General features: G+C 45.9%; 69 protein-coding genes, 1 rRNA gene and 1 other annotated feature. Of the genes, 1 reads left to right on the top strand and 69 read right to left on the bottom strand.

Features of this window, described 5'->3' with window-relative positions; all coding sequences use genetic code 11:
* Positions 1–23: 23 nt before the first annotated feature.
* From HF638_RS27315 to HF638_RS27020, 60 genes are all read right to left on the bottom strand, one after another.
* Complete coding sequence (locus HF638_RS27315; RefSeq protein WP_169483050.1) at positions 24–716, bottom strand: phosphoadenylyl-sulfate reductase; 693 nt, start codon at positions 714–716, stop codon at positions 24–26.
* 783 nt (positions 717–1,499) lie between these two features.
* Positions 1,500–1,892: a 30S ribosomal protein S9 gene (rpsI, locus tag HF638_RS27310; RefSeq protein WP_017692105.1), complete on the bottom strand. Its 393-nt coding sequence runs from the start codon at positions 1,890–1,892 to the stop codon at positions 1,500–1,502.
* Positions 1,893–1,911: 19 nt separating this feature from the next.
* On the bottom strand, positions 1,912–2,349 hold the full coding sequence (rplM, locus tag HF638_RS27305; RefSeq protein ID WP_017692104.1) for a 50S ribosomal protein L13: 438 nt from the start codon (positions 2,347–2,349) through the stop codon (positions 1,912–1,914).
* Between the two features lie 208 nt (positions 2,350–2,557).
* Entirely contained in the window at positions 2,558–3,331 is a 774-nt protein-coding gene (truA, locus tag HF638_RS27300) for a tRNA pseudouridine(38-40) synthase TruA (RefSeq protein WP_169483049.1), read from the bottom strand.
* Positions 3,332–3,489: 158 nt separating this feature from the next.
* Entirely contained in the window at positions 3,490–3,855 is a 366-nt protein-coding gene (rplQ, locus tag HF638_RS27295; protein ID WP_105406981.1) for a 50S ribosomal protein L17, read from the bottom strand.
* A 34-nt stretch (positions 3,856–3,889) separates the two neighbouring features.
* Entirely contained in the window at positions 3,890–4,834 is a 945-nt protein-coding gene (locus HF638_RS27290; RefSeq protein ID WP_017692101.1) for a DNA-directed RNA polymerase subunit alpha, read from the bottom strand.
* 136 nt (positions 4,835–4,970) lie between these two features.
* Positions 4,971–5,366: a 30S ribosomal protein S11 gene (gene rpsK, locus HF638_RS27285; protein WP_017692100.1), complete on the bottom strand. Its 396-nt coding sequence runs from the start codon at positions 5,364–5,366 to the stop codon at positions 4,971–4,973.
* Between the two features lie 19 nt (positions 5,367–5,385).
* Positions 5,386–5,754, bottom strand: a complete 369-nt coding sequence (gene rpsM / locus HF638_RS27280; protein WP_062329455.1) for a 30S ribosomal protein S13 — start codon at positions 5,752–5,754, stop codon at positions 5,386–5,388.
* Between the two features lie 20 nt (positions 5,755–5,774).
* Positions 5,775–5,888, bottom strand: a complete 114-nt coding sequence (gene rpmJ / locus HF638_RS27275) for a 50S ribosomal protein L36 (protein ID WP_003333770.1) — start codon at positions 5,886–5,888, stop codon at positions 5,775–5,777.
* A gap of 152 nt (positions 5,889–6,040) precedes the next feature.
* On the bottom strand, positions 6,041–6,256 hold the full coding sequence (gene infA / locus HF638_RS27270; RefSeq protein WP_017692098.1) for a translation initiation factor IF-1: 216 nt from the start codon (positions 6,254–6,256) through the stop codon (positions 6,041–6,043).
* A 3-nt stretch (positions 6,257–6,259) separates the two neighbouring features.
* Positions 6,260–6,568 (bottom strand): KOW domain-containing RNA-binding protein, encoded by a 309-nt coding sequence (locus tag HF638_RS27265; RefSeq protein WP_105406980.1) that lies wholly within the window; start codon positions 6,566–6,568, stop codon positions 6,260–6,262.
* A gap of 10 nt (positions 6,569–6,578) precedes the next feature.
* Positions 6,579–7,331, bottom strand: coding sequence for a type I methionyl aminopeptidase (gene map, locus HF638_RS27260; RefSeq protein WP_062836189.1), 753 nt, complete (start codon positions 7,329–7,331; stop codon positions 6,579–6,581).
* Positions 7,332–7,334: 3 nt separating this feature from the next.
* Positions 7,335–7,979, bottom strand: coding sequence for an adenylate kinase (locus HF638_RS27255; protein WP_036607188.1), 645 nt, complete (start codon positions 7,977–7,979; stop codon positions 7,335–7,337).
* Between the two features lie 90 nt (positions 7,980–8,069).
* On the bottom strand, positions 8,070–9,368 hold the full coding sequence (gene secY, locus HF638_RS27250; RefSeq protein WP_169483048.1) for a preprotein translocase subunit SecY: 1,299 nt from the start codon (positions 9,366–9,368) through the stop codon (positions 8,070–8,072).
* Positions 9,368–9,808 (bottom strand): 50S ribosomal protein L15, encoded by a 441-nt coding sequence (gene rplO / locus HF638_RS27245; protein ID WP_062836188.1) that lies wholly within the window; start codon positions 9,806–9,808, stop codon positions 9,368–9,370. Before rplO ends, secY begins: the two co-directional genes overlap by 1 nt.
* A 43-nt stretch (positions 9,809–9,851) precedes the next feature.
* Complete coding sequence (gene rpmD, locus HF638_RS27240; RefSeq protein WP_017692092.1) at positions 9,852–10,037, bottom strand: 50S ribosomal protein L30; 186 nt, start codon at positions 10,035–10,037, stop codon at positions 9,852–9,854.
* Positions 10,038–10,050: 13 nt separating this feature from the next.
* The gene (gene rpsE / locus HF638_RS27235) at positions 10,051–10,548 is read right to left on the bottom strand and encodes a 30S ribosomal protein S5 (protein WP_017692091.1); all 498 of its coding nucleotides are present in this window, start codon (positions 10,546–10,548) and stop codon (positions 10,051–10,053) included.
* A gap of 27 nt (positions 10,549–10,575) precedes the next feature.
* Positions 10,576–10,944, bottom strand: coding sequence for a 50S ribosomal protein L18 (rplR, locus tag HF638_RS27230; protein WP_017692090.1), 369 nt, complete (start codon positions 10,942–10,944; stop codon positions 10,576–10,578).
* Between the two features lie 117 nt (positions 10,945–11,061).
* Positions 11,062–11,604, bottom strand: coding sequence for a 50S ribosomal protein L6 (gene rplF, locus HF638_RS27225; RefSeq protein ID WP_017692089.1), 543 nt, complete (start codon positions 11,602–11,604; stop codon positions 11,062–11,064).
* 30 nt (positions 11,605–11,634) lie between these two features.
* The gene (gene rpsH, locus HF638_RS27220) at positions 11,635–12,033 is read right to left on the bottom strand and encodes a 30S ribosomal protein S8 (RefSeq protein ID WP_017692088.1); all 399 of its coding nucleotides are present in this window, start codon (positions 12,031–12,033) and stop codon (positions 11,635–11,637) included.
* 32 nt (positions 12,034–12,065) lie between these two features.
* The gene (locus tag HF638_RS27215) at positions 12,066–12,251 is read right to left on the bottom strand and encodes a type Z 30S ribosomal protein S14 (protein WP_013312154.1); all 186 of its coding nucleotides are present in this window, start codon (positions 12,249–12,251) and stop codon (positions 12,066–12,068) included.
* Positions 12,252–12,324: 73 nt separating this feature from the next.
* A complete protein-coding gene (gene rplE / locus HF638_RS27210) occupies positions 12,325–12,867 on the bottom strand; it encodes a 50S ribosomal protein L5 (RefSeq protein ID WP_017692087.1) in 543 nt (180 codons plus the stop codon).
* 32 nt (positions 12,868–12,899) lie between these two features.
* Positions 12,900–13,253: a 50S ribosomal protein L24 gene (gene rplX / locus HF638_RS27205; RefSeq protein ID WP_017692086.1), complete on the bottom strand. Its 354-nt coding sequence runs from the start codon at positions 13,251–13,253 to the stop codon at positions 12,900–12,902.
* Positions 13,254–13,292: 39 nt separating this feature from the next.
* Positions 13,293–13,661: a 50S ribosomal protein L14 gene (gene rplN / locus HF638_RS27200; RefSeq protein ID WP_169483047.1), complete on the bottom strand. Its 369-nt coding sequence runs from the start codon at positions 13,659–13,661 to the stop codon at positions 13,293–13,295.
* Positions 13,662–13,696: 35 nt separating this feature from the next.
* On the bottom strand, positions 13,697–13,963 hold the full coding sequence (rpsQ, locus tag HF638_RS27195) for a 30S ribosomal protein S17 (RefSeq protein WP_017692084.1): 267 nt from the start codon (positions 13,961–13,963) through the stop codon (positions 13,697–13,699).
* A 48-nt stretch (positions 13,964–14,011) separates the two neighbouring features.
* Entirely contained in the window at positions 14,012–14,209 is a 198-nt protein-coding gene (gene rpmC, locus HF638_RS27190; RefSeq protein ID WP_017692083.1) for a 50S ribosomal protein L29, read from the bottom strand.
* Complete coding sequence (gene rplP / locus HF638_RS27185; protein ID WP_169483046.1) at positions 14,199–14,633, bottom strand: 50S ribosomal protein L16; 435 nt, start codon at positions 14,631–14,633, stop codon at positions 14,199–14,201. Before rplP ends, rpmC begins: the two co-directional genes overlap by 11 nt.
* Positions 14,634–14,635: 2 nt before the next feature.
* Positions 14,636–15,301: a 30S ribosomal protein S3 gene (gene rpsC, locus HF638_RS27180; RefSeq protein ID WP_036607182.1), complete on the bottom strand. Its 666-nt coding sequence runs from the start codon at positions 15,299–15,301 to the stop codon at positions 14,636–14,638.
* 15 nt (positions 15,302–15,316) lie between these two features.
* On the bottom strand, positions 15,317–15,649 hold the full coding sequence (rplV, locus tag HF638_RS27175; RefSeq protein ID WP_024633583.1) for a 50S ribosomal protein L22: 333 nt from the start codon (positions 15,647–15,649) through the stop codon (positions 15,317–15,319).
* Positions 15,650–15,684: 35 nt separating this feature from the next.
* The gene (gene rpsS, locus HF638_RS27170) at positions 15,685–15,963 is read right to left on the bottom strand and encodes a 30S ribosomal protein S19 (protein WP_062836183.1); all 279 of its coding nucleotides are present in this window, start codon (positions 15,961–15,963) and stop codon (positions 15,685–15,687) included.
* Between the two features lie 71 nt (positions 15,964–16,034).
* Complete coding sequence (gene rplB, locus HF638_RS27165; protein WP_017692078.1) at positions 16,035–16,865, bottom strand: 50S ribosomal protein L2; 831 nt, start codon at positions 16,863–16,865, stop codon at positions 16,035–16,037.
* A gap of 30 nt (positions 16,866–16,895) precedes the next feature.
* A complete protein-coding gene (rplW, locus tag HF638_RS27160; protein WP_017692077.1) occupies positions 16,896–17,186 on the bottom strand; it encodes a 50S ribosomal protein L23 in 291 nt (96 codons plus the stop codon).
* Positions 17,186–17,809 (bottom strand): 50S ribosomal protein L4, encoded by a 624-nt coding sequence (rplD, locus tag HF638_RS27155; RefSeq protein ID WP_169483045.1) that lies wholly within the window; start codon positions 17,807–17,809, stop codon positions 17,186–17,188. Before rplD ends, rplW begins: the two co-directional genes overlap by 1 nt.
* Before the next feature lie 25 nt (positions 17,810–17,834).
* Positions 17,835–18,458: a 50S ribosomal protein L3 gene (gene rplC / locus HF638_RS27150; protein ID WP_169483044.1), complete on the bottom strand. Its 624-nt coding sequence runs from the start codon at positions 18,456–18,458 to the stop codon at positions 17,835–17,837.
* A 46-nt stretch (positions 18,459–18,504) separates the two neighbouring features.
* Positions 18,505–18,813, bottom strand: a complete 309-nt coding sequence (gene rpsJ, locus HF638_RS27145) for a 30S ribosomal protein S10 (protein WP_017692074.1) — start codon at positions 18,811–18,813, stop codon at positions 18,505–18,507.
* Positions 18,814–19,249: 436 nt separating this feature from the next.
* Entirely contained in the window at positions 19,250–20,440 is a 1,191-nt protein-coding gene (tuf, locus tag HF638_RS27140; protein ID WP_024633588.1) for an elongation factor Tu, read from the bottom strand.
* Between the two features lie 95 nt (positions 20,441–20,535).
* The gene (gene fusA, locus HF638_RS27135; protein WP_169483043.1) at positions 20,536–22,614 is read right to left on the bottom strand and encodes an elongation factor G; all 2,079 of its coding nucleotides are present in this window, start codon (positions 22,612–22,614) and stop codon (positions 20,536–20,538) included.
* A gap of 49 nt (positions 22,615–22,663) precedes the next feature.
* Positions 22,664–23,134, bottom strand: a complete 471-nt coding sequence (rpsG, locus tag HF638_RS27130; protein WP_017692071.1) for a 30S ribosomal protein S7 — start codon at positions 23,132–23,134, stop codon at positions 22,664–22,666.
* Between the two features lie 87 nt (positions 23,135–23,221).
* On the bottom strand, positions 23,222–23,644 hold the full coding sequence (gene rpsL / locus HF638_RS27125) for a 30S ribosomal protein S12 (protein WP_017692070.1): 423 nt from the start codon (positions 23,642–23,644) through the stop codon (positions 23,222–23,224).
* A gap of 150 nt (positions 23,645–23,794) precedes the next feature.
* Positions 23,795–24,046: a ribosomal L7Ae/L30e/S12e/Gadd45 family protein gene (locus tag HF638_RS27120; RefSeq protein WP_169483042.1), complete on the bottom strand. Its 252-nt coding sequence runs from the start codon at positions 24,044–24,046 to the stop codon at positions 23,795–23,797.
* A 206-nt stretch (positions 24,047–24,252) separates the two neighbouring features.
* Complete coding sequence (gene rpoC, locus HF638_RS27115) at positions 24,253–27,867, bottom strand: DNA-directed RNA polymerase subunit beta' (RefSeq protein ID WP_169483041.1); 3,615 nt, start codon at positions 27,865–27,867, stop codon at positions 24,253–24,255.
* 113 nt (positions 27,868–27,980) lie between these two features.
* Positions 27,981–31,526, bottom strand: a complete 3,546-nt coding sequence (gene rpoB, locus HF638_RS27110) for a DNA-directed RNA polymerase subunit beta (protein ID WP_074096567.1) — start codon at positions 31,524–31,526, stop codon at positions 27,981–27,983.
* A 394-nt stretch (positions 31,527–31,920) separates the two neighbouring features.
* Complete coding sequence (locus tag HF638_RS27105; protein WP_169483040.1) at positions 31,921–32,541, bottom strand: class I SAM-dependent methyltransferase; 621 nt, start codon at positions 32,539–32,541, stop codon at positions 31,921–31,923.
* Positions 32,542–32,637: 96 nt separating this feature from the next.
* Positions 32,638–33,000, bottom strand: a complete 363-nt coding sequence (rplL, locus tag HF638_RS27100) for a 50S ribosomal protein L7/L12 (protein WP_169483039.1) — start codon at positions 32,998–33,000, stop codon at positions 32,638–32,640.
* Positions 33,001–33,072: 72 nt separating this feature from the next.
* Complete coding sequence (gene rplJ / locus HF638_RS27095; RefSeq protein ID WP_017692064.1) at positions 33,073–33,576, bottom strand: 50S ribosomal protein L10; 504 nt, start codon at positions 33,574–33,576, stop codon at positions 33,073–33,075.
* A gap of 24 nt (positions 33,577–33,600) precedes the next feature.
* Positions 33,601–33,747 (bottom strand) — a sequence feature (ribosomal protein L10 leader region).
* A gap of 67 nt (positions 33,748–33,814) precedes the next feature.
* Entirely contained in the window at positions 33,815–34,507 is a 693-nt protein-coding gene (gene rplA, locus HF638_RS27090; RefSeq protein WP_017692063.1) for a 50S ribosomal protein L1, read from the bottom strand.
* Positions 34,508–34,601: 94 nt separating this feature from the next.
* Positions 34,602–35,027 (bottom strand): 50S ribosomal protein L11, encoded by a 426-nt coding sequence (rplK, locus tag HF638_RS27085; RefSeq protein WP_056697655.1) that lies wholly within the window; start codon positions 35,025–35,027, stop codon positions 34,602–34,604.
* A gap of 68 nt (positions 35,028–35,095) precedes the next feature.
* Positions 35,096–35,629: a transcription termination/antitermination protein NusG gene (gene nusG / locus HF638_RS27080; protein WP_145336484.1), complete on the bottom strand. Its 534-nt coding sequence runs from the start codon at positions 35,627–35,629 to the stop codon at positions 35,096–35,098.
* 21 nt (positions 35,630–35,650) lie between these two features.
* Positions 35,651–35,842 (bottom strand): preprotein translocase subunit SecE, encoded by a 192-nt coding sequence (gene secE, locus HF638_RS27075; RefSeq protein ID WP_105406954.1) that lies wholly within the window; start codon positions 35,840–35,842, stop codon positions 35,651–35,653.
* Positions 35,843–35,859: 17 nt separating this feature from the next.
* The gene (gene rpmG / locus HF638_RS27070; protein ID WP_072735843.1) at positions 35,860–36,009 is read right to left on the bottom strand and encodes a 50S ribosomal protein L33; all 150 of its coding nucleotides are present in this window, start codon (positions 36,007–36,009) and stop codon (positions 35,860–35,862) included.
* 304 nt (positions 36,010–36,313) lie between these two features.
* Positions 36,314–36,958 (bottom strand): RNA polymerase sporulation sigma factor SigH, encoded by a 645-nt coding sequence (sigH, locus tag HF638_RS27065; RefSeq protein WP_017692059.1) that lies wholly within the window; start codon positions 36,956–36,958, stop codon positions 36,314–36,316.
* 171 nt (positions 36,959–37,129) lie between these two features.
* A complete protein-coding gene (locus tag HF638_RS27060) occupies positions 37,130–37,651 on the bottom strand; it encodes an NYN domain-containing protein (RefSeq protein ID WP_169483038.1) in 522 nt (173 codons plus the stop codon).
* A 5-nt stretch (positions 37,652–37,656) separates the two neighbouring features.
* Positions 37,657–38,403: a 23S rRNA (guanosine(2251)-2'-O)-methyltransferase RlmB gene (rlmB, locus tag HF638_RS27055; RefSeq protein ID WP_017692057.1), complete on the bottom strand. Its 747-nt coding sequence runs from the start codon at positions 38,401–38,403 to the stop codon at positions 37,657–37,659.
* 43 nt (positions 38,404–38,446) lie between these two features.
* Positions 38,447–38,926, bottom strand: coding sequence for a Mini-ribonuclease 3 (locus tag HF638_RS27050; RefSeq protein WP_169483037.1), 480 nt, complete (start codon positions 38,924–38,926; stop codon positions 38,447–38,449).
* The gene (cysS, locus tag HF638_RS27045; protein WP_169483036.1) at positions 38,923–40,323 is read right to left on the bottom strand and encodes a cysteine--tRNA ligase; all 1,401 of its coding nucleotides are present in this window, start codon (positions 40,321–40,323) and stop codon (positions 38,923–38,925) included. The genes HF638_RS27050 and cysS overlap by 4 nt, the downstream gene beginning before the upstream one ends.
* 42 nt (positions 40,324–40,365) lie before the next feature.
* Positions 40,366–41,025 (bottom strand): serine O-acetyltransferase, encoded by a 660-nt coding sequence (gene cysE, locus HF638_RS27040; RefSeq protein ID WP_169483035.1) that lies wholly within the window; start codon positions 41,023–41,025, stop codon positions 40,366–40,368.
* 535 nt (positions 41,026–41,560) lie between these two features.
* Complete coding sequence (gene gltX, locus HF638_RS27035) at positions 41,561–43,018, bottom strand: glutamate--tRNA ligase (RefSeq protein ID WP_169483034.1); 1,458 nt, start codon at positions 43,016–43,018, stop codon at positions 41,561–41,563.
* A gap of 33 nt (positions 43,019–43,051) precedes the next feature.
* Complete coding sequence (gene ispF, locus HF638_RS27030) at positions 43,052–43,528, bottom strand: 2-C-methyl-D-erythritol 2,4-cyclodiphosphate synthase (protein WP_169483033.1); 477 nt, start codon at positions 43,526–43,528, stop codon at positions 43,052–43,054.
* Positions 43,525–44,217, bottom strand: coding sequence for a 2-C-methyl-D-erythritol 4-phosphate cytidylyltransferase (gene ispD, locus HF638_RS27025; RefSeq protein ID WP_169483032.1), 693 nt, complete (start codon positions 44,215–44,217; stop codon positions 43,525–43,527). Before ispD ends, ispF begins: the two co-directional genes overlap by 4 nt.
* Positions 44,218–44,299: 82 nt before the next feature.
* Complete coding sequence (locus tag HF638_RS27020) at positions 44,300–45,385, bottom strand: PIN/TRAM domain-containing protein (protein WP_047841132.1); 1,086 nt, start codon at positions 45,383–45,385, stop codon at positions 44,300–44,302.
* A 173-nt stretch (positions 45,386–45,558) separates the two neighbouring features.
* On the opposite strand from HF638_RS27020, the gene HF638_RS27015 reads away from it, so the two are divergent.
* Complete coding sequence (locus HF638_RS27015) at positions 45,559–45,954, top strand: nucleoside triphosphate pyrophosphohydrolase family protein (RefSeq protein WP_017692049.1); 396 nt, start codon at positions 45,559–45,561, stop codon at positions 45,952–45,954.
* 130 nt (positions 45,955–46,084) lie between these two features.
* Here the strand turns inward: HF638_RS27015 and pssA are convergent, their stop codons facing one another.
* The 9 genes from pssA to rrf all read right to left on the bottom strand — a co-directional run bounded on the left by pssA (position 46,085) and on the right by rrf (position 56,280).
* Positions 46,085–46,816, bottom strand: coding sequence for a CDP-diacylglycerol--serine O-phosphatidyltransferase (gene pssA, locus HF638_RS27010; RefSeq protein WP_169483031.1), 732 nt, complete (start codon positions 46,814–46,816; stop codon positions 46,085–46,087).
* 45 nt (positions 46,817–46,861) lie between these two features.
* Complete coding sequence (disA, locus tag HF638_RS27005; protein WP_047841130.1) at positions 46,862–47,938, bottom strand: DNA integrity scanning diadenylate cyclase DisA; 1,077 nt, start codon at positions 47,936–47,938, stop codon at positions 46,862–46,864.
* Between the two features lie 13 nt (positions 47,939–47,951).
* The gene (radA, locus tag HF638_RS27000) at positions 47,952–49,319 is read right to left on the bottom strand and encodes a DNA repair protein RadA (protein WP_036671578.1); all 1,368 of its coding nucleotides are present in this window, start codon (positions 49,317–49,319) and stop codon (positions 47,952–47,954) included.
* Positions 49,320–49,579: 260 nt separating this feature from the next.
* Positions 49,580–52,042, bottom strand: coding sequence for an ATP-dependent protease ATP-binding subunit ClpC (gene clpC / locus HF638_RS26995; protein ID WP_169483030.1), 2,463 nt, complete (start codon positions 52,040–52,042; stop codon positions 49,580–49,582).
* Positions 52,043–52,224: 182 nt separating this feature from the next.
* A complete protein-coding gene (mcsB, locus tag HF638_RS26990; RefSeq protein ID WP_169483029.1) occupies positions 52,225–53,295 on the bottom strand; it encodes a protein-arginine kinase McsB in 1,071 nt (356 codons plus the stop codon).
* Between the two features lie 28 nt (positions 53,296–53,323).
* Positions 53,324–53,848 (bottom strand): protein-arginine kinase activator protein McsA, encoded by a 525-nt coding sequence (gene mcsA, locus HF638_RS26985; protein ID WP_169483028.1) that lies wholly within the window; start codon positions 53,846–53,848, stop codon positions 53,324–53,326.
* A 31-nt stretch (positions 53,849–53,879) separates the two neighbouring features.
* Complete coding sequence (locus tag HF638_RS26980) at positions 53,880–54,341, bottom strand: CtsR family transcriptional regulator (protein ID WP_169483027.1); 462 nt, start codon at positions 54,339–54,341, stop codon at positions 53,880–53,882.
* A gap of 460 nt (positions 54,342–54,801) precedes the next feature.
* Positions 54,802–55,977 carry a GNAT family N-acetyltransferase gene (locus HF638_RS26975; RefSeq protein WP_169483026.1) on the bottom strand — a complete coding sequence of 392 codons (1,176 nt, stop codon included), beginning with the start codon at positions 55,975–55,977 and terminating at the stop codon, positions 54,802–54,804.
* 186 nt (positions 55,978–56,163) lie between these two features.
* Positions 56,164–56,280: ribosomal RNA gene (gene rrf / locus HF638_RS26970) — 5S ribosomal RNA — on the bottom strand.
* Positions 56,281–56,493: the final 213 nt, after the last annotated feature.

The raw sequence follows: 56,493 nt of genomic DNA, 5'->3' as shown, positions 1-56,493 counted from the left end.
CTTGTCAGCTCCTTGTTTATCAATTATTTATGAAGGCCACATTCCGTTTTATCATTACCAGACCAGCGACCAGCACGTGGGTCCTCGCCAGGCATAACTTGACGTGTGCAATGCTCACAACCAATACTCGGGTAGTTCTGATCATGAAGTGGGTTATATACAACGTTATTGTCACGAATATATTGCCATACATCCTCCGTCGTCCAGTGCGCAATCGGATTAAACTTCATCAGGCCGAACTTGGAATCATATTCAACCTTTTTCGAGTTTGCACGAGTTGGCGCTTGATCTCTACGGATACCTGTAATCCATGCATCATACTGTGAAAGAATACGTGTCAGCGGCTCGACTTTGCGGATATTGCAACATCCGTTGGGGTCAGACTTCCACATCTCTTCACCATGCTGAGCTGCCTGCTCTTCAGGAGTAATCTTAGGTGATACACGTACAAAATCAAGATTATAGTTCTCCTGCATCTTATCACGTGTTTCGTATGTTTCCTTAAAGTGAAAATCCGTATCGAGATAAAAAATATCTGTAGAGGGGCTGATTTTCTGCACCATATCTACAAGTACAACATCTTCTGCACCAAAACTACATGCAAAAGTGATATTTGGAAATGTTTCAATCGCATACCGAATAATATCCTCTGGGCTGGCATGCTCCAGTTCCTCTGCCTTAGTCCGTGCAAGTTCTTCTTTCTCCAACAAGTTCATCTGTGAATTTCCCCCATTCTGCATTTCAATACATCTTAAAGCCGACTAATCTAATATGAATTATGTTTAGTATAAATCTTTCATTGGGGATGTCAATGCCTGCCATATGGTAAAATAAATCAGTTTTTGCCCACTTTTAAACGTCGCTCAGACACATTATTTTGGTTCAGTTTACGCATTTCTCTGTTACTCAGATAAAAACAATCAGAATAGTCCACATCATCGGGCAGATGAAAATATATCACCTTACCTTGGAAACCTTTGCTGCTGTTGGGTTTGCACAGTTCATGTCTTCAAGAGCAGAATCGAAATGGCACCAATTTATTGAAAATGAAGAAAGAGATGAAGAAGTTTTAAGGTGAGCAGAGTTGCGACATATAGCAATTGATATGTAAGGGACTTTTATCGTTTCCATAAGAAATACTGATGAGGTTCACACTAAAGAGTGAAGTAGAAAACAACAAGCCGAATGAATTCAGGTAAATTCAGCGTGAGCACTAATAGATGATCATATAAGGAGCTGTTATAGAAAGCGGAGGTAGAAAGATGGATAAAAGTACATCGAATGATGTAAAACCGATTAGAGAGGTTATGTAAAATGTATTAACACACACTAAAGGATTGTATTGAGGAACATTACGAGGATTCTGAATAGGCATTGTAGGGTTAATGTATAAGCATGTGGAGAGACATGAGGGCTAATACATAAACTCTCATGCAGTATAAAGTGGAACAGTCATGAGTATATAAAAAAGCCTTTGGCCGAGGCCAAAGGCTTTAATATTAACGTTTGGAGAACTGAGGTGCGCGACGAGCCGCTTTAAGACCGTATTTTTTACGCTCTTTCATACGTGGGTCACGAGTCAGGAATCCTGCTTTTTTCAGGGATGCACGGTATTCCGGATCTGCTTTGAGCAGAGCGCGGGAGATACCATGACGGATTGCGCCGGCTTGACCGGAGATTCCGCCACCATGAGCAATAACAAGAACGTCATAGTTGTTGAGCGTTTCTGTCAAGTTCAGTGGTTGTTTTACGATCAGTTTGAGTGTTTCCAAACCGAAGTATTCATTAATATCACGTTTATTGATGACAATGCGTCCTTCACCCGGTACAAGGCGAACACGTGCTACCGAATGTTTACGACGACCTGTCCCATAGTATTGTACTTGTGCCATGAAACTGTCCTCCTTTTAATTAACCGCGAAGTTCGTAAACTTCTGGTTTTTGTGCTGCATGTGGATGCTCAGTGCCTTTGTACGCTTTAAGTCTCAGCTTCATTTTCTCGCCCATGCGAGTTTTAGGAAGCATACCGCGAACAGCCAATTCCAACACACGCTCAGGTTTGTTCTTAATCATTTCTTCAGCCGTAGTTACTTTCAAACCACCTGGGTGCATCGAGTGACGGTAGTATTTTTTACCTTGCATTTTCTTACCAGTCAATACGATTTTCTCAGCATTGATGATAACAACGAAATCGCCAGTGTCCACGTGTGTAGTGAATTGTGGCTTATGTTTGCCGCGAATCAAAGCAGCTGCTTCGCTCGCCAAACGTCCGAGGGTTTTGCCTTCAGCATCAATGATGTGCCATTGGCGCTCAACTTCGTTAGGCTTCGCCATGTACGTAGTACGCATGAAAAGTTCCTCCTTAAAATGTTCAAAATCATTATTTTCATTTATCTTCGTTCGTTAGGTTATAACTTTAGGTGTTGATGGATTGTTAAATTTCGATGTGAACATCTTAATTGGGGCTGTGGGAAAGCCATTAAGAAAACACAACTTTTATATTACAGGATAATCAATTAAATCGCAAGTGTTATTTAACTGTAATTACTCACTAAATTTAATCCATTTGGTATTCAAGATCCCAGAGCATTAAACCACAGCTAACTGCAGTAGGTCCTGCAGCAGATCGATTACATGCAGCAATCATATTCGGTACATCAGAGGCTTTCCGTTTGCCCTCTCCGATTACCAGCAGCGTCCCTACAATGATACGAACCATATGCTGCAAAAAGCCGTTACCACTCACATAAATGTGAATGACACCCTGATCACGCGGATGGTCTCTGCACATTGATCGGTCCACTTCCATCCATGCTTCGTATACCGAACGAACATGATTCTCTTTCTGAGACTTGCGTGAAGCAAAGGAGGTGAAATCATACGTGCCTATGAAGTGACGTAAGCCCTCCTGCATTGCCATAATGTCCAGCTTCGCATGATGATGATACTGCAATCTTCTATTGAATACATCCGGAAATTGATTCGCATTGATAGTATAACGATATGTTTTCTTTTTCGCTGCGTAGCGAGAATGAAAATTAGTCGGCACCTCAGTTGCATCAATAACGACAATATCGGATGGTAATCTAGAGTTGAGTGCACCACACCAACGTTCAATCGGGATCTGGGACTCCGTAGGAAAATTGAAGATCTGTCTGCGGGCGTGAACACCTGCATCCGTTCTACCTGATCCTGTAATTTTAATAGTCTCACCGGTCAGTGCACGAATTGCATCTTCAAGATAGTCCTGAATGGTATTCCCTCCCGGCTGTACTTGAAAGCCGTAATAGGCAGTGCCATCATAGGTTAACGTCATACATAAGTTCCGCATTATTACCACACCTTTGTTCCATACTATACATATCCCTATCCCGAACAGCAAAAGAAGCTCCTTACGGAGCTTCTATTACAGCACGAAATCCGAAATGAAGAGAAAAAAAGGGTTAATCCAGAATCGTTGATTCTGCCCCTTTCCTCATCTCATCTGTTTTACGCGCGGTCTACCAGTTCCAAGTAAACCATTGGCGCAGCGTCACCACGACGAGGTCCCAGTTTCAAGATACGAGTGTATCCACCTGGACGCTCAGCGTAACGAGTAGACAATTCGCTAAACAGTTTTTGGATTGCATCTTGCTCACCATCGATAGTTTCGCGACGAACATAAGCTGCCACTTGGCGACGGGCATGAAGATCTCCCTTTTTCGCTTTAGTGATAATTTTTTCAGCAATAGAACGAACCTCTTTTGCTTTCGCTTCAGTTGTCTGAATACGTTCGTATAAGAACAGGTCGGTTACCAAGTCACGGAACAAAGCTTTACGTGCGCTGGAATTACGGCCCAACTTTTGATATGCCATTGTTTTCCCTCCTTCACTTCAAGTACTCGGCTGTCTATTCTTCTGTACGGAGTCCCAAACCAAGTTCCTCAAGCTTCTCTTGAACTTCTTCCAAAGACTTACGTCCGAGGTTACGGACTTTCATCATGTCTTCTTCCGTTTTCGTAGTCAGCTCTTGCACAGTATTAATACCGGCACGTTTGAGGCAGTTGTAGGAACGAACAGAGAGATCCAGCTCTTCTATCGTCATTTCGAGTACTTTTTCTTTTTTGTCTTCTTCTTTTTCGACCATGATCTCTGCATCTTTCGCTTCGTCTGTAAGACCCACGAAGAGCATCAAATGCTCAGTCAAAATTTTAGCGCCAAGGCTTACAGCCTCTTCAGGACGAATACTTCCATCAGTCCAAACTTCCAACGTGAGCTTGTCATAGTTGGTCACTTGACCGACACGCGTATTTTCCACAGCGTAGTTAACGCGACTGATCGGGGTGAAGATGGAATCGACTGGGATGACGCCGATCGGCTGGTCATCGCGTTTATTCCGATCTGCCTGGACGTAGCCGCGACCGCGATTGGCAAAAATACGCATGTGAAGTCTCGAACCTGGTCCGAGCGTAGCAATGTGTAAATCCGGGTTAAGGATTTCCACATCGGAGTCAGCACGGATATCTCCAGCCGTAATTGCTCCTTCGCCTTCAGCATCAATCTCGAGCACTTTCTCCTCATCCGAATGAATCTTAAGCGACAAAGCTTTCAGGTTAAGAATAACCTCCGTAACATCTTCCATTACGCCAGGAACTGTAGCAAATTCATGCAGAACGCCATCGATTTGAACCGAAGACACTGCCGCACCCGGCAGTGACGAGAGCAAGATTCGGCGAAGCGAGTTTCCAAGCGTCGTACCGTATCCGCGCTCAAGCGGTTCTACTACGAATTTCCCATAGGTGCCATCATCGTTGACGTCTACCGTCTCAATTTTCGGCTTTTCGATTTCAATCACTGCAATACCCCTCCTTCAAAACGTCGGTCCTCTATGAAACATTTACCTTCTCTTGCGAAAACATGTAGTAGTATGCCTAAACAACCATTATTAGCAGATTGTGCCGGAAATATACCACACGCAGGGGCAAATCTCATTAGACACGACGACGTTTTGGAGGACGGCATCCGTTATGCGGGACTGGAGTTACGTCTTTGATCAGGTTAACTTCAAGACCAGCAGCTTGCAAAGAGCGGATCGCTGCTTCACGGCCTGCGCCTGGTCCTTTAACCATAACCTCAACGGCTTTCATCCCATGTTCCATTGCAGCTTTGGCAGCAGTCTCAGCAGCCATTTGTGCAGCAAACGGAGTCGATTTACGGGAACCTCTGAATCCGAGGCCGCCTGAGCTTGCCCACGAAATTGCATTTCCGTGAGGATCCGTAATAGTAACGATAGTGTTATTGAAAGTGGAACGGATATGCGCCACGCCAGATTCAATATTCTTACGGTCACGACGTTTAGTACGTACGACTTTTTTCGGTTTAGCCATTTTCTCTTATCCCCCCTTATTATTTTTTCTTGTTCGCTACTGTACGACGAGGACCTTTACGAGTACGAGCATTCGTTTTCGTACGTTGTCCACGAACAGGCAGACCACGACGATGACGAACTCCACGGTAACAACCGATCTCCGTCAAACGTTTAATATTCAAAGAGATTTCTCGACGCAGGTCACCTTCTACTTTGACCTCTTTATCGATACTTTCACGCAATTTGCTGACTTCATCTTCCGTCAAATCACGAACACGAGTGTCCGGATTGATGCCTGTTGTGCTCAGAATTTTCTGGGAAGTCGTTTTACCGATTCCGAAAATATAAGTCAAGGCGATCTCAACGCGCTTATCACGTGGCAAATCCACACCAGCTATACGTGCCATTTTACGCTACACCCCCTTCTTTAACCTTGTTTTTGTTTGTGTTTCGGATTTTCACAGATAACCATAACATTCCCTTTGCGGCGAATGACTTTGCACTTTTCGCAAATCGGCTTGACCGAAGGTCTTACCTTCATGTGAATTACCTCCTCAAAGTTTTGCTAAGCAAAACCCTCTTCGTAAGCATTGACCTTGTTCTACTATTGTAAAACCGGCTTCGAAGCTTTCGCAAGTTTTGCCGGGCAAAACCCGCTTCATAAGCTTCACAGTTCATTGCAACTGTCTACTACTATTTACGGTAAGTTATACGACCTTTTGTTAAATCATAAGGCGACAACTGAACAACTACTTTGTCTCCAGTCAGGATACGGATAAAGTGCATCCGTAGTTTTCCGGAAACGTGAGCGAGAATTTGATGACCGTTCTCAAGCTCAACCTTGAATGTTGCATTCGGTAGCGGTTCGAGAACCGTACCTTCCACTTCAATGACATCTTCCTTGGCCATTAGTCAGTCTCCTTTCTCTTCAGCTTGAATGTTGGTGGATTCCAGAAATGAATGAACCGCATAGCGGAGCTTTCCATTTGTCACCCGACCACACTCGTTTAAACTGTTCACAACCTCGCTGCTAATCATGGGCTGGAGTTCAAGATGAAGAAGACTCTTCTTCTTGGGTTGATCAAACTTCCGTTTGTCTCCATCCGCAATATATACGAACCTACTGTCCGCTATAGCAACAATTACTGCGGCTTGGTCCGCATTGCGGCCTTTACGGATCTTCACAAGTTGACCGAGCTGCGGATTAGACTGATTGTTCATGCCTTATCACCTACGCATTCAGTTTCGTGAAAATTTCCATACCATCTGGTGTAACTGCTACGGTGTGTTCAAAGTGGGCACATAACGTTCCATCAACTGTAACGACAGTCCAGTTATCCTCCAACGTTTTCACATACCGTCTACCTACGTTAACCATCGGCTCTATGGCCAGCACCATGCCCGCTTTAAGCCGTGGTCCCCGATCGGGAAGACCATAGTTCGGAATCTGTGGTTCTTCATGCAGATCCGCGCCTATGCCGTGACCGACATATTCACGAACTACGGAGAACCCTTCATCTTCAATATATTTCTGAATCGCATGAGATATTGTAAACAAGCGAACGTCCGGTTTTACCAGCGCCAGACCTGCGTATAACGAAGCCTCGGTAACGTCCAGAAGACGACGGGCTTCTTCGGAAATACGGCCGACCGGATAAGTCCAGGCGGAATCTCCATGATACCCCTGGTACTGCGCGCCAATGTCAAACGTAACGATATCGCCCTCGTTCAACTTGCGTTTGCCGGGAAATCCATGTACCAACTCTTCATTTACTGAAGCGCACACACTGGCAGGGAAACCGTTATAACCTTTGAAAGACGGCACAGCTCCTTGACTGCGGATGTATTGATCGGCCATATGGTCAAGTTCTCCAGTCGTAATACCGGGAGCGATATGCTCTGCCAAGAGACGATGCGTTTCCGCAACAATTCTCCCTGCTTCCCTCATCAAGCCCAGTTCCGTTTCGGACTTACCAATGATCATCAATTAACCTCTCAGTAAGGACACGATTTCTTGAGAAACTTGATCGATATCCTGTTCTCCGTTCATTTGACGAAGAAGACCTTTAGTCTCATAGAACGTGAGGAGTGGTGCTGTTTTGTTGATATACTCGTCCAGTCGAGTACCTACACTCTCTTCATTATCATCAGAGCGTTGATACAACTCACCGGCGCATTTATCACAAATACCTTCCTGCTTAGGCGGATTGAATACCACATGATAAGTGGAACCACAGTTCTTACAAATTCGACGACCCGTCAAACGAGCCAGCAATTTATTGCGATCCACTTTCAGGTTGATTACATGATCGAGACCTGAGTTCAATCGATCCAGAATGCCATCAAGCGCTTCTGCTTGCGAAAGAGTTCTTGGAAATCCGTCCAAGAGGAAACCTTCTCTGCAGTCAGGCTGCTGCAAACGTTCTTCAACGATGCCAATGGTTACATCATCTGGTACAAGCAATCCTTGATCCATATATTCCTTGGCTTTCATGCCAATGGGAGTTCCCTGTTTGATCGCGAGACGAAATGCATCGCCTGTTGAAATATGGGGAATACCGAACTCTTTCACGATGACGTCTGCTTGCGTTCCTTTTCCTGCCCCCGGAGGGCCCATGAATAGGATGTTCACGTTATGTCACTCCCTCCAAGACTACCCTACATCAACAAACAGCACAATAGGTGCCGGCAAGTAAATCTTAGCTTGACCGGTACCTATTGCCTATTTATTGATAAAACCTTTGTAGTGGCGTTTGATCAATTGGCTTTCGATTTGCTTCATCGTATCCAGCGCAACACCGATAACGATCAGGAGGGATGTTCCTCCAATTTGCGCAGATTGAGGCAAACCAGAAAGTGCCCCTAAGAATACAGGCAGAACGGAAATGACTGCCAAGAAGATGGCTCCGGCCATTGTCAAACGAGTCATGACACGGGTCAGATATTTCTCGGTTGCTTTACCCGGACGAATGCCTGGGATGTAACCGCCGTTCTTTTTCATATTATCAGCCATCTGCTGTGGATTCATCTGTACGAAAGTATAGAAGAATGTGAACCCGAAGATCATCACGACATACAGCAACATACCCAGAGGTTTGTGTGTAGTCAGGTTCTGTCCGATCCACTGTGCCCAAAGGCGATCTGCCCAGAAGTTGGCGATAATCGTTGGGAACATCAACAGCGATGATGCGAAGATGACAGGGATAACACCTGCTGCATTAATTTTCAGCGGGATATGTGTATTCTGTCCACCGTACATTTTGTTACCTACGACACGTTTAGCGTACTGTACCGGAATTTTCCGAATCGCCTGCTGAATGTAAATGACCCCTATGATGATCAGCACAATAACAATTGCGATGATTACACCTTTAAGAATATTCATAAACAGTTGGTCAGGTTGAATGAAGTCGGATTCGATTGTTTGTTTGATAATGTTAGGCACCGTAGATAGGATACCCGCAAAGATCAAGATCGAAATCCCGTTTCCTATGCCCTTCTCGGTGATCTGCTCACCAAGCCACATCAGGAATGAAGTACCGGCCGTAAGTACAATCGCGATCAAGATATAATCTGCAAATGTAGCGTTAGGAATCATGTCTGTATTGTACAAGCGGTTGAATCCGATCGACGTACCAAACGCTTGAATCAATGCCAGGCCAATGGTTAAATAACGGGTCAATTGTGCAGATTTCTTCTTACCTTGTTCACCTTGCTTTGCCCACTCCGCTAATTTAGGAATAACGTCCATGGAAAGCAACTGTACTATGATAGACGCAGTGATGTAAGGCACGATCCCGAGCGCAAATATCGAGAACTGGAAGAGCGCTCCACCCGAGAACGTATTTAGAAGTCCAAAAACTTCTTTACCCGCAGAATTTGTCGCTTCGAACACGTCTTTGTTAACTCCCGGTACGGGAACAAAGGATCCGATGCGGTAAATGATCAGTACAAAAAGGGTAAATAATACCCTTTTGCGCAGATCTTCAACCCGCCAGATATTCTTTAGGGTCTTGAACATTAAATCACCTCAGTTGTACCGCCGGCAGCTTCAATTTTCTCAATAGCAGATTGAGAAAACTTGTTAGCTTTAACAGTCAGCTTCACAGTGACATCACCGTTACCCAGGATTTTGATTCCGGATTTAGCGTTTTTAACTACGCCGTTCGTCATCAAGAATTCTGGAGTTACTTCAGTACCCGCAGCAAAACTGTTCAGGTCTTCAGTATTCACAACTGCATATTCTTTGCGAGTTGGGTTTACAAAACCACGTTTTGGCAAGCGACGATACAATGGATTTTGTCCACCTTCGAAGCCTGGACGTACTCCACCGCCAGAACGAGCGTTTTGTCCTTTGTGACCGCGACCTGATGTTTTACCTGTACCACTACTTGGACCGCGACCAAGACGTTTACGTTCTTTGCGGGATCCAGGAGATGGTGAAAGCTCATGTAACTTCATCGTTCGTTGCACCTCCTTAAAGATTTGTGGGATTAACCCGTTTTTAAGCTTCTACTTCTTTAACAGCAACCAAGTGGCTTACTTTGTTAATCATACCACGGATGGCAGGATTATCGTTTTGTACCACTTTGCTATTGATTTTGCGCAAGCCCAATGTTTTCACAGTTGTTCTTTGCGTCTCCGGACGTCCGATCAAGCTGCGGACGAGGGTAATTTCTAATTTCGCCATGAGAATTCCCTCCTTAACCCAGAAGCTCTTCGACGGATTTTCCGCGCAGTTTAGCCACGTCTTCAGCACGCTTCAAACGGGACAAACCTTCCAAAGTCGCATTGACCATGTTCATGGAATTCGAAGAACCCAGAGATTTTGTCAAAATGTCACCTACACCAGCAAGTTCGAGAACCGCACGTACAGGACCACCAGCGATAACACCAGTACCTTCAGATGCTGGTTTCAACAGAACGCGTCCTGCGCCGAACTTACCTGTTACCAAGTGAGGAATCGATGTTCCTACGAGTGGAACGTGTACAAGGTTTTTCTTAGCGTCTTCAATACCTTTGCGAATTGCATCAGGTACTTCGCCCGCTTTACCGATACCAGCTCCAACCCAGCCGTTGCCGTCGCCGACTACAACCAGTGCGCTAAAGCTGAAACGGCGTCCGCCTTTTACTACTTTAGCTACGCGATTAATATTTACAACTCTTTCAGTCAGTTCCAAAGTATTCGGATCTACACGCAAGTCGTTAACCTCCTTTTGAAAAATATCTTAAAACTCAAGTCCTGCTTCACGAGCCGCTTCAGCCAAAGCTGCGATACGACCATGGTACAGATAACCGCTACGGTCAAATACGATGTTGGAAACACCTTTGTCTTTCGCACGTTTAGCAACGAGTTCGCCGACTTTACGAGCTGATTCAACAGATGCACCATTTTTGATGTCAGTGCTCAATTCTTTGTCTACGGTAGACGCGGAAGCGATTGTTACACCAGCAACATCATCGATAATTTGAGCATACATATGTTTACCAGAACGGAATACGTTCAAACGAGGACGTGCTGCCGTTCCTTGGATTTTCTTACGAACACGAAGGTGTCTTTTCAGACGAGCCTTATTTTTATCTGGTTTCGTAATCATCTCAAAGATTCACTCCTTTCAGGTTACCTCGCTGGCTTCAAAGCAGAAGCCACGGGGTATATTAGAAACACACGAAGCAAGCAAGCCGAAAGCCGCGCAAAGGCGGTAAGAGAAATCTTATTTCTTCTTACCGGCTTTACCTTCCTTACGGATGATACGCTCGCCTTCATATTTGATACCTTTACCTTTGTACGGCTCAGGTTCACGAACGGAACGGATTTTAGCAGCGTAAGCACCTACACGCTCTTTATCGATTCCGCGAACGATGATTTTCGTATTCGAAGGTACTTCGAATTCGATTCCCGCTTCCGGTGTAATTTCAACCGGGTGAGAGTAGCCAACGTTCAGAACGATTTTATCTCCGGATTTGCTTGCACGATATCCGACCCCAACCAATTCCAGAGATTTTGCGAATCCTTCAGTAACGCCGCTCACCATATTGTTTACAACGCTACGCGTTGTGCCGTGCAAAGAACGGTGAGTTTTGTTATCGGAAGGACGCACAACTGTGATTTCGTTATTTTCAACTGTAACCTTCATGTCTTTATGAAGCTCACGAGTCAAAGTTCCTTTTGGTCCTTTTACCGTAATAACGGTGTTGTCCAGGGTGATGTCTACACCACTTGGTACTGTGATTGGTTTGCGACCAATACGAGACATATGTTGCACCTCCTATCTTGTGACGTTATATTACCAAACGTAGCAAACGACTTCTCCGCCGGATTTCGATTGACGAGCTTCTTTGTCCGTCATGATACCTTTAGATGTCGAGATGATCGCGATTCCCAGGCCACCAAGTACACGAGGTACTTCGTTGCTTTTCGTGTAAACACGAAGACCAGGTTTACTGATTCTTTTCAGACCAGTGATAACGCGCTCGTTATTTTGACCGTATTTCAGGAAAACACGGATAATCCCTTGTTTGTTATCATCGATAACTTCAGCGTCACGGATGAAACCTTCACGCTTCAGGATATCGGCGATTTGTTTTTTCATTGTCGAAGCAGGCATTTCTACTGTTTCGTGACGAACAGTGTTCGCGTTACGAATACGAGTAAGCATATCTGCAATTGGATCAGACATAGTCATTGTGAGTTAACCTCCTTCCCGTTCAGGACTTTTTACCAGCTTGCTTTTTTCACGCCAGGGATCTGGCCTTTATAAGCTAATTCACGGAAACAAATTCTGCAAATTTTGAACTTTTGCAGGACCGAATGTGGACGTCCGCAACGCTCACAGCGTGTATATGCACGTACTTTAAACTTTGGTGTACGTTGTTGTTTAACTTTCATCGAAGTTTTTGCCACTTAGCCTGACACCTCCTAAATAATTTCGGAGAAAAGGGAGTCTTTCCAGACACCCGGAAACGTTATGCCAACATTACTTAACGAAAGGCATTCCCATTTGCGTAAGCAATTCACGGGACTCTTCGTCTGTTTTCGCCGTTGTTACAATGACAATATCCATACCGCGGACTTTATCAACTTTATCGTATTCGATCTCCGGGAAGATCAATTGCTCTTTCAGACCCAGTGTATAGTTACCACGTCCATCGAAAGCATTGCTCGATACACCACGGAAGTCGCGGACACGAGGAAGCGTTACGTTGAGCAGCTTATCTAGGAAGAAGTACATACGCTCACCGCGTAATGTAACTTTCGCACCAATAGGCATATTCTCACGCAGTTTGAAACCTGCGATAGATTTTTTAGCACGAGTGATTACAGGTTTTTGACCTGCGATCAGTTGCAAATCGTTTACTGCGGAATCCAACACTTTAGAGTTTTGGACAGCGTCGCCCACACCCATGTTGATAACGATTTTCTCGATTTTCGGCACTTGCATTACCGTTGTATAGTTGAACTTCTGCATCAAAGCAGGAGCGATTTCTTGCAGGTAACGTTCTTTCATTCTTGATGCCATGAATCATAGCCCTCCTTTCTCATTCGGTTCAATTAGTCGATAATTTCTCCGGAACGTTTAGCAACGCGCACTTTCTTACCGTTATCCAAAACTTTGTAACCTACACGGGTTACTTTTCCGCTCTTCGGATCGATGTGCATTACGTTGGAAACGTGAATCGGAGCTTCCTTCTCGATAATGCCTCCTTGCGGATTTTGCTGGTTAGGCTTCTGGTGTTTTTTCACCATGTTAACACCTTCCACAAGGACGCGGTTCTCACGAGGATAAGCAGCGATGACACGGCCTTTTTTACCTTTGTCTTTACCGCTGATCACCATAACCGTATCTTCCTTTTTAACGTGAAGTTTGTTGTTATGGGATTCCAGAACTTTTTTCACTCTTGGCATTTCGTACACCTCCTGTTTCTAACATCACGAGATTAAGCTTTAGATAACTTCTGGAGCCAAGGAAACGATTTTCATGAAGTCTTTGTCGCGAAGTTCACGAGCAACAGGTCCGAAAATACGTGTTCCACGTGGGCTTTTGTCGTCTTTTACAACAACTGCTGCATTTTCATCAAAACCGATGTAGGAACCGTCTTTACGACGTATAGAACGTTTCGTACGAACGACAACCGCTCTGACTACATCACCTTTTTTGACAACGCCGCCTGGTGTTGCTTGTTTTACAGAACAAACGATCAAATCACCAATTTGAGCTGTACGACGTCCCGTACCGCCGAGTACGCGGATACACATCAGTTCCTTCGCACCGGAGTTGTCAGCCACAGTCAAACGTGTAAATGGTTGGATCATTTAGTATTCCTCCTTTCAGCTATGCTGCTGATGCATTAGATGATAACCGCTTTTTCTACGATTTCAGTAAGTCTCCAGCGTTTATCTTTCGAAAGCGGACGAGTCTCCATGATTTTCACCGTGTCACCGATTTTCGCAGTGTTTTCTTCGTCATGTGCTTTGAATTTTTTAGTAACCTTAATGCGTTTATGGTACAAGTTGTGTTTTTTGTAAGTTTCTACAGCAACAACAATCGTTTTGTCCATTTTATCGCTGACCACTTTACCGGTTTGCACTTTACGTGCGTTACGTTCTTCGCTCATTGTTGGCCTCCTTCCTGATTACGGACGGATTGTCCATCCTATCCCTAATTAACCGATTCCCAATTCTCTTTCACGGATAATGGTTTTAGCACGAGCTATTTCTTTCCGCACATCACGGATGCGAGTCGGGTTATCCAGCTGACCGGTAGCTAATTGAAAGCGGAGGTTAAAGAGTTCTTCTTTAAATCCGGCAATCTTTTGCTCGATTTCAGCAGAGGTTAGGTTGCGAAATTCACTAGCTTTCATTTGCTTCACCACCCACTTCTTCACGTTTCACGAACTTCGTTTTGATTGGCAGTTTGTGAGCGGCAAGACGCATTGCTTCGCGTGCAACATCCTCCGGTACACCAGCAAGTTCAAACATGATCTTACCAGGTTTCACTACTGCAACCCATTTTTCCACGTTACCTTTACCGCTACCCATCCGAACTTCGAGAGGCTTTTGAGTAACTGGTTTGTCAGGGAAAATTTTGATCCAAACTTTACCACCACGTTTGATATAACGTGTCATTGCAATACGAGCCGCTTCAATCTGACGGTTCGTAATCCAAGCCGGTTCCGTAGCTTGAAGACCATATTCGCCGAAGTTCAAAGTTGTTCCGCCTTTAGCTTGGCCTTTCATATGTCCACGTTGTTGCTTACGGTGTTTTACGCGTTTTGGTACCAACATGATTAGTTGCCTCCTTCCTTAGCTGCTTGTTTCTTAGCCGTAGGAAGAACCTCTCCACGATAGATCCATACTTTTACGCCGATAAGTCCGTAAGTAGTATGAGCCTCTGCTGTACCATAATCGATGTCAGCACGCAGTGTGTGCAGTGGAACAGTTCCTTCGCTGTAGCCTTCAGAACGTGCAATCTCAGCGCCGCCAAGACGTCCGCCTACTTGAGTTTTAATACCTTTTGCTCCAGAGCGCATAGTTCTTTGAATTGCTTGTTTCAAAGCACGACGGAAAGAAACACGACGTTCCAATTGTTGTGCAATGCTTTCAGCTACAAGGACAGCGTCCAGATCTTGGTTCTTAATCTCAGAGATATTGATGTGTACTTTTTTACCGCCAGCAATTTTCGTAATTTGGTTACGAAGATTTTCAACTTCCGAACCACCTTTACCAATAACCATACCTGGTTTAGCAGTGTGAATCGTTACGTTTACGCGGTTAGCCGCTCTCTCAATTTCCACACGAGATAAAGCGGAGTCTTTCAATTTATTTTTCAGGAATTCACGAATTCTCACGTCTTCCATCAAAAGATCACCGAAGTCTTTGCCTGCATACCACTTAGATTCCCAGTCACGGATAATTCCGACACGGAGTCCGACTGGATTTACCTTTTGGCCCACACATTTCCCCTCCTTCTACTTCTCAGATACCACCAAAGTGATGTGGCTAGTACGTTTGTTAATACGACTTGCACGTCCCATTGCACGAGGGCGGAAACGTTTCATTGTCGGTCCTTGGTTCACGTAAGCTTGCGAGATAACCAAGTTATTAACATCCAAAGAATAGTTATGTTCCGCATTCGCAATAGCGGAGTTAAGCAACTTCTCAACGATAGGAGAAGCGGATTTCGGAGTGTGACGGAGAATGGCAACCGCCTCACCTACTTGCTTGCCGCGAATCAAGTCAACAACGAGTTGAACTTTACGAGGAGCAATCCGGATAAACTTAGCATGTGCTTTTGCTTCCATTGTGTAACCTCCTCTCAAACATTAAAGATGTTCATTTATCTTCTTGTTTTCTTATCATCATCAGTATGGCCTTTGTACGTACGGGTTGGAGCGAACTCACCCAGTTTGTGTCCGACCATGTCCTCAGTTACATACACTGGCACGTGTTTACGACCATCGTAAACGCCAAATGTGTGTCCGATGAATTGCGGGAAAATTGTAGAACGACGGGACCAGGTTTTGATTACGTTCTTCTTACCTGAAGCTTCCATCTCTTCTACCTTTTTGAGCATGTAGCCATCAATGAATGGCCCTTTTTTCAAACTGCGACCCATGTGGAGATCCTCCCTTCAAACGTAGCTATTATGCATCCGCAGATGCCTCACGAAGTTATGCACAGTGTGTATTACTTCGTGCGGCGGCGAATGATGTATTTATCAGAAGCTTTATTTTTCTTACGCGTTTTGTAACCAAGAGTAGGTTTACCCCATGGTGACATTGGCGATTTACGTCCGATTGGAGCACGACCTTCACCACCACCGTGTGGGTGATCGTTAGGGTTCATTACTACACCACGAACCTCAGGACGTTTACCCAACCAACGGCTACGACCGGCTTTACCGATTTTGATGAGCTCGTGGTCTTGGTTACCAACAGATCCGATTGTTGCGCGGCAAACTTTCAAAATACGACGAACTTCTCCGGAAGAGAGACGAACGGAAACGTATTTTTCTTCTTTACCAAGCAATTGTGCTTCTGTACCAGCAGCACGAACCAATTGTCCGCCTTTACCTGGTTTCAATTCGATATTGTGGATAACGGTACCTACTGGAATGTTTTCGAGTGGCAGAGCGTTACCGATTTTGATGTCTGATTCAGGTCCGGAGAACACTTGATCTCCAACTTTCAAACCTTTAGGAGCGATGATGTAACGTTTCTCACCATCAGCATAGTGAATCAGAGCGATATTAGATGTACGGTTCGGGTCATACTCAATCGTAGCAACGCGGCCCGGTATTCCATCTTTAGTACGTTTGAAGTCGATGATACGGTATTTACGTTTGTGTCCACCACCATGGTGACGAACTGTAATTTTACCTTGGTTGTTGCGGCCTGCTTGTTTGCTCAACGGGGCCAACAACGATTTCTCCGGCTGATTTGTGGTGATTTCCTCAAATGTAGAAACGGACATGTTCCGTCTTGCCGGGGATGTTGGTTTATACTTTTTGATTGGCACTGGGTTTCCCTCCTTACTTCAAAAATTCAATTATACAGTTTCAAAGAACTCAAGCGTTTTGCTGTCTTTTGTCAGCGTTACAAACGCTTTTTTCCATTCGCTAGTATATCCGGAATAACGTCCGTACCGTTTTGGCTTAGCTGGAACACGAAGCGTGTTCACGTTTTTCACTTTTACATTGAAAATAGCTTCTACGGCTTTCTTGATCTCGGTTTTGTTTGCACGGATGTCGACTTCAAATACATATTTCAAGTCATTCATCATGTCAGCTGTACGTTCCGTAATAATCGGACGTTTCACAATATCACGAGGATCTTTCATTACGCGAGCACCTCCTCTACCTTCTGAACTGCTTCTTTCGTAATGATCAGTTTGTCGTGCGAAAGCACGTCAAGAACATTAATGCCGTCAGCAGCTACGAATTTCACGCCTGGAATATTCCGTGCGGAAAGAGCTACATTATCATCATAGCTAGGAGCTACGATCAAAGCTTTACGTCCCACTTTGAGGTTACTCAAGATGGCTGCAAATTCTTTAGTTTTAGGTGAGCTCAACGTGAGAGCGTCCAAAACGATAATGTCATTGTCAAGCACTTTAGATGAAAGGGCTGATTTGATCGCCAAGCGACGAACTTTCTTAGGCAGTTTATACGCATAGCTCCGTGGTGTCGGACCAAATACGATACCGCCGCCTTTCCATTGTGGTGAACGAATCGAACCTTGACGAGCGCGACCTGTACCTTTTTGTTTCCAAGGTTTACGTCCACCGCCACGTACTTCAGAACGTCCTTTTACTTTGTGGGTACCTTGACGAAGGGAAGCGCGTTGCATAAGAACTGCATCGTACAGAACGTGTTGGTTCGGCTCAATTCCGAAAACCGCATCGTTCAATTCAACTTCGCCTACTTGGCTACCATCTACATTGTAAACTGATACTTTTGGCATTTTGTGTTCCTCCTTTCTTCAGTGGTTATTTTTTCACCGTTTGTTTAACTCTAATGAGACTGTTTTTCGGTCCAGGAATGGAACCTTTCACGAGCAACACGTTACGCTCAGCGTCTACTTTAACTACTTCAAGACGTTGAATTGTAACTGTATCATGTCCCATGTGTCCTGGCAGGCGTTTGCCTTTAGGAACTCGGTTAGCTTGGATCGAACCCATTGAACCAGGGCCACGGTGGTAACGCGAACCGTGTGACATAGGTCCAGTGCTTTGTCCCCAACGTTTGATAACGCCGGCAAAACCTTTACCTTTAGAAATACCCGTTACGTCAACGAATTCGCCTTCAGCGAAAATGTCAGCTTTCAGTTCTTGGCCAACTTCATATTCTGCGATGTTGATACCGCGAACTTCACGAACGTAGCGCTTAGGGGCAGTGTTCGCTTTTTTAGCGTGACCTGCTTCTGGCTTGTTAGCATTTTTCTCTTTCTTATCGGAGTAACCGATTTGAATTGCTTCGTAGCCATCGTTCTCAATGTCTTTCTTTTGCAAAACAACACAAGGGCCCGCTTCGATAACCGTTACTGGAACAACGTTACCTTCAGGAGTAAATACTTGAGTCATTCCGAGTTTTTTTCCTAAGATTGCTTTCATGTTGACACCTCTTTTCCTTTATACATGGTCTTTGTTGTAGCTTGTATTACAATTTAATTTCGATATCTACACCGGACGGCAGATCCAAGCGCATCAAGGCATCCACAGTTTGTGGAGTCGGGTTAACGATGTCGATCAAACGCTTATGTGTGCGTTGTTCGAATTGTTCCCGAGAATCCTTGTACTTGTGCACCGCACGAAGAATAGTAATGATTTGTTTTTCAGTAGGAAGCGGAATCGGACCGGATACACCTGCACCCGAACGTTTTGCTGTTTCAACAATTTTCTCCGCGGATTGATCAAGAATTCTGTGGTCGTAAGCTTTCAAACGAATACGAATTTTTTGCTTTGCCATTTTAGTCCCTCCTTCTATCGCCCAATTTTTTATCGGACATACTCCGTGAAAATTTTCTGGCCACTGTCCCATGGCAAAGGGGCCGGGTGTGCCAGTAACCTCTCACATCATCGCAACGTCACAGAACAACATTCATTATTATATAGAAAAGATGGGCGTATTGCAAGCATATTTAAGAAAAACATTTAAACTAATCTTTTCTGATGAAATGACTTCGTTTATTGCAGTGTTATCTTCAATATCCAGGCTGCCTTACCGATCCTTCTATTCTTGTAAATGATGTTCATTTCGTATGACGCAGGTTCCGAAACTTTACACATAATAAAAGAGTTCTTTATCCGATGTCGGATAAAGAACTCTTCCGAAGCTTCGTTACAGTACAATGTTACTCGTTCCAGTACACTGTTGCATATGCTTTATTCAGCGTTAAGCCGAATTATTTTTGGATCGATGCTACGGAACCGGCACCTACTGTACGTCCGCCTTCACGAATGGAGAACTTAGTTCCTTCTTCAATCGCGATTGGGGAGATCAGAGAAACAGTAACAGTGATGTTATCACCAGGCATTACCATTTCAGTACCTTCAGGCAAGTTGATGATGCCTGTTACGTCAGTTGTACGGAAGTAGAACTGTGGACGGTATCCAGTGAAGAAAGGCTTATGACGGCCACCCTCTTCTTTAGTCAAAACGTAGATTTGTGCAGTGAATTCTGTGTGTGGCTTAACAGAACCTGGTTTCGCAAGTACTTGACCACGCTCGATTTGAGTACGGTCAACACCACGCAACAATGCACCGATGTTGTCGCCCGCTTGAGCGGAATCCAACAATTTACGGAACATTTCTACGCCCGTAACTACGGATTTTTTAGTTTCTTCAGTAATACCAACGATTTCGATCTCTTCGCCGACTTTAACAGTACCACGCTCTACACGGCCAGTAGCAACAGTACCACGACCAGTGATGGAGAATACGTCCTCGACAGGCATCAAGAAAGGCTTGTCAGTTTGACGCTCAGGCAATGGGATGTAAGTGTCGATCTCTTTGAACATCTCAACGATTTTTTGAGCCCACTCACCATCAGGGTTTTGCAGAGCTTCACGAGCGGATCCACGAGTGATTGGAGTATCATCACCTGGGAACTCATATTCGTTAAGAAGGTCGCGAACTTCCATCTCAACCAATTCCAACAATTCTTCGTCTTCAACCATGTCGCATTTGTTCAAGAATACAACGATGTAAGGTACGCCTACTTGACGGGAGAGCAAGATATGCTCACGAGTTTGTGGCATTGGACCATCAGCTGCGGATACTACCAAGATAGCTCCGTCCATTTGTGCCGCGCCAGTGATCATGTTTTTAACATAGTCGGCGTGACCCGGGCAGTCTACGTGAGCGTAGTGACGAGTGTCAGTTTCGTACTCAACGTGTGATGTGGAGATTGTGATACCGCGCTCGCGCTCTTCTGGAGCTTTATCGATTTGATCGAATGCAATTGCTGCACCACCGTAAGTTTTGGACAATACAGTTGTGATTGCAGCAGTCAGTGTTGTTTTACCGTGATCGACGTGACCGATCGTACCGATGTTAACGTGGGGTTTATTACGTTCGTATTTAGCCTTTGCCATTTGAACGTGGCCTCCTTAAAATTATAATTTTATGTTTTCACTGAATGAAGTGCTCCGAAATGAATTCTTATGCACTTGCATCCAGTGTGAGAAAACTACTCGGTGCCTTTTGTTTTAGCAACGATTTCTTCAGCAATGCTCTTAGGAACTTCTTCATAGTGAGAGAGTTCCATGGAGAATACGCCGCGTCCTTGAGTACCGGAACGAAGAGTCGTAGAGTAACCAAACATTTCAGACAAAGGTACCTTAGCACGGATGATTTGAGCTCCACTACGGGAATCCATACCTTCGATGCGGCCACGACGGGAGTTCAACATACCCATTACGTCACCCATGTACTCTTCTGGAACTGTTACTTCTACTTTCATGATAGGCTCAAGCAGAACTGGTTTACACTTGTCTTTAGCCGCTTTAAGCGCCATAGATCCGGCAATTTTAAATGCCATCTCATTGGAATCGACATCATGGTAAGATCCGTCTACAATTGTAGCCTTAACGTCTACAAGCGGGAAGCCTGCAATAACGCCGTTTTTCATTTGCTCTTCAATCCCTGACAGTGCAGGTTGAATGTATTCTCTTGGAACCGAACCACCGACAACCTTACTTTCAAACTGGCTGCCTGTACCCGGCTCGAGAGGTTCGAATTCAACCCATACGTGACCGTATTGACCACGACCACCGGATTGACGTACGAATTTACCTTCAACGCGCGCTGGAGCACGGAATGTTTCACGGTAAGCTACTTGTGGTTTACCCACAGTAGTTTCAACCTTGAACTCACGACGCATACGGTCGATGATGATATCAAGGTGAAGCTCACCCATACCTGCCAAGATCGTTTGGCCTGTTTCTTCGTCAGTATGAGCACGAAGAGTTGGATCCTCTTCAGTCAACTTACCGAGAGCAACACCCAGTTTATCCTGGTCAGCTTTGGTTTTAGGTTCAACAGCGATTTCGATAACCGGATCAGGGAAGTTCATTGACTCCAAGATAACCGGATATTTCTCATCACATAGTGTATCACCTGTACCCGTATCTTTCAAACCTACGGCAGCTGCAATATCACCGGAGTAAACTACAGTGATTTCTTGACGACTGTTCGCATGCATTTGAAGGATACGACCGATACGCTCACGCTTGTTTTTAGTGGCATTCAATACATAGGATCCGGATTGAAGAACACCGGAGTATACGCGGAAGAATGTTAATTTACCAACGTAAGGGTCTGTCATAATTTTGAATGCCAATGCAGAGAATGGCTCTTCATCGGATGACTTACGAATTGCTTCAGTTCCATCTTCAAGATGTCCCGTGATCGAAGCAACATCTGTTGGAGCTGGCAAGTAGTCGATAACAGCATCCAACATCAGTTGAACACCTTTGTTACGGTATGAGGATCCACAGATAACTGGGAAGATCTTAACATCTACAACACCTTTACGGAGTACGGTTTTGATCTCATCAATTGTGATCTCTTCGCCTTCCAGGTATTTCATTGTCAAATCTTCGTCCAGTTCAGCAACGCGCTCAATCAGCTCGTTGCGAAGTTCTTCAACTTGATCTGCAAATTCTGCAGGAATTTCGACTTCTTCGATATCTTGTCCCAGGTCATCTTTGTACATATGAGCCTTTTGAGCAACGATATCGATGATGCCTTTGAAATCATTTTCAGCGCCGATTGGAAGTTGAATCGCAACAGCGTTCGCTTGAAGGCGATCACGCATGTCAGATACAACGTTCAGGAAGTCAGCACCGATGATATCCATTTTGTTTACATATGCGATACGAGGTACGCCGTACTTGTCAGCCTGTCTCCATACGGTTTCGGACTGAGGCTCAACGCCTTCTTTCGCACTGAATACACCAACTGCTCCGTCCAATACACGAAGGGAACGTTCAACTTCAACAGTGAAGTCAACGTGTCCCGGGGTATCAATAATATTAACGCGGTGGCCCTTCCAAGCAGCGGTAGTAGCAGCGGAAGTAATCGTAATTCCGCGCTCCTGCTCTTGTTCCATCCAGTCCATTGTCGCAGCGCCTTCGTGAACTTCACCGATTTTGTGCGTACGTCCTGTGTAGAACAAGATCCGCTCAGTTGTAGTGGTTTTACCCGCATCAATATGAGCCATGATCCCGATATTACGTGTATTTTTCAAGGAGAACTCTCTAGCCATGAAATGGGTCTCCCTTCAAAATTGAAGTTTTTTTATTGTGAACTGAATCCTACCAACGGTAGTGAGCAAACGCTTTGTTCGCTTCAGCCATTTTGTGCGTATCTTCACGTTTTTTAACGGAAGCGCCTGTGTTGTTGGAAGCGTCGATGATCTCAGCCGCCAAACGCTCTTCCATTGTTTTCTCACCGCGGTTGCGGGAGTAGTTCACGAGCCAACGTAATCCCAGAGCAGTACGTCTCTCTGGTTTCACCTCGATTGGTACTTGGTAGTTGGCACCGCCGACACGGCGAGCTTTAACTTCCAGGACTGGCATGATGTTCTTGATTGCTGCTTCAAATACTTCCATAGGGTCATTACCCGTACGTTCTTGAATCAACTTGAACGCATTATACAGAATGCTTTGAGCAACACCGCGTTTTCCGCCGATCATGATGCGGTTGATTAAACGAGTAACCAACTTGCTGTTATACAACGGATCAGGCAGAACGTCTCTTTTCGTAACTGGACCTTTGCGTGGCATGGATATCCCCCTTTCTTTCTTGTTCAGCAGATCCTGTACCTTCCAGACTTAGACCAGAAGGCTTTCAGGCTAACTGCTTATAATAGTTTAGGCTTTTTTAGCTTTTGGACGTTTAGCACCGTATTTCGAACGAGCTTGCATACGGTTGTTCACGCCTGCAGTATCGAGAGCTCCACGAACGATGTGATAACGAACTCCTGCAAGGTCTTTAACTTTACCTCCGCGGATCAATACCACACTGTGTTCTTGAAGGTTATGTCCGATTCCCGGGATATAAGCAGTAACCTCGAGACGGTTCGTCAAACGAACACGGGCATACTTACGAAGTGCAGAGTTTGGTTTACGTGGAGTCATTGTACCTACACGAGTGCAGACACCACGTTTTTGTGGGGCACTGATGTTAGTAGATTCACGTTTCAAAGCGTTGAATCCTTTTTGCAAAGCTGGAGATTTTGACTTCTCAACTTTTGCTTGACGTCCTTTACGAACCAGTTGATTAATAGTTGGCATGTGATTGCCACCCCCTTCCTCAAATATTCATGTTTCTTTATAAACCTCTTTTCGCTAAGTCCACAGACCCAGGCGGTTCATAAAAAGACAAATGAAAAGTTTTTGCCTTGGAGAATCCTTAAAAGTTCTCGGACAAAAACGTTCCTTACTCTATGATTTTACGACAGCAGCCATAGCTGCTCCTACTCCAATCCCGCAAGCCTTGCCGAGATTTTTCATTGTATCCACTTTCGTGCATTTCACATTGTGTTGCTCACACAAAGCAATGATTTTGGAAGTAAGCTGCGGATCACTATCTTCTGCGACATAGACTTCAGAAGCCATACCTGTCTGCACCATCCGCATGGTCTGTTTGGAACCAATTTTGACATGAGCATCTTGCAAGGCTTTTTCATTAGACATTGTGCATTCCTCCGAATAGAACCAAGTACAATCAGCTGCCCACGCACCTTTGATATATTAGCATCTAGCGCAAGCATTGTCAATGCTAATCCTAAAACATTTTTTAAAAAGTTTACGCACATCAGGATCCGTCCGTCTGTATCATACAAACGTCCGTCTCCTGAGGCACAAAACTTTCAATCTCCTCTAAATAAGGAGCAATCTATTTAATCAACCGAAACTGGCTCAAGCTCTTCTACTGAAGATTGGCCATCTTCTGGCTCAGCAAATTTGATGCTGCGGTAACGGTGCATACCTGTACCAGCAGGAATCAATTTACCGATGATTACATTTTCCTTCAGACCGAGCAACTGATCGACTTTACCTTTGATCGCTGCATCTGTCAATACACGTGTAGTTTCTTGGAACGAAGCCGCCGAGAGGAAGGAGTCTGTTTCCAAGGATGCTTTCGTAATACCGAGCAGGATTGGTTTTGCAACCGCCGGCTCTTTATCACTAAGAATCGCAATTTTGTTAGCTCTTTCGTACTCATGCATATCCACGAACGATCCTGGCAACAGCGTTGTATCTCCTGCATCTACGATACGGATTTTACGCAGCATTTGACGGATCATAACTTCAACGTGCTTATCGTTAATTTCTACGCCTTGGTTACGATATACGCGTTGTACTTCCTGCAGAATGTAGTTTTGTACACCACGTATGCCTTTAATCCGCAGCATTTCTTTTGGATCGATGGAACCGTCTGTCAACTCGTCACCCGCTTCAACTTCCGCGCCTTCGCTTACGCGCACACGGGAACCGTAGGTAACGGCGTATACTTTGGATTCCGCTTCACCTTGAATTTCGATTTCACGACGATCTTTCGCTTCGCGAATCTCTTTAACCACACCATCGATTTCACTGATCGTTGCTTGACCCTTAGGATTACGAGCTTCAAACAACTCCTGGATACGTGGCAAACCTTGCGTAATATCGTCTCCGGCTACACCACCGGTGTGGAATGTACGCATTGTAAGCTGTGTTCCTGGCTCACCAATGGACTGTGCTGCGATAATACCAACCGCTTCACCAATCTCCACGTGTTTACCAGTCGCCAGGTTGCGACCGTAACACTTCTTGCAGACACCATGACTAGCACGGCAGCTGAGTACGGAGCGGATTTGCAATTTGGTGATGCCTGCTTCGATGATCGCTTCTGCTTTGTCGGAGTCAATCAATTCATTGCGACCTACAATGATTTCTTTCGTTTCCGGATGACGAAGAGTCTCGAAACAGTATCTGCCTTCAATACGGTCATAGAGATCTTCAATAACCTCTTTACCATCTTGGATACGACTTACCGTAAATCCTTTATCTGTACCACAATCATCATCACGCACGATAACGTCTTGGGCTACGTCTACGAGACGACGAGTCAGGTAACCTGAATCGGCTGTACGCAGGGCTGTATCCGCCAAACCTTTACGCGCTCCGTGAGTCGAGATAAAGTACTCGAGTACTGTCAGACCTTCACGGAAGTTCGATTTGATTGGGAGTTCGATAATTCGACCGGATGGGTTGGCCATCAGACCACGCATACCGCCCAATTGGGTGATTTGCGATTTGTTACCCCGTGCTTTGGAGTCTACCATCATCATGATCGAGTTGTATCGATCCATGGACTTCATCAGAATCTCAGTGATGTCATCTTTGGATTTCGACCAGATATCAATGATACGGTCATAGCGCTCTTCATTCGTAATCAGACCACGACGGTACTGATTCGTAACGATTTGTGCTTTTTCCTCAGACTGTCTAAGAATTTCAAACTTCTCAGGCGGAACGATAACATCAGATACCGCAACCGTAATACCGGCACGAGTAGAGTATGTGAATCCAAGTTGTTTGATTTTATCCAAAATAACGGCTGTTTCCGTTGTGTGATAGATTTCAAAACAACGTGCAATGATGGAGCCGAGGTATTCTTTACCAACACCGCCAGCCAGAGGAGCATTCATAATAGCTTCTCTAAGATCAGCACCTTTTTCATATACAAATGAGTGATCTGCAGTACCTTGGTATAGGTTCGAACGAGTCGCATCATTGATATACGGGAAGCTTGCCGGGAAAATTTCATTAAAGATAATTTTACCAACAGTTGTCAGCAACATTCCTTCTTGCTGTTCTTCCGTGAAGCTTGTTTTACCAAGCGCCTTAACCGGAATAGCAACACGCGCATGCAGACCAGCAGTACCACGTTGGTATGCTGATACAGCTTCGTTAACTGTACGCAGGATCATACCTGTGCCCTTTTCTTCCTTGTTGTCCATAGTGAGGTAGTAAGAACCAAGCACCATATCCTGGGAAGGAGTAACAACCGGTTTACCGTCTTTCGGGTTCAAAATGTTACCTGATGCGAGCATCAGGATACGTGCTTCCGCTTGAGCTTCAGCGGACAACGGAACGTGCACAGCCATTTGGTCACCGTCAAAGTCGGCATTGTATGCCGTACATACGAGCGGGTGAAGACGAATTGCTTTACCTTCAACGAGAATCGGTTCAAATGCTTGAATACCGAGTCTGTGAAGCGTAGGGGCACGGTTCAACAGAACCGGATGCTCCTTGATTACTTCTTCAAGAACATCCCATACTTCAGGACTTACACGCTCAACTTTACGTTTCGCGCTTTTGATGTTGTGGGCAAGCCCTTTATTTACAAGCTCTTTCATAACGAAAGGCTTGAACAATTCAAGTGCCATATCTTTTGGCAGACCACACTGATACATTTTCAGGTAAGGTCCGACAACGATAACGGAACGACCAGAATAGTCAACCCGTTTACCGAGCAAGTTCTGACGGAAACGTCCTTGTTTACCTTTCAGCATGTGGCTGAGGGATTTCAAAGGACGGTTACCAGGACCCGTTACTGGGCGTCCGCGACGGCCATTATCGATCAATGCGTCAACAGCTTCCTGTAACATCCGTTTTTCATTTTGCACGATAATATCTGGCGCGCCCAGATCAAGCAGACGTTTCAGACGGTTGTTCCGGTTAATTACACGGCGATACAGGTCATTCAGGTCAGACGTTGCAAAACGTCCACCATCCAGTTGTACCATTGGGCGAAGTTCCGGCGGGATAACTGGAAGTACATCCATAATCATCCACTCTGGCTTGTTGCCTGAGTTGCGGAAAGCTTCGATAACTTCCAGACGTTTGATCGCACGATTACGACGTTGTCCTTGTGCAGTGCGGAGTTCTTCCTTCAGGAATTCAAGCTCTTTATCTACATCAAGGTCTTGAAGCAGTTTTTTAACCGCTTCTGCGCCCATGCCAGCTTGGAAACCATATCCGTATTTTTCACGGTAGCTGCGATATTCTTTCTCGGACAACAGTTGTTTTTTCTCCAGTGGAGTTTCTCCTGGATCAGTTACAACATATGATGCAAAATAAATAATCTCTTCGAGTGATCTTGGAGACATATCCAGCGCAAGACCCATACGGCTCGGAATACCTTTGAAGTACCAGATATGCGATACCGGAGCAGCGAGCTCAATATGGCCCATCCGTTCGCGGCGTACTTTCGCACGTGTTACTTCAACGCCACAACGATCACAGACAACGCCTTTATAACGGACGCGTTTGTATTTACCGCAATGACATTCCCAGTCTTTTGTAGGGCCAAAAATCTTTTCGCAGAACAGCCCTTCTTTTTCCGGTTTCAACGTACGATAGTTGATCGTTTCCGGTTTTTTCACTTCTCCGCGGGACCAAGAACGAATTTTCTCTGGGGAAGCAAGCCCGATCTTCATGTATTCGAAATTGTTGACGTCCAACAAGGAGCAACCCTCCTTAACCAATTCCTGTATTCTAGGTTACGCCCTCTCCGGCCGAAGCCGGAGCAAGACGCGAGCCTGATGAAAAACGCCGGTCATCATGCGCTCGAAGCGGTTTATTCCGCTCCGACCTCTGTACCCTCAAGGTTGAGGCTGAGCTTATCGCTCGCAGCGTCATCTTCATCGTCCATTTCTCTCATTTCAATCTCTTGCTCATCTTCACTCAAAATCTTAACGTCCATACCCAAGCTTTGAAGCTCTTTGATCAATACTTTGAATGACTCAGGAACGCCTGGTTCCGGAACATTCTCGCCTTTGACGATGGATTCATACGTTTTAACCCGACCAACAACATCATCGGATTTAACAGTCAAGATTTCTTGCAGTGTATAAGCAGCACCGTATGCCTCAAGCGCCCATACTTCCATCTCCCCGAAACGCTGTCCACCGAATTGGGCTTTACCACCCAATGGTTGTTGCGTAACAAGTGAGTAAGGACCTGTGGAACGGGCATGGATTTTATCATCAACCATGTGTGCCAGTTTGATCATGTGCATGACACCTACGGTAACTTCACGTTCAAACTCTTCACCTGTACGACCATCATACAGGACGGTCTTACCATTACGTTGCATTCCTGCTTCTTCCATCGTATCGAAGACGTCATACTCCTTCGCTCCATCGAATACAGGTGTTGCTACGTGAATACCCAGTTGCATCGCCGCCATACCCAAGTGAACCTCGAGTACTTGACCGATATTCATCCGGGAAGGTACGCCCAGTGGGTTAAGAACGATCTGAACCGGTGTACCGTCTGGCAGGAAAGGCATATCTTCTTCCGGCAAGATGCGGGCCACGACCCCTTTGTTACCGTGACGTCCGGCCATTTTATCACCCTCGGAAATTTTCCGTTTTTGAGCGATATATACACGAACGAGTTGGTTAACACCTGGAGGCAGCTCATCACCGTTTTCACGGGTAAATACTTTCACGTCAACTACGATACCATCAGTACCATGTGGTACACGCAAGGAAGTATCTCGTACTTCACGTGCTTTCTCACCGAAGATCGCATGCAGGAGACGTTCTTCTGCAGTCAGCTCTGTTACACCCTTAGGTGTGACTTTACCAACCAGAATGTCGCCAGCGCTAATCTCAGCACCGATGCGGATAATACCGCGCTCATCCAAGTTACGCAACGCTTCTTCCCCAACGTTAGGGATGTCACGTGTGATCTCTTCAGGTCCGAGCTTGGTATCACGTGCTTCCGACTCATACTCCTCGATATGGATGGATGTGTATACATCTTCCTTAACGAGTTTTTCACTGAGCAAGATCGCATCCTCGTAGTTGTAACCTTCCCAAGTCATGAAGGCAACAACGACGTTACGTCCCAGAGCCAATTCACCCATTTCCGTTGAAGGACCATCAGCGAGGATATCGCCAGCTTTGACAGCGGCACCTCTTTTGACAATCGGACGCTGGTTAATGCATGTTCCTTGGTTCGAACGCATAAATTTGTGTAATTTATATTTAACGATATCGCCTTTAACTTCCTGACCGTCCACTTCTTCAACACGACGGACCCAAATCTCATTCGCAGAAGAACGTTCGATAATTCCGTCATAATCGGAGACAATACATACACCAGAATCTTTTGCAGCTTTGTGCTCCATACCTGTTCCCACAAGTGGTGCTTTAGGAATCAAGAGTGGAACCGCCTGCCGCTGCATGTTTGATCCCATGAGTGCACGGTTGGAGTCATCGTTCTCAAGGAACGGGATCAGCGCTGTAGCGACGGAAACAACCTGCTTAGGAGATACGTCCATGTAGTCAACTCGCTCACTCGGCATCGTAAGGATGTTATCCGACTGTTTGTTGTAACGTACAATGATCGCTTCTTCTTCAAATGTACCGTCTTCGTTCAACTTCGCATTCGCTTGTGCGATGACATAGTTGTCCTCTTCGTCCGCTGTCAGGTAATCAATTTGCTCAGTTACAATACCTGTCTTCGGATCAACCCAACGATATGGAGCTTCAATGAAGCCATATTCATTTACACGTGCGAATGTAGACAAGGAGTTGATCAAACCGATGTTAGGTCCCTCTGGAGTCTCGATTGGACACATCCGGCCATAGTGGGATGGATGGACGTCACGCACTTCCATGCCTGCACGCTCACGCGTCAAACCACCGGGTCCGAGTGCGGACAAACGACGTTTATGAGTCAACTCACCCAGTGGGTTCGTTTGATCCATAAACTGTGACAATTGGGAGCTACCAAAGAACTCTTTAATCGATGCAATAACAGGACGGATGTTGATCAATGCCTGTGGTGTAATTACGTTAGCATCCTGAATGGACATTCTCTCACGAACCACACGCTCCATACGGGACAAACCGATACGGAACTGGTTCTGCAGGAGTTCACCCACCGAACGCAAACGACGGTTACCCAGATGGTCAATATCATCCGTGCTACCAATTCCTTGCAGAAGGTTAAGGAAATAACTGATGGACGAAATGATATCCGCCGGCGTCACGTTTTTAACGGACTTGTCAATGATTCCATTGGCAATCAGTTTGACTACTTTACCATCTTCTGTTGGTGAAAATACATCGATCGTTTGCATAGGAACATCATTAGCATCCAGAACACCGTTACCCACGTGATACGTGCGGAAGCCAACGCTCTTCTCAAGATACGGCATGATTTCATCCAACAAGCGACGATCCACCATTTGACCTGCTTCAGCAATAATCTCGCCTGTTTCAGCGTCAACAAGTGATTCAGCCAAACGCTGGTTGAACAAACGGTTTTTGATGTGAAGCTTTTTGTTCATTTTGTAACGACCTACATTAGCCAGGTCATAACGTTTTGGATCAAAGAAACGCGCTACAAGCAAGCTTTTCGCATTATCAAGCGTTGGCGGCTCGCCCGGACGAAGACGCTCATAGATTTCAATGAGTGCTTTCTCCGTGGAATCCGTGTTGTCTTTGTCCAGTGTGTTGCGGATATATTCGTCATTACCGAGCAGATCCAGAATCTCAGCATCTGTGCCAAAACCAAGTGAACGCAGGAGAACCGTAACCGGTATTTTACGTGTACGGTCGATCCGGACATAAACAACATCCTTCGCGTCCATCTCCAGTTCCAACCAAGCGCCGCGGTTAGGAATAACTGTAGCGGTATACGTTTTTTTGGCGTTTTTATCTACTTTGGTACTGAAGTAAACGCTAGGAGAGCGAACCAACTGGCTGACAATAACCCGTTCCGCACCATTAATAATAAATGTGCCCGTGTTGGTCATCAGCGGGAAATCTCCCATGAATACTTCCTGCTCTTTGACTTCGCCGGTTTCCTTATTAATGAGCCGGACTTTGACCCGAAGCGGTGCTGCATAAGTAACGTCACGCTCTTTCGCGTCGTCTACTGTATACTTCGGTTCACCGAGACTGTAATCGATAAATTCCAAAATCAAGTTACCTGTAAAATCCTGGATCGGCGAGATATCCTGGAACATTTCGCGCAACCCTTCCTCCAAAAACCAATCGTAGGATTTTTGTTGGATTTCAATCAGGTTCGGAACTTCGAGTATCTCGTTAATTCGTGCATAACTGCGCCGAGTGCGTCGACCATATTGAACAAGATGTCCTGCCAACTTAAACTCACCCCTCAATGTCTACTCACTTTAAAAATTTCGTTGCGAACCTCTGTTTGTAACCTTATAATGGTACACATACAGAGCAAAGCAATGCATCCACAAATAAAGAAAAGCCCTTACTCGAAATGTCGTTCGAAAAAAGAGCAACTTTGATCGGCGGATGTCTTCCCAAATCATTCTTATCCCCAGTTTGCCCAAAATGTACATATTATACGCCAAACGTAGGCATAATAAGCCCGTTCGGCGTAAAAAAAGGTTGACATTTTTAGTTAGCTAAAGCCAAGTAGGGCATCTTAATACTGACATTTTACAATAATACCACGACCTGAATTTCAAGTCAATAGTCCTATTGCAAAAAAAATGATCCCCTGCTTACTTTACAAACTCGGATTTAGCTTTTAGTAGATGCTTCTTCCGTTTTCACCGCTTTAAAAATCCGATAGCCTTTATCCTTCGTCACTTCTTCCACTCGTCCAAACAAAGATTCCAATTTCGCTTTCGCCGATGGGGCACCTTGCTTCTTCTGAATGACAATCCATAACGAACCGCCTACCTTTAAATGACGATGTGCCTGTTCGAAAATAGCATGAACCGTTTCTTTTCCAGCCCGTATAGGCGGATTAGTCAGTACAGCGTCAAAATCTTGCTTTTTTACTTCAGCCAGTAGATTACTTTGTAATACCGTGACATTGCTAATTCCGTTCGCTTTTGCATTTTCCCTGGAAAGTTCAACGGCTCTCTCGTTGATATCGATCATGGTGACATGCCCATCCGGTACAAGTTTGGCTGCTGTAAGACCCATCGGTCCGTACCCGCAACCCACATCGAGAACATGAGCCCCTGTTGGCAGCTCTATCGCATCAATCAATACTCTGCTACCATAATCGATTCCATTTTTGGAAAATACACCGGCGTCAGTCACGAGTCGCAGACTGAATCCGCGAAGAACCGCTTCAGTTGCTTTGCGATCATGTGCTACTTGCGGTTTGTCCGAATAATAATGATTGGACATGTCCTCACTCACTTTCCATTTACAATTACAGCAACAAACCCCTTGATATAAGTCAAGGGGTTTGTTGTTTTGTTCATTTAGCTTGTAAAAGCTAAATTATTTAACTTCAACTGAAGCGCCTGCTTCTTCAAGCTTAGCTTTAACCGCTTCTGCTTCTTCTTTAGCAACTTTTTCTTTCAGTGCTTTTGGAGCATTGTCAACCAGTTCTTTTGCTTCTTTCAGGCCAAGACCTGTGATTTCGCGAACTGCTTTGATAACGTTAATTTTGGAAGCACCAGCGCTAGTCAAGATTACGTCGAACTCGGATTGCTCAGCTTCTGCAGCAGCAGCGCCTGCACCTGCAGCAGCTACTGGAGCTGCAGCAGTTACGCCGAATTCTTCTTCGATTGCTTTAACAAGATCGTTCAATTCCAGTACAGTCATGCCTTTGATTGCTTCCAAGATTTGCTCTTTACTCATGAGTGAACCTCCATATATAATATTATTTTTTTTAATTCATTTGCTACCTAAGCAGCGTTCAGATCAAGTTGCTTACGCGCCTTGTTCTTCTTTCTCTGCAACTGCTTTAACCGCAAGTGCGAAGTTGCGCACTGGCGCTTGAAGCACGCTGAGGAGCATGGAGAGAAGTCCATCGCGGGATGGCAATTCTGCCAACGCCTTAACTTCTTCTACTCCGATTACGCGACCTTCTACGACTGCACCTTTCAATTCCAGTGCATCGTTCTTTTTCGCGAAGTCGTTCAGAATTTTAGCTGGAGCGACAACGTCATCTACGCTGAATGCAATTGCAGTAGGACCTGTAAGAACACTATCGAGTTCTGTCAGTTCTGCTGCTGCAGCTGCACGGCGAAGCAACGAGTTTTTCAGCACTTGGAATTCGATCCCTGCTTCACGAAGTTGCTTACGCAACTCAGTTACTTGGGCAACGTTCAATCCGCGATAGTCAACTACAACAGTTGTAACGCTCTCGCGCAATTTTGCTGTTACTGCATCAACGGACTCTTGTTTTGCTTGAATCACTTTTGCGTTTGCCAATCTGTACACCTCCTGATCAAATTTATCCCATTAAGAAAAGCCTCCGTAGAATCACGAAGGCTTGATATATACTCATCATCGATTTGCATCGTTCTAAGTTCTATAATCACACCTCGGCAGGAAATTAAGCCAATTGGCACCTACTGTCTACGGCAAGCATATTCAAATGTCAACGGTCAGTCACTCGGACTCACAACTTTTATATCTTATCAAAACAGGACAAGCCTGTCAAGATTTATTATCTAAAAGCTGCTGCGTTCACGCGTGCGCCAGGGCCCATCGTGGAAGAAAGACTAACATTCTTCAGATAAACACCTTTTGCTGCCGCTGGTTTAGCACGATTCAGAGCTTCCATGAGAGCTTTAAAGTTCTCATTCAGTTGCTCAGAAGAGAAAGATGCTTTACCGATCGGTGCATGAATTTGACCTGCACGATCCAGACGATATTCGATTTTACCGGCTTTAATTTCTTGAACAGCCTTAGTTACATCGAAAGTTACCGTTCCGGCTTTAGGGTTAGGCATCAGACCTTTACCGCCGAGCAGTCGGCCCAATTTACCTACTTCACTCATCATATCTGGTGTCGCTACGCAGACGTCGAACTCGAACCAGCCTTGTTGGATTTTGTTGATCATGTCTGCATCACCAACATAGTCCGCGCCAGCCGCTTCCGCTTCTTTCGCTTTGTCACCTTTTGCAAATACCAATACGCGTTGTGTTTTACCTGTGCCGTGTGGCAAGACAACAACACCACGTACAGCCTGGTCTTGCTTACGAGGGTCTACACCCAAACGAACTGCTGCTTCGATTGTTTCATCGAATTTTGCAGTAGCTGCCTTTTTCACAAGCTCTACAGCTTCTGAAGGCTCGTAAGTTGCTTCGCTGTCAATCAGCTTAGCAGCTTCCAGGTATTTTTTACCGTGTTTAGCCATGTTTTATTCCTCCTTTGTGGTGTTAGCGGATATACCTCCCACATCAACCGGTCGCGAATCGACCGGTTTTACGAAGCCATGTTTCTTATGAAAATTAGTCTTCGATGGTGATACCCATGCTGCGGGCAGTACCTTCGACCATACGCATTGCGGACTCAACGTCTGCTGCATTCAGGTCAGGCATTTTTTGTTCTGCGATTTGACGAACCGCATCACGTTTAACAGTAGCAACTTTTTTCTTGTTCGGTTCGCCGGATCCTTTTTCAACTTTAGCTGCCACTTTCAACAGTACTGCTGCTGGTGGAGTTTTAGTGATGAAAGTAAAGGAACGGTCCTCGAATACAGAAATTTCAACTGGAATAATCAATCCCGCTTGATCAGCTGTACGAGCGTTGAATTCTTTACAGAATGCCATGATGTTGACACCTGCTTGACCCAAAGCTGGACCTACTGGTGGTGCTGGGTTTGCTTTACCTGCTGGAATCTGCAGTTTTACCATTTTAATAACTTTTTTCGCCATGATTGACACCTCCTTGCAAAATAGTGGTTAACGGGTTTTTCAACCCTCCCACAAGAAACTTGAAGAAACTAGATCTTCTCCACTTGTGTGTATTCCAACTCAAGCGGCGTTTCCCGTCCAAACATGTTCACGTGCACTTTCAACTTGCTTTTGTCTACCAAAATTTCTTCCACGGAGCCTACAAAATTCGCAAAAGGACCGACTTTAATACGTACGGATTCCTTAATTTCGAACTCAATTTTCGGCTTAGGTTCAACCATACCCATGTGCTTCAGAATTTGTTCCACTTCTTCAGGCAACAATGCAGTTGGTTTGGACCCAGAACCTGTCGAACCGACAAATCCAGTAACCCCTGGTGTGTTGCGAACAACATACCAAGAATCATCCGTCTGTACCATTTCCACCAAGACATAACCGGGGTAAACTTTACGCATAACGGTTTTTTTCTTACCGTCCTTGTTTACCACTTCTTCTTCCATTGGAACAAGAACGCGGAATATCTTGTCTTCCATGCCCATAGACTCTACGCGTTTTTCCAAATTGGCCTTGACCTTGTTCTCATACCCTGAATAGGTATGAACGACGTACCATCTTTTTTCCATATCAAGCCACCGGAACCCTTCTTAAATAATCGCTTCGATCACAAAGGAGATGCCAATGTCAATGACCCAAAAAAACAGCGTCATAACCACAACAGTACCAAGTACGATCAATGTGTAGTTGGTCAGCTCTTTACGATTAGGCCAGCGAACTTTTTTAAGTTCAGCCCAGCTTTCTGTGAAAAAGGAAATCAGAGATTTGAAACTTCGTTTCACGCCGACACCTCCAAAAACTATCTGGTTTCGCGATGAGAAGTCTGCTCGTTACAAAACTTGCAAAATTTCTTCATCTCCATGCGGTCGGGGTGATTACGCTTGTTTTTTGTCGTAGTGTAATTTCTTTGTTTGCAGTTAGTACAAGCCAAAGTAATAATTACCCGCATGATGTACACCTCCCGAAGACTTCCACATTCAAGCAGAGTCTCTAAATTGATCCTGAAAAAAAGCCATAAATTTAGGCCTACCTAAAACACTTTATCACAAGGGTATAACCATGTCAATGAAAGAATAGCCTTTCATTCATTGGGTATTACTTCCGTACAACGTACTCTCGTTTCACATCTCTGTTTTTCTCTTCTCCTGCATGGACCGAGCGATTACTAGTATAAACATTCTTTGATTTTATAAACTTGAGACACTAAAAAAAGACTCAAACACCGAGCCTTTTCCGTCAACGACAACATGTGTTTAATTATCTCGAACTTCCAGGTACTTTTCAAGCTTGCGCTTCACACGCTGTAGTGCATTATCAATGGACTTCACATGTCTGTCCAAATCTACTGCAATCTCTTGATAAGATCTCCCGTCCAGATACAACATCAATACTTTACGTTCCAGATCACTCAGAATCTCGGACATTTTATCTTCCAGGCCCACAAACTCTTCCTGATTAATGATAAGTTCTTCCGGATCACTGACCTGGGTTCCACAAATCACATCGAGTAACGTACGATCAGACTCTTCGTCATAAATAGGCTTGTCCAGAGATACATAAGAATTAAGCGGAATATGTTTCTGACGTGTTGCTGTCTTAATTGCCGTGATGATCTGTCTTGTAATACACAGTTCAGCAAAAGCCTTGAACGAAGCCAGCTTGTCCCCTTTGAAATCTCGAATGGATTTGTAGAGGCCAATCATTCCTTCTTGAATAATATCTTCCCGGTCTGCCCCAATCAGAAAATAAGATCTTGCCTTGGCGCGTACAAAGTTACGATATTTGTTAATCAAAAACTCTAACGCTTCGCTTTCGCCTTCACGGAAAGCTTCGACAATGTCTTCGTCACTTTGGTAATCATACTTGGATAACATGATATCTTTGAGGTCGACACTCACAGACAATCCCTCCGGCTGCAACGCAAGGTACCCCGTTACTCTACTCTATGAAATATACGCTCAGTATATATGATGGCACCTCACACCGTCAACCACGCTCTGCCTAAAAAAGAACATCAATAACATAAATGTCAAGACTTTCAATATTCTAAATATTGTAAAAACGAGTTGTTATTCCCGCCGCCATCGCTCAAACTCTTTCAATACATCGGGACTTAACTTCCCCCCGAGAGTATTACGCGTTGTCTTCGCCTGATCTTCTTCCAGTCGTTTCTTTAATTCTTTTTCGTTCTGCTCGACTTCAATTAGCAATTCCCTTGCAGATATGCGTAGCGCTCCCTGTCCGAAAATGACATGTTGCTCTACCATATCGCTCGTAGCCACATAGATTTGGCGTCTTCGCATGCTTAGTTCCCGAACGAGTCTCTCAATGCATTCGTCTGCCGTCTCTTTTTCCTTTGTAAAATAAATCTGTACTTTGCTCTGTGTAAAGGATTTACCGAGTCCAGGCACGAGGTAGGCGTCAAACACAACAATGACCCGCCGGCCGGAGAACGCCTGATAGTCTGCTAGTCGAAAGAGAAGCCTGTTACGCGCCTCTTCTAGCCCACTTTCCGCCAGTCTGGTTAGCTCCGGCCAGTCACCAATCATGTTGTACCCGTCTACAAGAAGCACATCACGGGAATCAGCCATACCTTCTATTCCTGCGCTTGACGCGAGCGGAGCACTTCATACATGACAACACCCGCTGCCACGGAAGCATTCAGGGAATTAATCTGACCTTGCATCGGTAATTTGATCAGTACATCGCATTTCTCACGAATGAGTCGTCCCATTCCCTTGTTTTCATTGCCGATTACCAATGCCACAGGGCCAGTAAAGACGCCGTTACCAAAGACACCTTCATGAGCAGTGACATCTGTCCCTACAACCCACACACCTTCTTCTTTAAGGCGATCGATAGTCTGCCCGAGATTACTTACACGAGCCACTGGTACGTACTCCACGGCGCCTGCTGACGTTTTAGATACAGTCACTGTTACCGCCGCCGAGCGACGTTTGGGTACAATGACGCCATGCGCACCCGTGCAGTCTGCTGTCCGCAAAATGGACCCCAGGTTATGAGGATCTTCAATCTCATCCAGCAGGATCAGGAAAGGATGCTCATTCTTCGCTTTTGCTGCGGCAAGAATGTCTTCTACCTCCACATAAGCGTAAGGTGCCGCTTGTGCGACTACCCCTTGATGCTGAATGCCTGGTACCGTTTGGTCCAACTTACGCTTGTCCACGTGTTGAATGACAATACCAAGTTTTTTAGCTTCCGAGATAATAGGTTGAGTCAGATGTTTCTGTGCTGTATCGGCAATCCATATTTTATTAATGGTCCGGCCTGAACGCAGCGCCTCCGTCACGGAGTGTTTACCGGCGATCCATTCTTCTTCCATCGTTGTTCGATCCTCTCTGTAATGCGTTGTTTTGTTGAAATTTCTATTTTTTTGTCGGTGATGGCGATTGTTGTTCCGCTTGCTCAATGCCAAGCCCGATCAGTTCAATCATGCGATCATGACGACCACTGCTGTAGAGGTAGCCAATGAGACATTCAAAAGCCGTGGCATGTCTGTACTCCAGAACATCTGCATTTTTGGGGATACTGCCCGACTTGGCGTTCCGCCCTTGCCGGACGATGTCCCGTTCTTCTTCTGTCAGTGCAGCCTCAATCGTTGTAAGTATGCGGCTCTGTGCCTTCGCTGATACCAATCCGGTTGCACTACGGTGCAGATGATTGGGACGCATGTTCGCCTTCGACAACAGATATTGACGAACAGCCACCTCATATACCGCATCACCAATATAGGCCAGCGCAATAGGAGGAATCAACCTCGCAGGTCTGGAAGGGGGATATGGGAACCATCCTCCTTCTGTGCCCTGCTCCTGTTGTTTTGGTGTATTCAAATATTCCTCGCTCATTTGCGCCGCCATCTCATCCCCTGCGCTGTATCCTCAAGCAGGATGCCACGTGCAGACAATTCATCGCGAATTTCATCCGCTCTTGCCCAGTTTTTGGACTTACGCGCTTCGACACGCTCTTCAATCAGACGCTCTACTTCTTCATCCAAAAGTTCTGGCTCTGCGTCAGTATAGATGCGCAGAACAGCATTCAGTTCATTGAACAATTCGAGGAGTGCACGAATGTCAGCAGCATTGACTACTTCTTGCTGCAACAATTGGTTGGCTTCCCCTGCCCACTCAAACATAGCTGTAATTGCATCAGGTGTATTGAAATCGTCCTGCATCTTCTCGTGATACTGTTGACGAATTTGGTCGAGTCTTGCCGCAAAATCTGCTGAAATATCCTGATCTACGGATACCGCATTCAGGCGATGGTTCAGGTTACCTACAGCATTTGCAATCCGGTCCACACTGTTCTGAGCCTGCTCCATCGTATCATCCGTAAAGTTCAATGGATTGCGATAGTGGGTAGACAACATGAAATAACGAATGGCTTCGCGTTTATATTGATTTCTCAAGTCTTTAACAAGAACACCATTGCCGAGTGATTTCGACATTTTCTCGTTATCGATTCGAATAAAACCATTATGCATCCAGTAGTTGGCAAGCGGTTTACCTGTTAATACCTCGGATTGGGCGCATTCACACTCATGGTGCGGGAACTGCAGATCCTGTCCGCCTCCGTGAATGTCCAGTGTATCCCCTAGGTATTCCCTAGCCATGGCGGAGCACTCAATATGCCAGCCTGGCCGACCATCGCCCCAAGGACTGGACCAGTAGATCTCACCTGGTTTGGCTGCCTTCCAGAGCACGAAATCTTCGGGATGCTCTTTACGCTCATCCACGCCTACACGGATTCCGAATTGCAACTCCTGCAGGTTTTGTTTCGAGAGTTTGCCATATTCGCTGAATTTGCCTGTGCGATAATAGACGTCACCGCCATTTTCATATGCAAATCCCTTTTCAACCAGCTCACGGATAAAATCAATAATGAGCGGCATGTTCTCTGTAACTCGCGGATTGCTGCTTGCCTTCGGAATACCCAGTCCTTCAAGGTCTTCATAATAGGCCGCAATAAACTTCTCCGCGACATGAGGGACGTCCGTTCCAAGTTGTTCTGCTTTGCGGATCAGCTTGTCGTCGACATCCGTGAAGTTCACCACATAGTTCACTTCATGTCCTATTTGTTCTAGGTACCCGCGAACCGTGTCGAAAAAGATAACTGGGCGTGCATTCCCGATATGAATGTAGTCATACACCGTTGGTCCACACACATACATTTTTACTTTCCCCGGCTCTTGAGGAACAAAATCCTCTTTTGTACGACTCATCGTATTATAAATTTGAAGCGTCATGGTCACTTATCCTTTCATCCTATACTGCCTATATTTATTGTATCACGTATCACGCACAGTCTCATTTTCACGGGCATTCTGTAGTGTACGTATCTCTTGCTGCAATCGTTCGAGTTCTTGTTGCATGCTGCGCAAGGAGTCAACGACCGGATCGGGCAACTGCTGACTAAGGCGATCTACCCGTCGACCGTCCTGTTTAACAATTCTGCCCGGTATACCCACCACGGTACTGTTGGAAGGGACTTCCTTAAGCACAACGGAGTTAGCGCCAATGTTACATTGATCCCCCACGCTAAATGAACCCAGCACTTTGGCTCCGGATGAGATAACCACATTATTACCAATGGTCGGATGTCTCTTTCCTTTTTCTTTCCCTGTTCCGCCAAGGGTAACCCCCTGATAGATAACGACATCATCGCCAATCTCACATGTTTCTCCAATAACGACGCCCATTCCATGGTCAATAAACAACCGATTTCCGATCGTAGCTCCAGGGTGTATCTCAATTCCTGTCATAAAACGACTAACCTGCGAAATGAACCGGGCAACCGAGAACCATCTTCGCTTGTATAAAAAATGAGCGATCCGGTGTGCCCATATTGCATGCAGCCCTGAGTAGGTGAATACCACCTCAAACCATCCCCGGGCCGCCGGGTCGTTTTCAAACACCGCCTGGATATCTGATCTGATCTTCTTGAACATGCTCGTTCCCCTCTTGTTCAGGTTCCCGTCCTCCGGCTTACCGGACGGCGCGTTCCTTGGTAGTGTACTGCACACTCGCCTAAACAAAAAACGCCCCTGCAGCATTTAGCTGCAGAGGCGTTTATCGCGGTCCCACTCTGCTCGGTTCATCCTCAAAAGAATGAGCCCTTAAGCGGTTTGGTAACGGAAACCAATCGTCACAACCTATCCTAACGTTTTCCCATGTCATGCTGACAAGGGCGGGGCTGGATTCGGCTGTGCAGCTCACGGGCGCATTTCGACTGATGGACAGTGGATGGCTCACAGCCACCGCAACCAAAGAAATCTTCCTTTGCTGCGGGACCATCCTCTCTGAATCTGTCCGGGTCAGTCTACTCCTCCCGATCTTTGCTGTTCTATTAGATAAATCATATCAATTATTCGTTGTGTTGTTATTATAGCGAAAAGGCCTCAGACTGACAACAGCCTCCTGTGTAATCCATACATCATGAGACTGTGCTCAGATTCCAAATTAACGGAATGTCCTCGATTAAACTTAGTTTACTTGCGCGAGCAAACGTTCGATCACCGTATCACGGCCCAGAAGCACGATCGTTTGATTCAGATCCCGTCCATGCGTCTGTCCAGTCAAGGCTACACGAATTGGCATAAAGAGCTGTTTGCCCTTAAAGCCGGTTTCTTTCTGTACTTCCTTGATCAATGCAGCCATTTTACTTGGCGTGAACTCTTCGCTCGCCTGCACTTTATCCGCAAATGCCTTCAGCACGGTTGGCACCTGTTCTTCAGCAAGTACTGCTTCTCCTTCGCTTTCCAGCTCCAGATTGGAGCGGAAGAACACTTCTGACAATTCCACAATATCGGAGGCAGAATTCATCTGCTCCTGATACAGGTGTACCAGTGTATATGCCCATTCTTTTTGTTCAGCAGTCAGCTCAGAAGAAATGCGTCCAGCCTTTTGCAGATGCGGAATGGCCATTTCGGCAATACGTTCCGGGTCAGCATGTTTGATATAGTGGTTGTTCAAATGCGCCAGCTTGTGGGTATCAAATACCGCTGGGCTCTTGGACAGACGTTTTGTATCAAAAATGGAGATCAGTTGCTCTTGCGAGAAGATCTCTTCTTCCCCTTCTGGCGACCAGCCGAGTAAGGAAATGAAGTTAAACATCGCTTCAGGCAAATAGCCGAGCTGATCATACTGTTCAATAAACTGAATAACGGACTCATCCCGTTTACTCAGCTTCTTGTGATTTTCATTCACGATCAGCGTCATATGACCGAATTGCGGCGGCTCCCAGCCGAGCGCTTCATAGATCATCAGTTGACGCGGCGTGTTCGAGATGTGATCCTCCCCACGCAGAACGTGGGATATCTTCATCAAGTGATCATCCACAGCAACGGCATAGTTGTACGTGGGAATGCCATCCTTTTTCACAATTACGAAGTCGCCAGATTCCTTGCTGTTGAACGAAATTGTGCCTTTAACCATGTCATCAAACGTATATGTGCGCTCTTCCGGCACACGGAAACGAATACTCGCTACGCGGCCTTCCGCTTCAAACGCACTAATTTGCTCTGGAGTCAGATCACGGTGTTTGCCCGAATAACGCGGCGTTTCTCCACGTGCTGACTGCTCCTCACGCTCTTGCTCCAATTCTTCTTCCGTGCAGAAGCAATGGTAAGCCAGACCTTTATCCAGCAATTCCTGCGTATATTTACGATAGAGATCCAGACGCTCCGTTTGACGGTATGGTCCATATTCTCCGCCTACATCAATACTTTCGTCCCACTCAATTCCGAGCCATTTCAGGTATTTCAGTTGGCTTTCTTCACCACCGGCAATATTCCGTTTTACGTCCGTATCTTCAATACGAATAATGAATTTACCGTTATTATGTTTGGCATATAGATAGTTAAACAGCGCCGTACGGGCATTCCCGATATGCAGGTGTCCCGTTGGGCTCGGCGCGTAACGCACACGAATTTCCGTGCTCATATGATCCCCTCCGTCACGAATTGATTGATGATATTATACACGTACAAGGCAAACAACGGATTGAGCAGCAATGCCCTCTCCCCGTCCCGGGAATCCCAGTTGCTCTGTTGTTGTTGCTTTCACGTTCACTTGCGTTACATCCGCTTCCAGTGCCTTGGCAATAACCTCAGCCATTTGTGGGATGTAAGGAGCCATCTTCGGCTTTTGGGCAATAATCGTTGAGTCGATATTCCCTAGCTTATACCCGCGATCCTTCACAAGCTGCCATACATGCTCCAGCAATTTCAGACTGTCGGCATCCTTGAATTCTGCATCGGTATCCGGGAAGTGTTTGCCGATATCCCCGAGTGCCAGCGCACCCAAAATGGCATCACTAATCGCGTGCAACAGCACGTCTGCGTCCGAGTGACCCAGCAGTCCTTTTTCATAAGGAATCGTTACTCCGCCAATAATGCACGGGCGTCCCTCCACCAGCTGATGTACATCAAATCCCTGTCCTACACGTATCATCGCTTCTTCTCTCCCCCCAGCAAAAACGCGGCGTATTCCAAATCTTCCGGCGTCGTTAATTTGATATTGGTATAATTGCCTTCCACAACCTTGACCGACATTCCCTGACGTTCAGCCAGCATGGCGTCATCTGTCCCCAGAAATCCGTCCTGCTCGGCTGATTCGTAGGCGGAGAGCAGGGAAGAAAGACGAAAAGCCTGCGGGGTTTGAATGCTCCACAGACTGCTGCGGTCTGGCGTCGCCGTAACGACTCCTTCCGCATTCACTTGTTTGATCGTATCCTTCACGGGAACGGCCAGTACAGCTGCTCCACCGGATATGGCGGCCGCCATGCATCCCTTGATCTGCTCATGGTTCACAAAAGGACGTACCCCGTCGTGAACAAGAACCCAATCCGTCCCAAGTGCCTTCAGGCCTTTATGGACAGAATGTTGTCTCTCTTTCCCTCCGGGGATAACATGGACACGTGAATCCAGTTGGTATTCTTTTACCCAATCCTGGCAGCGTTCAACATCTGCGGCTCCTGTGACCAGCACCATCTCGTGGATCTCGTCCAGCGCAGCAAATACCTCAAGCGTATGTATGAAAACGGGCTTGTCCTGCAGCAACAGAAACTGCTTGCTCTCGGTCGTCCCCATCCGGGTTCCGCGACCTGCTGCCACAATGACAACGCCCCACCCTTTATCCATGCCGCAATCCCTGCCTTGTCTGTCAGTTTATCGTCCAAAGATATACAATATCGTTCAACGATACACTACCCATCATACCGCTTTATTGGGCTTTTTCCAACAGTTTCGGCTTGGCAAAAATCATTCGTCCCGCTGAAGTCTGTAGGACACTGGTCACCAGCACTTCCATCATCATGCCGATATACTCGCGTCCGCCTTCCACAACGATCATTGTGCCATCATCCAGATAAGCTACACCTTGACCATGTTCCTTGCCATCCTTAATGATCTGCACCATAATCTCCTCACCTGGCAGAACGACAGGCTTGACCGCATTGGCAAGATCATTAATGTTCAGCACTGATACACCCTGGAGTTCACACACTTTGTTCAGGTTAAAATCATTAGTGACCACTTTGCCCTGAAGCACTTTAGCCAGTTTAACCAGTTTGCTGTCCACCTCGGAAATTTCCTCGAAATCCCCCTCGTAGATCAGGACTTTTACATCGAGTTCCTTCTGGATTTTGTTCAAAATATCCAATCCACGCCGTCCTCTGTTCCGCTTGAGCAGATCCGATGAATCAGCAATATGTTGCAGCTCCTCCAGAACGAATTCCGGAATTACGATCGTGCCTTCAATAAACCCGGTTTTGCATATATCAGCGATACGACCATCGATAATGACGCTGGTATCCAGAATCTTATGTTCTTCCATCCGTCTATCCTCGTCCACCTCCGGATGACCCCATCGTCCAGACATCCAGAAGGCCCCCAGATCGTCTTTCTTCGCCATGGCAAGGGTGTAGCCGGAATAGGCGCTAATCACCGTCAGCGCCACTTGCAGCACTTCTCCTGCCGTCCCCATCCATCCCACAACAGGGTAGAGTAACAAGGCCACGAGCAATCCTGCAACGGTACCTGCGGCACCCGCAGCCAGTTCGTTCATAGGTACTTTTGCCAATGAATCAATTCCACTATGCAGCCTGTCTGCCATCAATGTACCACCAATGTTACATACAGCCATAAACATTACAGCTCCCAGCAGCGTCGATATACCGGCTCCCAATAATCCTGCGGACTGAATCCACTCCGCCATCCATGGGACCGATTTTCCTGCCAGATGATATGCCGTGTAGCCGAACCATGCACCGCACAATCCTGTAAAAGTTAAAATGCCTTTTTTCCACATTAGTCCCTGCACCTCCTTCAATGTATCTCGAACTTTATATCCAGTATGATCCAATTCCTGAATTGCTAATCCCATCCACAAGAACTTTTTGGAAATGTTGCAATCGTCAGTTGAAAGTAGGTAAATTATTGGCATATAATGAATTCAATTCATATCCCGAGGTGAGTGGCAAAATGAGTACGCTAAGTTTACAGGCTTTCCAGGATCAAGTTTCTGAACTGTTGCTGCGTCATCGCAGCCTGATTGATGTACTGTCCAAAACAGGACAAGCCGGAGCGTCTGTTAACCGTGCCGTGTCCAAAGCCATTACCGAATGCGGCTGCATCGAGCTGCACGCCACCAAGCAGAAATATGCCCCGGAGAGCGATATCGCTCAAACCAAGGGCCTGCTGGAAACGCATGTGGAAGGTGAGTTGTGCGAGAATTGCCGAGAGGTCATTAGCTCTGAACTGGGGCGGAACCTGTTCTACATGTCAGCTCTCTGCAATCTGCTGGACATCAACATGGAAGAGGTCGTGAATCACGAATCACAGAAGTGTTCGACGCTAGGGATGTTTAATCTGTCGTAAGAAGATATGTATGTCGTTCGTAAGGGTTTCTTTTACCGTAAATAGATCTGAATAAACAAAAAGCACGCATTCTCCAGTTCAGGAGAGTACGTGCTTTCTTTGTATAGTGTCTGTCCCCAATGCTCAATGTTTAACGATCGGAAGGACGGGAAGATTTCTCATCCTTGCGCTTTTTGGCCCGATTACGGGAGGCCGCTGTTCGCACATTATGCTTCATTCCATATAAGGCGTATAACACCAGCGGAATAAAGATCAATTTGGATAACTGCTCCGGAAAAATAACAGCTACGGCTATTGCAAATAACACAACCCATGGCGCAATCCAGATTGCCTTACGCGGCAAACCGACCTTTTTGAAATTGGGATATTTAAGCGAGCTCACCATCAGGTACGATAACAGCAACGTAGCAATCATCATACTGATCGGGCCGATATCCTTGTTGAACAAGGACAGTGTTGCTAGCACCCCGCCGGCTGCGGGAATCGGTAAACCTGTGAAGTACCCCGGAATTCCGGGACGAACATTAAACCGAGCCAGACGAATGGCTCCACAGATCGGAAAAGCAGCTGTTGCAATCCAGGCGAGCATCGGCATCGAATCTTGGAATGACACCATAAATATGATCAGGGCTGGTGCTGCACCAAAGGAAACCATGTCAGACAAGGAATCCAGTTCCTTGCCGAATTCGCTTTGGGCATTGAGTGCACGTGCCACTCGACCATCCAGACCGTCCAGCAGCATCGCTACAATGACCATGATAGCAGCCAAACTGTAATTTCCATCAATCGCAAGCAAAATTGCCATCATTCCAAGAAACAGATTACCCAGGGTAAAGAGATTCGGAATGAATCTGGTTAGCATTGTTGTTTCACCTCATCCATTTCAAGCCTTTATATAGGCAAACCCTTACATCTGTCTGTCGATAAACATCTGCTCCTGCAAACGTTTGAGGCCTTCCTTAATGGTCCGGGCACGAACTTCACCAATACCATCCACTTCGTCCAGTTCTTCAATTGTAGCCATAATGACATGAGGCAATTGTTCGAATTGATCCACCAGGTTATGGATAATGACATTCGGCAGGCGGGGGATCTTATTTAATACCCGGAATCCGCGAGGTGCAACCGAATCCTCTGAAGTAGCCGCTGACGAAGGATAGCCGAGCAGACGAACAATATGATGTGCATCCAGCAACTCATCGTCCGACAACCTTTTTAGTCCCACAATAATTTCACGGATTTTGTCATCACTGTCGTCACGGGCATAGTCTTTGTACAGCAACCAAGCTTCTTCTTCCGTTGTACCCACGAGCTCTTCCATTTGCATGGAGATGAGTCGTCCCTCATTCCCGAGTTCATGAATGTATCGTTTGATCTCCGTTTTGATCCGCATAACCATTTCGGTACGCTGAATCACATTGACCACTTCAGGAATCGTCACCAGTTCCTCAAATTCTGAGGCACTCAGATTCGTAAGGGACTGTGTTAATACAGCTTTGTATTTCTCCAGGGTTTGAATCGCTTGATTTGCTTTGGTCAAAATAACCCCGATTTCCTTGAGGGAATAACGAAGCGTTCCCTGATACAGGGTAATAATATTCCGGCGCTGTGATATGGAAACCACCAATTTCCCCGTTTGCTTCGCTACACGCTCTGCGGTACGGTGACGAATCCCCGTCTCAGATGAAGAGATAGATGAATCCGGGATTAACTGAGTATTGGCGTAAAGAATACGCTTCAAATCTTCGCTAAGAATAATGGCACCATCCATCTTGGCGAGTTCATACAGATAGTTCGGGGAGAAATCACAGTTAATCGAGAATCCTCCATCCACCACTTCCATTACTTCAGGGCTGTATCCTACAACAAGCAGTGCGCCCGTCTTGGCGCGCAGCACATTTTCCAGACCTTCGCGGAAAGGTGTACCTGGTGCGATCAGCCTTAACAATTCATTCATATTATCCAGTTGGCTCATATCTTTCATCTTGTTATGCCCCCTAATCTAAAGCAACCGCTAGTGCATCTGCCACGGTATTCACACCGATCAGTTGTATCCCGCGAGGATGTTTCCAGCCCTTTAAGCTTTTTTCTGGTAAAATGACTCGCTTGAAGCCCAGCTTTGCGGCTTCCTTCACTCGTTGTTCGGCCCGTGATACGGCTCGAACTTCACCTGTCAGACCGATCTCGCCAAAGATGACGTCGTCCGGCTTGGTTGGTACATCTCTCAAACTGGATGCAATGCTGACGGCAACCGCCAAGTCTACAGCGGGCTCATCCAGCCTTACTCCTCCAGCTACATTCAGATATGCATCCTGGGTCTGTAAGAACATCCCCATTCGTTTTTCCAACACTGCAATAATCAGATTCAATCGATGCAGATCTACCCCTGTTGCCATACGGCGGGGAGAAGGGAAATGGGTCGTCGAGATCAACGCCTGCAATTCCACAAGCAGAGGGCGTGTACCCTCCATACTGGCAACTACCGTTGAACCTGCTACCCCTAGTGGACGTTCCGACAAAAAGAGTTCAGACGGATTGCCCACTTCACGAAGTCCATCCTCGCCCATTTCAAAAATACCAATCTCATTGGTGGAACCAAATCGGTTCTTCACCGCACGGAGTAAGCGATACGTATGATGACGCTCTCCTTCAAAATAAAGCACGCAATCCACCATATGCTCTAACATACGTGGACCGGCAATGGCACCTTCTTTGGTAACATGCCCCACAAGAACCGTTGCAATGCCTCTGCCTTTGGCAATCCGCATGAACCTTGACGTACATTCCCTTACCTGTGCTACACTACCTGGCGCACTGGTAACTTCGGGAAGATATACCGTCTGAATGGAGTCGATGACAAGAAAATGCGGCTGGATCTGATCCACCGCTTCCTCTACACGTTCCATATTGGTTTCACACAGCACATACAACTCGGCAGAGAGCGCCCCGAGACGATCCGCCCGCAATTTGGTTTGCTTGACTGATTCCTCTCCCGATACATATAACACACGCAAACCCGAATGCGTCAACGCATGGGATGTCTGCAACATCAACGTTGATTTACCGATACCTGGATCTCCGCCCACCAGAACGAGGGAACCTGGAACGATTCCGCCACCCAATACCCGGTTTAACTCTCCGATTCCAGTCTGTACACGCGGTTCCTGACCGCTATCTATATCTATGATAGGAAGCGGTTTATCTTTACTGTCAAACAGGGGAGAATTTCTTCCTTGTGTTTTGACTACCGTCTCTGTTTCTTCCACCATTGAATTCCATGACTGACAACCCGGACACTTACCGTACCACTTGGGGGCTTCATAGCCGCATTCCGTACATTGAAACTTGGTTTTAACTTTGGCCACTTCAGCACTCCTATAATTTAGTTTTATAACAGCATTTTGCATTATTCGACGAATTTTGCCCAAACTCCCTGACGTGCAGGGTTACTAAAAGTTTACCATTGTTTGAGATTTTTCGTAAAGGATTATCGCAAACTTTACACATGTTCCTGACATAATCATGTCCGTCTTCTGTCCAAAATGCAAAAAATCCTCCCCGGCCAAAGCCGAGAAGGATTAAGAATCAATATAAGCTGAAGTTTAACTCCAAAGCTTGCTGTATATTATTTGGTTTCGATTTCCTCATTGGACGGAACTACCACGTCTTTTTTCGTTACAGACAGTGCACCGTTCTCCTCGTCAATGAGTAATGAATCCCCTTTGGTTACGTTACCTGTGAGCAACTCTTCGGACAATTTGTCCTCGATATGCTTCTGGATCGCCCGACGAAGCGGACGCGCACCGTAAGCTGGATCGAAACCTGACTTGGCAAGGAAGGCCTTGGCATTATCAGTGAGTTCGAAATCGACCTCATGTTCGAGCAGTCGTTTACGAAGTTCTTCACTCATCAGCGTAACAATTTCAGCGATGTGTTTTTCTTCGAGTGAGTGGAACACGATAATTTCATCAATCCGGTTAAGGAACTCTGGACGGAAGCTTTTCTTCAGCTCATCCATCACTTTACCCTTCATATTGTCATAATCTGCTCCTGCATCTACAACTGCAGTGAAGCCCAGTGTAGAATTACGTTTGATCGCTTCTGCACCTACGTTGGATGTCAGAATGATCAGCGTATTGCGGAAGTCAACGACGCGACCTTTGGAATCCGTCAGACGACCATCCTCAAGCACTTGTAACAAGATATTGAATACTTCTGGATGTGCTTTCTCGATTTCATCAAGCAGGACTACGGAATATGGTTTGCGACGAACTTTCTCTGTCAGCTGGCCACCTTCTTCGTACCCAACATATCCTGGAGGCGCTCCGACAAGTCGGGAAGTCGAGTGCTTCTCACCATACTCGGACATATCAATCCGGATTACTGCATTTTCATCGCCGAACATCGCTTCAGCCAGAGCACGAGCAAGTTCTGTTTTACCTACCCCTGTAGGGCCGAGGAAAATGAATGAACCCATCGGACGTTTTGGATCTTTAAGTCCTGCACGAGCACGACGAACCGCACGGCTGACAGACTTCACTGCCTCATCCTGACCGATGACACGTTCATGTAGAATAGACTCCAGATTCATCAGACGCTGTGTCTCTTCTTCTTTCAGTTGGTTCACAGGGATTCCTGTCCAGCTGGCTACCACTTGTGCGATATCCTCAGGAGTAACCTCGGAATCGGTGCGACCTTGTTTCTCTTTCCACTGGTTCTTCGTTACATCCAGCTCTTCACGGATTTTTTGTTCCGTATCACGAAGAGCTGCTGCTTTTTCGAACTCCTGACTTTGAACTGCAGCGTCTTTTTCCTTACGGATATCTTCCAGACGGCTTTCCAGTTGTTTCAGGTTTGGTGGGATCGTGTAAGAGTTCAATCTTACTTTGGAACCCGCTTCATCAATCAGGTCAATCGCTTTATCTGGCAGGAAACGGTCTGTAATATAACGGTCAGACAGTTTAACCGCCTGCACAATTGCTTCGTCCGTAATTTTCACGCGGTGATGCGCCTCATAACGGTCACGCAAGCCATGCAAGATTTGAATCGCTTCTTCCGGAGAAGGCTGATCAACAGTAATCGGTTGGAAACGACGCTCAAGCGCTGCATCCTTCTCGATGTATTTACGATACTCATCCAACGTTGTTGCACCAATGCACTGCAATTCTCCACGGGCCAGAGCCGGTTTCAAAATGTTAGAAGCATCGATAGCACCTTCAGCTCCGCCTGCACCAATCAAAGTGTGCAATTCGTCGATGAACAGGACAATGTTACCTGCTTGACGAATCTCATCCATGATTTTTTTCAGACGATCTTCGAATTCACCACGATATTTGGTTCCAGCTACCACTGAACCCATATCCAGGGTCATTACACGTTTGTCGCGCAATGTTTCCGGAATCTCATTCGCAATGATTTTTTGTGCAAGGCCTTCAGCAATCGCTGTTTTACCTACACCTGGTTCACCGATTAATACCGGGTTGTTCTTGGTACGACGGCTGAGTACCTGAATGACACGCTCAATTTCTTTGCTACGTCCAATAACCGGGTCCAGATTGTTCTCTCTCGCATAAGCCGTGAGGTCACGTGCCAGACTGTCCAGCGTTGGTGTGCTTACATTGGCAGGTGTTCCATTATGGCTGGATACAGCTTCACTGCTGCCAAGCAATTGCAGCACTTGTTGACGTGCTTTGTTCAGGCTGATCCCCAGGTTATTGAGCACACGTGCTGCAACACCCTCGCCTTCACGAATCAATCCGAGCAGAATATGCTCTGTGCCTACATAGGTATGACCCAATTTACGAGCTTCATCCATAGACAGTTCAATTACTTTTTTCGCACGTGGCGTATATGCAATGTTGGTAGGTTGCTCTTGGCCACGGCCAATCAGCGTTTCTACTTCATCCTGAATTTTTTCCAATCCGAGTCCCAGGCCGATCAGTGCTTTGGCTGCGATGCCTTCACCTTCACGAATGAGGCCGAGCAAAATATGCTCAGTACCGATGTTATTATGACCGAGACGGACAGCTTCTTCCTGCGCGAGTGCGAGCACCTTTTGGGCCCGTTCCGTAAATCTTCCAAACATCATATCTCCTGCACCTCCATGGTTTTGGATAAAACGAGGGGATTCAAATAACTCCCGTCGTATTCTTCATATCATTTTTGTTTGCAGCCGTGCTGCGAATAAAGTCATTTGGCATTCATACATGCCTTATTATATAAAAGCCGCAATGCGGCATGAAACCATAATTCAATACAATATTAGCTAAACTAAGACTGCTTCGCTGCATTGATCGTATCACGAATCAACTGAGCACGGTAGATGTCACGCTCATCTGTGCGCATATCTTCCCCGAATGTTTTCTGCAAAAATCCCGGCTGAGTCATCACATTCAACTCATTCATTACTGTGATGGTCAATCCATCCAGTAAGCCGAGATCCACGCCAAGGCGTACATCCGATAAGCGCTGAGCAGCTTCCTTCGAATCAACAATAGCTGCATGAGACAATATGCCGTAAGAACGCATGACACGATCCGTAATTCGAAGTCTGGAGTCGGTCATTAAACGTTCTCTGGCTGTACGCTCATGACCAATCATCTGTAACACAACACCATGCAGGTTCTCGATGACTTCCTGTTCGGTCTGTCCCAGTGTAATCTGGTTCGAGATCTGGAACAGGTTACCCATCGCCTCGCTGCCTTCGCCGTATATTCCCCTTACAGTCAATCCCACTTGGGATACTGCGGTTAAAATGCGGCCAATCTGCTGCGTCATCACCAGGGCAGGCAGGTGCATCATAACCGATGCTCTGACACCTGTACCTACATTGGTAGGGCAGCTGGTTAAGTATCCTCTACGATCATCAAAAGCATAATCCACGTGCACTTCAAAAGCATCATCTATTGCGGAAGCTTTCTCCCAGGCTTCTTTCACCTGGAACCCCGGATAGAGGCACTGGATACGAAGATGATCCTCTTCGTTAATCATAATACTGACAGACTCATCCTCACTGAGAATAACCGCACCATTCTTGGATTCATTCGCAAGACTTGGACTGATGAGATGTTTCTCCACCAGCACTCGTTTGTCGAGTTCGTCAATATCGATCAGATCCAACGTATGAAAATCTCCAAAGGCATGAACGTCATCGTATTGAAGTACTTCGCTCAGCTTATTCAGCACCTCTTCCGATTGCTCATTGGAAGCCAGCATCGGAAACGGAACATGCTGAAGGTTGCGTGCGATCCGGACACGGCTGCTAATGACGATTTCGGAATCAGCCGCATCACTGCGCATCCAGTCGCTGAGCGCCTTCTCTGTAAAGCGCAGATTAGGCATTACGCATCCCTCCTACTCATGACAAACTTTACTCCTGAGCTATCTCTTTTTCAAGTCCTCTGATCTGGTCACGGATCTGAGCCGCCTCTTCAAATTCCTCTTGGGCGATGCTCTCCTGAAGCTCACGCTTCAGATCGGCGATTTGCCGTTTCACCTTTATGCGACCACCAGCTCGTGCAGGCACTTTGCCTACATGAGACGTACTGCCATGAACCCGCTTGAACAAAGGATCCAGACGGCTGTCAAAATATTTATAACATGAACTGCAGCCGAACCGACCTATTTTGCTAAATTGTGAGTACGTCATACCACACTCTTCACATTGAAGAGCTTTTGCAGGTGGTGTTCCTGCCGATCCACTTTTGCCGGCTGGATCAAAATCGAGCAACCCGGACAACAGATTGTGAATGGAAAATCCACCTGATGTTCCGGGGATCATCTCCCCTTTTTCACGGGCACATGACTCACAAATATGGAATTCCGTCTTCTCTCCATTCACGATCTTCGTAAAATGAAGTGTCGCCGGACGTTTATTGCATTCTTGGCACAGCATATTGATGTACCTCCTTTGACCCCGATAGTTTTCATTTACCGAGCAAAGATATTAACATCGCCTTCAACATTCTGGCACGAATTTGATCCCGGTAAGGAAGTTTGACCAATATAACCTCTCTAGATACAGCAGCTCGCATCAACCCGGCTTCCCGCTTGCTCAAGAAACGCGCTTCTTCCAGTTGATAGATCAGACCTTCGGCAGCAGTCTGCCCGATCTCATCACCAATACTATGGTGCAAATGATTATGCAGAGCTGATTGGGCCGGTAATTCAATGCGCTGTATGCGAACATAACCGCCACCGCCGCGTTTACTCTCTACAAGGTATCCCTTCTCGATGGTAAAACGTGTGCTGATGACATAATTGATCTGGGAAGGTACACATGAAAATTGATCTGCCAGATCATTACGCTGAATTTCAACCATTCCTTCGGGACTTTCATGCAAAATACTCTTCAGATATCGTTCGATAATATCAGAGATATTACGCATCCAATCATCCTCCACTGTCTGAAACGTTAAGTCAATAAGGACCCACACGCCCCCACAGAGTACACCTTCTCTACCCATTTAACCAATCAGGAAAACAGCGAATCTTGCTTCCACAGACGTCAACAGGAGAGCGAAGGAAGCACGAAGGTCCTTTAATATTTCCTTGATCCTCCGATGAAATGAATCCCGCATATTGGCGACCACGCATCAGATTGTAGAAAGAAAGCTACTTAAGTATTAAACCTTTAGTTGACTTTGACTTTCTTTGACTTTATAACCATTATAGCATATTTTGTGGGTTTGCCAAGTGGGGTCACTATTCATTTTTTACGATTTTACACGAAATATTCCCCAGACACAAAAAAACCTCTCCAAAATTGCTGAAGAAGTCCATTTGTCTTTCAATAACGCCGTATTTCTATATCAGCTAATCAAATTGAATGGAACAGCGGAATAGTCATCAGAAGAAATCAAGCAAATAGGTTTCCCGTTCCGGAATCGCTTGTTCCAAAGCCTTGATTGCTGTGTCAGGTCCTTGAATTCTTCCGATCCGTGCCATTTCCGTTGGTCTGCGATATCCCATCAATATTGCCGTAAGGGATTGAATATCTACCTTAATGGTCTGATCATCAGTGATTGGCTCGGATGTTTTCCATATGGACGCGGTTCCGTTCAGTGCCACATTTAATTGCCATACCCCTTCATTCCACGGAGCGTGGGTATCTTCTACCTGAAGAACAATCTGTACCGGTGAATCCTGGCTTGCAAATGGATACTGAGATATAAACTGCTCCACACTAACGATGCGTGCCATAAAGTAAGGTACAATCTCCTGCTGAATCCGTGGGTTATCCAATTGGAAAGCAAGCGTATCACTGGCTGGTGCCTGCAACGTCACTTCCTGGATCATGGAATCATGATTGGCAATGAAAGTCCAGAGCCCTTGTCTAGCCTCTTCATTCAGATAGATAATCTCTTTAATGGTAAACTTATTTTCCTTTACCTCATATAAAAGATAACCTTGTGCTACATCAGTTTCATCAAAATATACAGCCTTCTGGCTGGTCCCATTCACAAGAACTGAATTCTCCCACCTTGCATCATCCCGGACCAGGGTTCCGTTATAGCGCTCAGCGTAAGCACTGTATACTTGCTTTAATATGCTAAGACCCGGATCGCCACGCCGAATCGTTCCAGGTGTCGCTTTTTTCGAAGGCAAATGTGCTGTAGGCACTTTATATCGTTTAAATTCAACATAGGTCTCCCATCCATACTTCCGATAGAAACCAAAAGAGAATGGATGCAAGAACGATATACTTTGTTTGTTACGGTTCATTTCTTCCAACGCATGCTTCAGCAGACCTGCTACCCAGCCTTTGCGTCTATACTCTGGCCAGGTGGCTACGCCAGCAATACCACCCATCTCGAACGATCTACCATGAATATAGGTCTGAAAAGGAATAATGTGAAGTTTGGCTCCTAGCTGCCCTTCCTCATATACACCCCATATATCCTGTGACGAAAATTGACTCCGTCGCTTTTCTTTTTGTTCTTCACTCATTACCACTTGAAAAGCATATTCGGAAAGTTCCATCGCTGGTTCAAAATCATTTACCGTCAATTTCTGAATTTCCATCTCATCCTGCACCCCGTTCTCTAGAATGTTGAGATCATTTTCAAAATGAAAGTCTGATACGAAATCTATGTATCCACTACTATGAGTGTGTCAGAGGATTCCTGCAAAGTCAAATAAGGGATGCTTTCGCATCCCCTAAAATAAACAAATAAAACCACCACCGAATTACATCGGCAGTGGTTCTTCGCTTGGCGGCGTCCTACTCTCCCAGGACCCTGCGGTCCAAGTACCATCGGCGCTTGAGGGCTTAACGGTCGTGTTCGGGATGGGTACGTGTGGAACCCCTCCGCTATCGCCACCAAACGAGCATTTGTGTAACAAATGCGTTCGCGTTCCATTCGGTCCGACACGGCTGTGTGGATGAATGGTTCAGCGGTTGTTCAGAGTGTTGTTCTCTGAAAACTAGATTCGAAACGAAACATGCGAATTATCACTTGCAAATTGGATAAGCCCTCGACCGATTAGTACTGGTCAGCTCCATGCATTGCTGCACTTCCACCCCCAGCCTATCTACCT

Origin of the sequence: Paenibacillus sp. SZ31 (assembly GCF_012912005.1) — a bacterium.
Lineage (GTDB): Bacteria > Bacillota > Bacilli > Paenibacillales > Paenibacillaceae > Paenibacillus.
Note: the sequence above shows the minus strand (reverse complement) of the source record. Positions and strands in the feature narration are given on the sequence as shown.

Bases quoted from the DNA above. Each gene is read 5' to 3' on its own strand.
- HF638_RS27315 (WP_169483050.1), bottom strand. From the start codon at position 716: ATGAACTTGTTGGAGAAAGAAGAACTTGCACGGACTAAGGCAGAGGAA.
- rpsI (WP_017692105.1), bottom strand. From the start codon at position 1,892: ATGGCACAAGTACAATACTATGGGACAGGTCGTCGTAAACATTCGGTA.
- rplM (WP_017692104.1), bottom strand. From the start codon at position 2,349: ATGCGTACTACGTACATGGCGAAGCCTAACGAAGTTGAGCGCCAATGG.
- truA (WP_169483049.1), bottom strand. From the start codon at position 3,331: ATGCGGAACTTATGTATGACGTTAACCTATGATGGCACTGCCTATTAC.
- rplQ (WP_105406981.1), bottom strand. From the start codon at position 3,855: ATGGCATATCAAAAGTTGGGCCGTAATTCCAGCGCACGTAAAGCTTTG.
- rpsK (WP_017692100.1), bottom strand. From the start codon at position 5,366: ATGGCTAAACCGAAAAAAGTCGTACGTACTAAACGTCGTGACCGTAAG.
- rpsM (WP_062329455.1), bottom strand. From the start codon at position 5,754: ATGGCACGTATAGCTGGTGTGGATTTGCCACGTGATAAGCGCGTTGAG.
- rpmJ (WP_003333770.1), bottom strand. From the start codon at position 5,888: ATGAAGGTAAGACCTTCGGTCAAGCCGATTTGCGAAAAGTGCAAAGTC.
- infA (WP_017692098.1), bottom strand. From the start codon at position 6,256: ATGGCCAAGGAAGATGTCATTGAAGTGGAAGGTACGGTTCTCGAACCG.
- HF638_RS27265 (WP_105406980.1), bottom strand. From the start codon at position 6,568: ATGAACAATCAGTCTAATCCGCAGCTCGGTCAACTTGTGAAGATCCGT.
- map (WP_062836189.1), bottom strand. From the start codon at position 7,331: ATGATCATTGGTAAGTCCGAAACGGAACTGGGCTTGATGAGGGAAGCA.
- secY (WP_169483048.1), bottom strand. From the start codon at position 9,368: ATGTTCAAGACCCTAAAGAATATCTGGCGGGTTGAAGATCTGCGCAAA.
- rplO (WP_062836188.1), bottom strand. From the start codon at position 9,808: ATGAAGTTACATGAGCTTTCACCATCTCCTGGATCCCGCAAAGAACGT.
- rpmD (WP_017692092.1), bottom strand. From the start codon at position 10,037: ATGGCGAAATTAGAAATTACCCTCGTCCGCAGCTTGATCGGACGTCCG.
- rplR (WP_017692090.1), bottom strand. From the start codon at position 10,944: ATGATTACGAAACCAGATAAAAATAAGGCTCGTCTGAAAAGACACCTT.
- rplF (WP_017692089.1), bottom strand. From the start codon at position 11,604: ATGTCTCGTATTGGTCGCAAACCAATCACAGTACCAAGTGGTGTAGAC.
- rpsH (WP_017692088.1), bottom strand. From the start codon at position 12,033: ATGACTATGTCTGATCCAATTGCAGATATGCTTACTCGTATTCGTAAC.
- rplE (WP_017692087.1), bottom strand. From the start codon at position 12,867: ATGGCATCAAGAATGAAAGAACGTTACCTGCAAGAAATCGCTCCTGCT.
- rplX (WP_017692086.1), bottom strand. From the start codon at position 13,253: ATGCCAAGAGTGAAAAAAGTTCTGGAATCCCATAACAACAAACTTCAC.
- rplN (WP_169483047.1), bottom strand. From the start codon at position 13,661: ATGATCCAACCATTTACACGTTTGACTGTGGCTGACAACTCCGGTGCG.
- rpsQ (WP_017692084.1), bottom strand. From the start codon at position 13,963: ATGAGCGAAGAACGTAACGCACGTAAAGTGCAAACCGGTAAAGTGGTC.
- rpmC (WP_017692083.1), bottom strand. From the start codon at position 14,209: ATGAAAGCTAGTGAATTTCGCAACCTAACCTCTGCTGAAATCGAGCAA.
- rplP (WP_169483046.1), bottom strand. From the start codon at position 14,633: ATGTTGGTACCAAAACGCGTAAAACACCGTAAGCAACAACGTGGACAT.
- rplV (WP_024633583.1), bottom strand. From the start codon at position 15,649: ATGGAAGCAAAAGCACATGCTAAGTTTATCCGGATTGCTCCTCGTAAA.
- rpsS (WP_062836183.1), bottom strand. From the start codon at position 15,963: ATGGGTCGCAGTTTGAAAAAAGGGCCATTCATTGATGGCTACATGCTC.
- rplW (WP_017692077.1), bottom strand. From the start codon at position 17,186: ATGAAAGATCCTCGTGATATTGTGAAACGTCCGATTATTACGGAACGT.
- rplD (WP_169483045.1), bottom strand. From the start codon at position 17,809: ATGCCAAAAGTATCAGTTTACAATGTAGATGGTAGCCAAGTAGGCGAA.
- rplC (WP_169483044.1), bottom strand. From the start codon at position 18,458: ATGAAAGCAATCTTAGGAAAAAAACTCGGAATGACTCAAGTATTTACT.
- rpsJ (WP_017692074.1), bottom strand. From the start codon at position 18,813: ATGGCAAAGCAAAAAATTCGTATTCGTTTGAAAGCTTACGACCACAGA.
- tuf (WP_024633588.1), bottom strand. From the start codon at position 20,440: ATGGCAAAGGCTAAATACGAACGTAATAAACCCCACGTTAACATCGGT.
- fusA (WP_169483043.1), bottom strand. From the start codon at position 22,614: ATGGCTAGAGAGTTCTCCTTGAAAAATACACGTAATATCGGGATCATG.
- rpsG (WP_017692071.1), bottom strand. From the start codon at position 23,134: ATGCCACGCAAAGGTCCAGTTACGAAAAGAGACGTTCTGCCTGATCCG.
- rpsL (WP_017692070.1), bottom strand. From the start codon at position 23,644: ATGCCAACTATTAATCAACTGGTTCGTAAAGGACGTCAAGCAAAAGTT.
- HF638_RS27120 (WP_169483042.1), bottom strand. From the start codon at position 24,046: ATGTCTAATGAAAAAGCCTTGCAAGATGCTCATGTCAAAATTGGTTCC.
- HF638_RS27105 (WP_169483040.1), bottom strand. From the start codon at position 32,541: ATGTCCAATCATTATTATTCGGACAAACCGCAAGTAGCACATGATCGC.
- rplL (WP_169483039.1), bottom strand. From the start codon at position 33,000: ATGAGTAAAGAGCAAATCTTGGAAGCAATCAAAGGCATGACTGTACTG.
- rplA (WP_017692063.1), bottom strand. From the start codon at position 34,507: ATGGCTAAACACGGTAAAAAATACCTGGAAGCTGCTAAGCTGATTGAC.
- rplK (WP_056697655.1), bottom strand. From the start codon at position 35,027: ATGGCGAAAAAAGTTATTAAAATGGTAAAACTGCAGATTCCAGCAGGT.
- nusG (WP_145336484.1), bottom strand. From the start codon at position 35,629: ATGGAAAAAAGATGGTACGTCGTTCATACCTATTCAGGGTATGAGAAC.
- rpmG (WP_072735843.1), bottom strand. From the start codon at position 36,009: ATGCGGGTAATTATTACTTTGGCTTGTACTAACTGCAAACAAAGAAAT.
- HF638_RS27060 (WP_169483038.1), bottom strand. From the start codon at position 37,651: ATGGCTGATTCCCGTGATGTGCTTCTTGTAGACGGGTACAACATGATT.
- rlmB (WP_017692057.1), bottom strand. From the start codon at position 38,403: ATGGAAGAAGAATGGATCGCCGGTAAACACTCCGTGACGGAGGCGCTG.
- HF638_RS27050 (WP_169483037.1), bottom strand. From the start codon at position 38,926: ATGAGCGAGGAATATTTGAATACACCAAAACAACAGGAGCAGGGCACA.
- cysS (WP_169483036.1), bottom strand. From the start codon at position 40,323: ATGACGCTTCAAATTTATAATACGATGAGTCGTACAAAAGAGGATTTT.
- cysE (WP_169483035.1), bottom strand. From the start codon at position 41,025: ATGTTCAAGAAGATCAGATCAGATATCCAGGCGGTGTTTGAAAACGAC.
- gltX (WP_169483034.1), bottom strand. From the start codon at position 43,018: ATGAGCACGGAAATTCGTGTGCGTTACGCGCCGAGCCCAACGGGACAC.
- ispF (WP_169483033.1), bottom strand. From the start codon at position 43,528: ATGATACGTGTAGGACAGGGATTTGATGTACATCAGCTGGTGGAGGGA.
- ispD (WP_169483032.1), bottom strand. From the start codon at position 44,217: ATGGATAAAGGGTGGGGCGTTGTCATTGTGGCAGCAGGTCGCGGAACC.
- HF638_RS27020 (WP_047841132.1), bottom strand. From the start codon at position 45,385: ATGTGGAAAAAAGGCATTTTAACTTTTACAGGATTGTGCGGTGCATGG.
- HF638_RS27015 (WP_017692049.1), top strand. From the start codon at position 45,559: ATGAGTACGCTAAGTTTACAGGCTTTCCAGGATCAAGTTTCTGAACTG.
- pssA (WP_169483031.1), bottom strand. From the start codon at position 46,816: ATGCTAACCAGATTCATTCCGAATCTCTTTACCCTGGGTAATCTGTTT.
- disA (WP_047841130.1), bottom strand. From the start codon at position 47,938: ATGAAAGATATGAGCCAACTGGATAATATGAATGAATTGTTAAGGCTG.
- clpC (WP_169483030.1), bottom strand. From the start codon at position 52,042: ATGATGTTTGGAAGATTTACGGAACGGGCCCAAAAGGTGCTCGCACTC.
- mcsB (WP_169483029.1), bottom strand. From the start codon at position 53,295: ATGCCTAATCTGCGCTTTACAGAGAAGGCGCTCAGCGACTGGATGCGC.
- mcsA (WP_169483028.1), bottom strand. From the start codon at position 53,848: ATGCTGTGCCAAGAATGCAATAAACGTCCGGCGACACTTCATTTTACG.
- HF638_RS26980 (WP_169483027.1), bottom strand. From the start codon at position 54,341: ATGCGTAATATCTCTGATATTATCGAACGATATCTGAAGAGTATTTTG.
- HF638_RS26975 (WP_169483026.1), bottom strand. From the start codon at position 55,977: ATGGAAATTCAGAAATTGACGGTAAATGATTTTGAACCAGCGATGGAA.